Annotated in this window: 53 protein-coding genes and 1 pseudogene (2 of these 54 only partly in view); 25 read left to right on the forward strand and 29 right to left on the reverse strand. The window is 63.4% G+C overall.

Annotation, left to right across the window (positions count from 1 at the left end):
* The 3 genes in view from NKH52_RS03825 to cysG are tightly spaced (at most 43 nt apart) and all read right to left on the reverse strand, a layout consistent with a single transcriptional unit that may run on beyond the window.
* On the reverse strand, positions 1–1,069 hold the 5' portion of the coding sequence (locus tag NKH52_RS03825; RefSeq protein WP_352728134.1) for a nitrite/sulfite reductase. 602 nt of this gene lie to the left of the window's left edge; 1,069 of the gene's 1,671 nt are visible here — the first part of the coding sequence; it begins with the start codon at positions 1,067–1,069; its stop codon lies beyond the left edge, outside the window.
* Between the two features lie 43 nt (positions 1,070–1,112).
* Positions 1,113–1,406, reverse strand: coding sequence for a DUF2849 domain-containing protein (locus NKH52_RS03830; RefSeq protein WP_352728132.1), 294 nt, complete (start codon positions 1,404–1,406; stop codon positions 1,113–1,115).
* Entirely contained in the window at positions 1,403–2,854 is a 1,452-nt protein-coding gene (gene cysG / locus NKH52_RS03835) for a siroheme synthase CysG (protein WP_352728131.1), read from the reverse strand. The genes NKH52_RS03830 and cysG overlap by 4 nt, the downstream gene beginning before the upstream one ends.
* A gap of 418 nt (positions 2,855–3,272) precedes the next feature.
* Here cysG and NKH52_RS03840 point away from each other — a divergent pair, with 418 nt between their 5' ends.
* Together NKH52_RS03840 and NKH52_RS03845 are read left to right on the forward strand one after the other, a co-directional pair.
* Positions 3,273–3,722, forward strand: a complete 450-nt coding sequence (locus NKH52_RS03840; RefSeq protein WP_352728129.1) for a baeRF12 domain-containing protein — start codon at positions 3,273–3,275, stop codon at positions 3,720–3,722.
* A 223-nt stretch (positions 3,723–3,945) separates the two neighbouring features.
* Positions 3,946–5,742, forward strand: a complete 1,797-nt coding sequence (locus tag NKH52_RS03845) for a cation:proton antiporter domain-containing protein (RefSeq protein ID WP_352728127.1) — start codon at positions 3,946–3,948, stop codon at positions 5,740–5,742.
* Positions 5,743–5,812: 70 nt separating this feature from the next.
* Here the strand turns inward: NKH52_RS03845 and NKH52_RS03850 are convergent, their stop codons facing one another.
* Positions 5,813–6,622 (reverse strand): AraC family transcriptional regulator, encoded by an 810-nt coding sequence (locus tag NKH52_RS03850; protein ID WP_352728125.1) that lies wholly within the window; start codon positions 6,620–6,622, stop codon positions 5,813–5,815.
* Positions 6,623–6,820: 198 nt separating this feature from the next.
* On the opposite strand from NKH52_RS03850, the gene NKH52_RS03855 reads away from it, so the two are divergent.
* Positions 6,821–7,741 (forward strand): zinc-binding dehydrogenase, encoded by a 921-nt coding sequence (locus NKH52_RS03855; RefSeq protein WP_352728351.1) that lies wholly within the window; start codon positions 6,821–6,823, stop codon positions 7,739–7,741.
* Between the two features lie 13 nt (positions 7,742–7,754).
* On the opposite strand, the gene NKH52_RS03860 is transcribed toward NKH52_RS03855, so the two are convergent.
* Positions 7,755–8,507 carry an SDR family NAD(P)-dependent oxidoreductase gene (locus NKH52_RS03860; protein ID WP_352440850.1) on the reverse strand — a complete coding sequence of 251 codons (753 nt, stop codon included), beginning with the start codon at positions 8,505–8,507 and terminating at the stop codon, positions 7,755–7,757.
* A gap of 164 nt (positions 8,508–8,671) precedes the next feature.
* Between NKH52_RS03860 and NKH52_RS03865 the strand changes: the two genes are divergently transcribed.
* A complete protein-coding gene (locus NKH52_RS03865; protein WP_352728123.1) occupies positions 8,672–9,034 on the forward strand; it encodes a nuclear transport factor 2 family protein in 363 nt (120 codons plus the stop codon).
* Between the two features lie 9 nt (positions 9,035–9,043).
* Here NKH52_RS03865 and NKH52_RS03870 read toward each other — a convergent pair whose 3' ends face one another.
* The 7 genes from NKH52_RS03870 to NKH52_RS03900 form a co-directional block, all read right to left on the reverse strand.
* A complete protein-coding gene (locus NKH52_RS03870; RefSeq protein WP_352728121.1) occupies positions 9,044–11,305 on the reverse strand; it encodes a transglycosylase domain-containing protein in 2,262 nt (753 codons plus the stop codon).
* 168 nt (positions 11,306–11,473) lie between these two features.
* A complete protein-coding gene (locus NKH52_RS03875; RefSeq protein ID WP_352728119.1) occupies positions 11,474–12,388 on the reverse strand; it encodes a hypothetical protein in 915 nt (304 codons plus the stop codon).
* Between the two features lie 18 nt (positions 12,389–12,406).
* A complete protein-coding gene (locus tag NKH52_RS03880; RefSeq protein WP_013529552.1) occupies positions 12,407–12,553 on the reverse strand; it encodes a hypothetical protein in 147 nt (48 codons plus the stop codon).
* A 25-nt stretch (positions 12,554–12,578) separates the two neighbouring features.
* Positions 12,579–12,833, reverse strand: a complete 255-nt coding sequence (locus NKH52_RS03885; RefSeq protein WP_013529551.1) for a GlsB/YeaQ/YmgE family stress response membrane protein — start codon at positions 12,831–12,833, stop codon at positions 12,579–12,581.
* 110 nt (positions 12,834–12,943) lie between these two features.
* Positions 12,944–13,147, reverse strand: a complete 204-nt coding sequence (locus NKH52_RS03890) for a hypothetical protein (protein WP_013529550.1) — start codon at positions 13,145–13,147, stop codon at positions 12,944–12,946.
* A 100-nt stretch (positions 13,148–13,247) separates the two neighbouring features.
* Positions 13,248–13,868, reverse strand: coding sequence for a ribonuclease D (locus NKH52_RS03895; protein WP_031213535.1), 621 nt, complete (start codon positions 13,866–13,868; stop codon positions 13,248–13,250).
* 123 nt (positions 13,869–13,991) lie between these two features.
* Positions 13,992–15,377 (reverse strand): dipeptidase, encoded by a 1,386-nt coding sequence (locus NKH52_RS03900; RefSeq protein ID WP_352728117.1) that lies wholly within the window; start codon positions 15,375–15,377, stop codon positions 13,992–13,994.
* Positions 15,378–15,792: 415 nt separating this feature from the next.
* Between NKH52_RS03900 and polA the strand changes: the two genes are divergently transcribed.
* Positions 15,793–18,744, forward strand: a complete 2,952-nt coding sequence (gene polA, locus NKH52_RS03905; protein WP_352728349.1) for a DNA polymerase I — start codon at positions 15,793–15,795, stop codon at positions 18,742–18,744.
* Between the two features lie 377 nt (positions 18,745–19,121).
* Here polA and NKH52_RS03910 read toward each other — a convergent pair whose 3' ends face one another.
* Positions 19,122–20,267, reverse strand: coding sequence for an IS4 family transposase (locus NKH52_RS03910; protein WP_352728115.1), 1,146 nt, complete (start codon positions 20,265–20,267; stop codon positions 19,122–19,124).
* A gap of 98 nt (positions 20,268–20,365) precedes the next feature.
* A complete protein-coding gene (locus NKH52_RS03915) occupies positions 20,366–20,770 on the reverse strand; it encodes a Fur family transcriptional regulator (RefSeq protein WP_027037743.1) in 405 nt (134 codons plus the stop codon).
* A gap of 245 nt (positions 20,771–21,015) precedes the next feature.
* Between NKH52_RS03915 and NKH52_RS03920 the strand changes: the two genes are divergently transcribed.
* The 3 genes from NKH52_RS03920 to NKH52_RS03930 all read left to right on the forward strand — a co-directional run bounded on the left by NKH52_RS03920 (position 21,016) and on the right by NKH52_RS03930 (position 24,401).
* A complete protein-coding gene (locus tag NKH52_RS03920; protein ID WP_352728113.1) occupies positions 21,016–23,214 on the forward strand; it encodes a caspase family protein in 2,199 nt (732 codons plus the stop codon).
* Between the two features lie 108 nt (positions 23,215–23,322).
* Complete coding sequence (locus NKH52_RS03925; RefSeq protein WP_352728111.1) at positions 23,323–23,703, forward strand: hypothetical protein; 381 nt, start codon at positions 23,323–23,325, stop codon at positions 23,701–23,703.
* Complete coding sequence (locus NKH52_RS03930) at positions 23,700–24,401, forward strand: DUF4760 domain-containing protein (protein ID WP_352728109.1); 702 nt, start codon at positions 23,700–23,702, stop codon at positions 24,399–24,401. The genes NKH52_RS03925 and NKH52_RS03930 overlap by 4 nt, the downstream gene beginning before the upstream one ends.
* A 135-nt stretch (positions 24,402–24,536) precedes the next feature.
* Here NKH52_RS03930 and NKH52_RS03935 read toward each other — a convergent pair whose 3' ends face one another.
* A complete protein-coding gene (locus tag NKH52_RS03935) occupies positions 24,537–25,631 on the reverse strand; it encodes a trypsin-like serine peptidase (protein ID WP_352728107.1) in 1,095 nt (364 codons plus the stop codon).
* A 395-nt stretch (positions 25,632–26,026) separates the two neighbouring features.
* On the opposite strand from NKH52_RS03935, the gene NKH52_RS03940 reads away from it, so the two are divergent.
* A complete protein-coding gene (locus tag NKH52_RS03940) occupies positions 26,027–27,124 on the forward strand; it encodes a S1 family serine peptidase (RefSeq protein ID WP_352728105.1) in 1,098 nt (365 codons plus the stop codon).
* Between the two features lie 72 nt (positions 27,125–27,196).
* On the opposite strand, the gene mgrA is transcribed toward NKH52_RS03940, so the two are convergent.
* The 7 genes from mgrA to NKH52_RS03975 form a co-directional block, all read right to left on the reverse strand.
* Complete coding sequence (mgrA, locus tag NKH52_RS03945) at positions 27,197–28,243, reverse strand: L-glyceraldehyde 3-phosphate reductase (RefSeq protein ID WP_023812497.1); 1,047 nt, start codon at positions 28,241–28,243, stop codon at positions 27,197–27,199.
* Positions 28,244–28,363: 120 nt separating this feature from the next.
* Positions 28,364–29,506 (reverse strand): Gfo/Idh/MocA family protein, encoded by a 1,143-nt coding sequence (locus NKH52_RS03950; protein ID WP_352728103.1) that lies wholly within the window; start codon positions 29,504–29,506, stop codon positions 28,364–28,366.
* 11 nt (positions 29,507–29,517) lie between these two features.
* Positions 29,518–30,264, reverse strand: a complete 747-nt coding sequence (locus tag NKH52_RS03955; RefSeq protein WP_352728101.1) for a sugar phosphate isomerase/epimerase family protein — start codon at positions 30,262–30,264, stop codon at positions 29,518–29,520.
* Between the two features lie 53 nt (positions 30,265–30,317).
* The gene (locus NKH52_RS03960) at positions 30,318–31,415 is read right to left on the reverse strand and encodes an ABC transporter ATP-binding protein (RefSeq protein ID WP_023812494.1); all 1,098 of its coding nucleotides are present in this window, start codon (positions 31,413–31,415) and stop codon (positions 30,318–30,320) included.
* Positions 31,416–31,420: 5 nt separating this feature from the next.
* A complete protein-coding gene (locus NKH52_RS03965; RefSeq protein WP_352728099.1) occupies positions 31,421–32,359 on the reverse strand; it encodes a carbohydrate ABC transporter permease in 939 nt (312 codons plus the stop codon).
* Positions 32,356–33,243, reverse strand: coding sequence for a carbohydrate ABC transporter permease (locus NKH52_RS03970; protein WP_027037757.1), 888 nt, complete (start codon positions 33,241–33,243; stop codon positions 32,356–32,358). Before NKH52_RS03970 ends, NKH52_RS03965 begins: the two co-directional genes overlap by 4 nt.
* An 81-nt stretch (positions 33,244–33,324) precedes the next feature.
* Positions 33,325–34,563 carry an ABC transporter substrate-binding protein gene (locus tag NKH52_RS03975; RefSeq protein WP_023812491.1) on the reverse strand — a complete coding sequence of 413 codons (1,239 nt, stop codon included), beginning with the start codon at positions 34,561–34,563 and terminating at the stop codon, positions 33,325–33,327.
* Between the two features lie 403 nt (positions 34,564–34,966).
* Here NKH52_RS03975 and NKH52_RS03980 point away from each other — a divergent pair, with 403 nt between their 5' ends.
* Positions 34,967–36,022 carry a LacI family DNA-binding transcriptional regulator gene (locus NKH52_RS03980; protein WP_023812490.1) on the forward strand — a complete coding sequence of 352 codons (1,056 nt, stop codon included), beginning with the start codon at positions 34,967–34,969 and terminating at the stop codon, positions 36,020–36,022.
* A 9-nt stretch (positions 36,023–36,031) separates the two neighbouring features.
* Here NKH52_RS03980 and gnd read toward each other — a convergent pair whose 3' ends face one another.
* From gnd to NKH52_RS04010, 6 genes are all read right to left on the reverse strand, one after another.
* On the reverse strand, positions 36,032–37,459 hold the full coding sequence (gnd, locus tag NKH52_RS03985; RefSeq protein ID WP_352728097.1) for an NADP-dependent phosphogluconate dehydrogenase: 1,428 nt from the start codon (positions 37,457–37,459) through the stop codon (positions 36,032–36,034).
* 173 nt (positions 37,460–37,632) lie between these two features.
* Positions 37,633–39,237 carry a copper resistance CopC/CopD family protein gene (locus NKH52_RS03990; protein WP_502908004.1) on the reverse strand — a complete coding sequence of 535 codons (1,605 nt, stop codon included), beginning with the start codon at positions 39,235–39,237 and terminating at the stop codon, positions 37,633–37,635.
* Between the two features lie 86 nt (positions 39,238–39,323).
* On the reverse strand, positions 39,324–39,842 hold the full coding sequence (locus NKH52_RS03995) for a YcnI family copper-binding membrane protein (protein ID WP_352728094.1): 519 nt from the start codon (positions 39,840–39,842) through the stop codon (positions 39,324–39,326).
* Between the two features lie 40 nt (positions 39,843–39,882).
* Positions 39,883–40,422: a copper chaperone PCu(A)C gene (locus NKH52_RS04000; protein ID WP_352728092.1), complete on the reverse strand. Its 540-nt coding sequence runs from the start codon at positions 40,420–40,422 to the stop codon at positions 39,883–39,885.
* A 97-nt stretch (positions 40,423–40,519) separates the two neighbouring features.
* Entirely contained in the window at positions 40,520–40,876 is a 357-nt protein-coding gene (locus NKH52_RS04005) for a DUF2946 family protein (protein WP_352728090.1), read from the reverse strand.
* Positions 40,877–41,071: 195 nt separating this feature from the next.
* A complete protein-coding gene (locus tag NKH52_RS04010; RefSeq protein ID WP_352728088.1) occupies positions 41,072–41,974 on the reverse strand; it encodes a GntR family transcriptional regulator in 903 nt (300 codons plus the stop codon).
* 226 nt (positions 41,975–42,200) lie between these two features.
* Here NKH52_RS04010 and NKH52_RS04015 point away from each other — a divergent pair, with 226 nt between their 5' ends.
* From NKH52_RS04015 to NKH52_RS04040, 6 genes and pseudogenes are all read left to right on the forward strand, one after another.
* Entirely contained in the window at positions 42,201–43,706 is a 1,506-nt protein-coding gene (locus NKH52_RS04015; protein ID WP_352728086.1) for a UxaA family hydrolase, read from the forward strand.
* Positions 43,707–43,766: 60 nt separating this feature from the next.
* Positions 43,767–44,765, forward strand: a complete 999-nt coding sequence (locus NKH52_RS04020; RefSeq protein ID WP_352728084.1) for an aldo/keto reductase — start codon at positions 43,767–43,769, stop codon at positions 44,763–44,765.
* A 298-nt stretch (positions 44,766–45,063) separates the two neighbouring features.
* Positions 45,064–46,056 carry an ABC transporter substrate-binding protein gene (locus NKH52_RS04025; RefSeq protein WP_023812481.1) on the forward strand — a complete coding sequence of 331 codons (993 nt, stop codon included), beginning with the start codon at positions 45,064–45,066 and terminating at the stop codon, positions 46,054–46,056.
* A gap of 183 nt (positions 46,057–46,239) precedes the next feature.
* Positions 46,240–47,794: pseudogene (locus NKH52_RS04030) on the forward strand (sugar ABC transporter ATP-binding protein).
* Positions 47,791–48,756, forward strand: coding sequence for an ABC transporter permease (locus tag NKH52_RS04035; protein ID WP_023812479.1), 966 nt, complete (start codon positions 47,791–47,793; stop codon positions 48,754–48,756). The pseudogene NKH52_RS04030 and the gene NKH52_RS04035 overlap by 4 nt, the downstream one beginning before the upstream one ends.
* A gap of 66 nt (positions 48,757–48,822) precedes the next feature.
* Positions 48,823–49,839 (forward strand): zinc-binding alcohol dehydrogenase family protein, encoded by a 1,017-nt coding sequence (locus tag NKH52_RS04040; protein ID WP_352728083.1) that lies wholly within the window; start codon positions 48,823–48,825, stop codon positions 49,837–49,839.
* Between the two features lie 279 nt (positions 49,840–50,118).
* On the opposite strand, the gene phnF is transcribed toward NKH52_RS04040, so the two are convergent.
* Positions 50,119–50,868 (reverse strand): phosphonate metabolism transcriptional regulator PhnF, encoded by a 750-nt coding sequence (gene phnF / locus NKH52_RS04045; protein WP_023812477.1) that lies wholly within the window; start codon positions 50,866–50,868, stop codon positions 50,119–50,121.
* A gap of 132 nt (positions 50,869–51,000) precedes the next feature.
* Here phnF and phnG point away from each other — a divergent pair, with 132 nt between their 5' ends.
* The 9 genes in view from phnG to NKH52_RS04090 are tightly spaced (at most 60 nt apart) and all read left to right on the forward strand, a layout consistent with a single transcriptional unit that may run on beyond the window.
* Positions 51,001–51,462 carry a phosphonate C-P lyase system protein PhnG gene (gene phnG, locus NKH52_RS04050; RefSeq protein ID WP_023812476.1) on the forward strand — a complete coding sequence of 154 codons (462 nt, stop codon included), beginning with the start codon at positions 51,001–51,003 and terminating at the stop codon, positions 51,460–51,462.
* Positions 51,462–52,073 (forward strand): phosphonate C-P lyase system protein PhnH, encoded by a 612-nt coding sequence (gene phnH, locus NKH52_RS04055; RefSeq protein WP_352728081.1) that lies wholly within the window; start codon positions 51,462–51,464, stop codon positions 52,071–52,073. The genes phnG and phnH overlap by 1 nt, the downstream gene beginning before the upstream one ends.
* 3 nt (positions 52,074–52,076) lie before the next feature.
* Positions 52,077–53,189 carry a carbon-phosphorus lyase complex subunit gene (locus tag NKH52_RS04060; RefSeq protein WP_352728079.1) on the forward strand — a complete coding sequence of 371 codons (1,113 nt, stop codon included), beginning with the start codon at positions 52,077–52,079 and terminating at the stop codon, positions 53,187–53,189.
* Between the two features lie 17 nt (positions 53,190–53,206).
* Positions 53,207–53,605, forward strand: a complete 399-nt coding sequence (fosX, locus tag NKH52_RS04065) for a FosX/FosE/FosI family fosfomycin resistance hydrolase (RefSeq protein ID WP_502908008.1) — start codon at positions 53,207–53,209, stop codon at positions 53,603–53,605.
* Positions 53,602–54,570 carry an alpha-D-ribose 1-methylphosphonate 5-phosphate C-P-lyase PhnJ gene (locus NKH52_RS04070; RefSeq protein ID WP_502908005.1) on the forward strand — a complete coding sequence of 323 codons (969 nt, stop codon included), beginning with the start codon at positions 53,602–53,604 and terminating at the stop codon, positions 54,568–54,570. The genes fosX and NKH52_RS04070 overlap by 4 nt, the downstream gene beginning before the upstream one ends.
* On the forward strand, positions 54,567–55,343 hold the full coding sequence (gene phnK, locus NKH52_RS04075) for a phosphonate C-P lyase system protein PhnK (protein ID WP_127259763.1): 777 nt from the start codon (positions 54,567–54,569) through the stop codon (positions 55,341–55,343). The genes NKH52_RS04070 and phnK overlap by 4 nt, the downstream gene beginning before the upstream one ends.
* A 60-nt stretch (positions 55,344–55,403) precedes the next feature.
* A complete protein-coding gene (gene phnL, locus NKH52_RS04080) occupies positions 55,404–56,111 on the forward strand; it encodes a phosphonate C-P lyase system protein PhnL (protein ID WP_352728075.1) in 708 nt (235 codons plus the stop codon).
* Positions 56,108–56,725, forward strand: coding sequence for a DapH/DapD/GlmU-related protein (locus NKH52_RS04085; protein WP_352728073.1), 618 nt, complete (start codon positions 56,108–56,110; stop codon positions 56,723–56,725). The genes phnL and NKH52_RS04085 overlap by 4 nt, the downstream gene beginning before the upstream one ends.
* Positions 56,726–56,741: 16 nt before the next feature.
* On the forward strand, positions 56,742–56,777 hold the beginning of the coding sequence (locus NKH52_RS04090; RefSeq protein WP_352728071.1) for a hypothetical protein. 153 nt of this gene lie beyond the right edge of the window; only the first 36 of its 189 coding nucleotides appear in the window; it begins with the start codon at positions 56,742–56,744; its stop codon lies beyond the right edge, outside the window.

The raw sequence follows: 56,777 nt of genomic DNA on the forward strand, positions 1-56,777 counted from the left end.
CCATCTGGCTGTCCGAAGCGTCGCCGGGCACCTCGCCGATGCCCTTCAGCGAGATCGTCACCGCCGCATAGTCCGGATGGCGGTGCGTCACGACATTCTGGTCGAGCCACTCCGAGAACCCCTTGGAATCGAGCCGCGCCAGCTTGACCGCCTGGTCGCCTTCCGGCCGCCCAGCGAGCACCGGTGGCGCGAAATAGGCCTCGATGGCGCGGATGTCGGCTTCCGGCAGCTTCAGTTCGGCGTCCTTCAACTCCTGCCACTCGGCCTCGACCTGACGGGTGATCTCCTCGACCCCGGTCTCATGGACGAGGATCTTGATGCGCGCCTTGTACTTGTTGTCGCGGCGGCCATAGAGGTTGTAAACGCGCAGGATCGCCGTGCAGTAGGACAGAAGCTCGGCCTCCGGCAGGAAGTCGCGGATCTTGCGGGCAACCATCGGCGTGCGGCCCTGGCCGCCGCCGATATAGACGGCGAAACCGAGTTCGCCGGCGGCGTTCTTCTTCAGGTGCAGGCCGATGTCGTGGGTCTGGATGGCGGCGCGGTCGCGCTCGGCGCCCGTCACCGCGATCTTGAACTTGCGCGGCAGGAACGAGAATTCCGGATGCACCGACGACCACTGGCGCAGGATTTCCGCGTAGGGACGCGGATCGGCGACTTCGTCGGCGGCAGCGCCGGCGAAGTGGTCTGCGGTGACGTTGCGGATGCAATTGCCGCTGGTCTGGATGGCATGCATCTCGACGCTCGCGAGATCCGCCAGGATCGCCGGAATGTCAGACAGCGCCGGCCAGTTGAACTGGATGTTCTGGCGCGTGGTGAAATGGCCGTAGCCCTTGTCGTATTTGCGGGCGATGTGGCCAAGCATGCGCAACTGCTTGCCGTTCAGCGTGCCGTAAGGCACCGCGATGCGCAGCATGTAGGCGTGCAGTTGGAGATAGACGCCGTTCATCAGCCTTAATGGCCGGAACTGCTCCTCGGTGATCTCGCCGGCAAGGCGGCGCTGCACCTGGTCGCTGAACTCGGCGACGCGGGCCTGGACAAAATCGTGGTCGAACTCATCGTAACGGTACATGCTTGGTCTTTCAGGGCGCGTCCGCCCATGCCTGGTGTCTTGGTTATGCTGCCCGCGCAGCCTGCTTGCCGAGATCGTTGCGGATGGTCGGGCCAGCGGCGCGGATCTTCTCGCGCAGTCGGACCGGTTGGACGACGCCGTTGACGACTTCAGCGTCGATCAAATTGACGTCGACCACTTCGTTGGCGGCATAGGCCGTGGCGCCGGTCGCCTCGAGCCTGTCCTCGGCTGCCTTGTCATGGGCGAGGTCGGCATGGTCCACCGTCTCGGCCCAGCCGCCATCGGCGTACCAGACGGCAATACCGTCGGTGAGGCGGTTGGCGGTCAGTATCTTCATTGCTGAACTCCTTCGGCGACCGAACTGGACGCACCTTCATGCCTGTGTGCCGCCAGCGGCTCGGATCGCTCAAAGTTGGCGCCGGCGACCGCATCGCCGATGATGGTCATGACCGGGCCGGAAAGATCGGCGCGCGCTTCCAGCGACGGCAGGTCGGCAAGCGTGCCGTGGAAGCGACGCCGGTTGGCGAGGCTGGCATTCTCGACCACGGCCACCGCAGTGTCCGGCGACAGACCGGCCTCGATCAGCCGTCCGGCAACCTCGGCGGCCACCGAGCGGCCCATATAAACGGCGACGGTGGCGCCGGAAATGGCGAGCTTGGCCCAGTCGGGCAGCGAATTGCCCTTGAGGTCGTGGCCGGTGGTGAACACCATCGACGAGGAGACACCGCGCAAGGTCAGCGGCAGTTCGAAATCGGCGGCGGCGGCAAAGGCCGCGGTGACGCCCGGAACCACCTCATAGGCGATACCGGCATCGCGAAGTGCCGCCATCTCTTCGCCGGCCCGGCCGAACACCAGCGGATCGCCAGACTTCAGCCGCACGACACGCTTGCCTTCACGGCCAAGCTCGACCAGCAGCGCATTGATCTCAGCCTGGCTCTTGGTGTGACAGCCCTTGCGCTTTCCGACCGGCAGACGCTCGGCATCGCGGCGACCCATGGCAACCACCGCCTCCGGCACCAGCGCGTCATGGACGATGACATCGGCTTCCATCAGCAGACGATGGGCCCGCAAGGTCAGTAGATCCTCGGCGCCCGGACCGGCGCCAACCAGCGCGATGTGACCGCAAGCGGGCGTGTTCGACAGCAGAAGATCGACGGCGGCGTCATGCGCCTGCGAAAGCTGGCCCGCTTCAGCCGCGCGCGCAGGAGCGCCAGAGAAGAAATCATTCCAGAAGCGGCGGCGGGCATTGCCTCTCGGCAGCAGCTTCTCGGCAGCCCCGCGGAACGAAGCCGCAAGAATTGCCAGCGGCCCGAGCGACGGCGACAGCATGCGGTCGATGCGACCGCGCAACATCTGGGCAAGCACCGGCCCGGCGCCTTCGGTGCCGATGGCGATGGCGACCGGCGCGCGGTTGACCAACGCCGGAGTGAAGAAATCGCAAAGCTCAGGCCGATCGACGGCATTAACCGGAATGCCTAGGCGGCGTGCATCCGCGGCCACCCGGCGGTCGAGTTCCTCGTCGCCGCTGGCGGCAAACACCATGACCGCGCCTTCGAGCTGCGATGCGTCGTAAGCGGCGGCAAAATGGCTCGCGCCGACCTGGGCGACGAAGGCGAGCAGGTCGGGCTCGGCGTGTTCCGCGATGATCCGCAGGACCGCACTCGACTGTCCGATCAGCCGCGCCTTGGCCAGCGCCTCTTCGCCACCGCCAACGATGGCCACGGCTTCGCCCTCGACCCGCATGAACACGGGGAAGGCGTTGAGCTTGGGAGCAGTGTGCGACATGGACGCGAGCGGAATCCTGAATGAGCTTGCAGTTCTACGCGCGGGCGCGAGAAACCAGAAGGAACGCACTCGCGCATCCCTTATCGGGATGCAATTGCTTTTCTGAAAGCATCCCAGCCAAGAGAAAAATATTTCTCATTTACAGATAGAGCGGATTCAAGCTGCTGTCGCGGGCCTTGAATTCCAGGTCTTTTAGCGCCCGGCGAGAAAAGCCGCAAAACTGTTTTTTCTAAATTCTACCAAATTAGTAGATTAAAGCCGCGAACTCTGGATAGCCAGAATGTCCAACGCCGACGCGGCTGCCGACTGGAACATTAGTGGCTCCGGGCGCGTTCTCAAAAGGCCTGTCATCGGATCGAAACCCCGGCTGCGGAACGCCACCAAAGGCCACCACGCGGCTGAAAAGGAGCCTGTCATCATGAACACAATCATACTCAAGCACGGTATCTGGGTCATGGTGGCCGATGGCGAGAAGGCGCTTTTCCTCAGGAACGCTGGCGACAATAAATATCCGAATCTCGAGGTGGTGCAGGAAATGCAGCAGGACAACCCGCCCACCCGCGAGCAAGGCAGTGACAGCCCGGGCCGGTACAATGATGGTCCCTCCGTACATCGCAGCGCAGTCGAGGATACGGACTGGCACCGCATCGGCAAGGAGCGTTTCGCCGATGAAATCGCCGCCCGACTCTACAAGCTCGCGCATGACGGCGAATTCCGCGAGATCGTGCTCGTCGCACCGCCGGTGGTGCTTGGGACAATGCGCAAAAAGCTGCACAAGGAGGTCGGGGACAAGGTGACCGCCGAAATTCCCAAGACATTGACCAACCATGCCATACCGGAGATCGAGGCCTTGCTGCGGGCAGCCTGAGCATCGTCGATCGGCCCTGACCGATCGAGACGAATAGCACCGCCCAAGCTCCGATCCGGCCGGCAGCTTTCTCGGCTGCCGGGCAAATATTTGCGGCAGCGCCGTCGATTTCATGGCTTTGCGGGTTGCATCGCCGACATACCATCCACCATATTGCAAACAGGCGGCGGCTTTGGGCGGCGCTTATCCAACATCGCTGTTTTTGAAAGGCGCTCCATAGACAATGCCGCATGACACGCCCCTTATCGCCACCATCGTCGCCGGTCTGGGGCTGGCTTTCGTCTTCGGGGCTCTCGCCAACCGCTTCCGCATTCCACCGCTGGTCGGTTATCTCGTAGCCGGCGTGCTGGTCGGGCCGAACACGCCTGGCTTCGTCGCCGATGCCGGCCTTGCCAACGAACTGGCCGAAATCGGCGTCATCCTCCTGATGTTCGGCGTCGGGCTACACTTCTCGCTCAAGGACCTGCTGTCGGTGCGTGCCATCGCCGTGCCGGGCGCCATCGTCCAGATCGGCTTTGCCACCGCACTTGGCGCCGGTCTTGCCTGGATGCTTGGCTGGTCGATGGGCGCGGGGCTGGTGTTCGGCCTGGCGCTGTCGGTGGCCTCGACCGTGGTGCTGCTGCGTGCCCTGCAGGAACGGCGGATGATCGAGACCGAGCGCGGCCGCATCGCCGTCGGCTGGCTGATCGTCGAGGATCTGGCCATGGTGCTGGCGCTGGTGCTGCTGCCGGCGCTCGCCGGCGTGCTCGGCGGTCAGGAGCAGGCTGACGCCCATGCCAGCGGCCTGCTGTCGCTGCCGGCCAGCTACGGCATCTGGGGCGTCGTCGGCATCACGCTGGCCAAGGTCGCCGCTTTTGTGATCGTCATGCTGGTGGTCGGCCGCCGGGTCATTCCCTGGATCCTGCATTACGTCGCCCATACCGGCTCGCGCGAACTGTTCCGGCTGGCGGTTTTGGCCATCGCGCTCGGCGTCGCCTTCGGTGCGGCAAAACTATTCGGTGTCTCGCTGGCGCTGGGCGCCTTCTTCGCCGGCATGATCATGAGCGAGTCCGAGCTCAGCCACCGCGCCGCCGAGGAATCGCTGCCGCTGCGCGATGCCTTTTCCGTGTTATTCTTCGTCTCGGTCGGCATGCTGTTCGACCCGTTCAGCCTGATCAGCAATGGCTGGCCGATCCTGGCGACGCTCGCCATCATCGTCATCGGCAAATCACTGGCCGCATTCGCCATCGTTGTCGCCTTCGGCTATCCCATCGCCACGGCGCTGATAATTTCGGCAAGCCTTGCCCAGATCGGCGAATTCTCCTTCATTCTGGCTGAACTCGGCGTCGGGCTGAAGCTGCTGCCGGAACAGGGCCGCGACCTCATTCTGGCCGGTGCGATCCTGTCGATTGTCCTCAATCCGCTGATGTTCCTGGCCATCGACTGGATGAAGCCGTGGCTGGAACGGCGCGCCGCCAGGACGGCACCACCGGTCGAGGCAAAACCGGTTGGTCCGGCGACGGAGCCGGGCCAGGTAGCCTCTGTCGCGGCAACGACGAAAAGGGACGACGGGCCGCCGCCAAAGACGACACTCACAGGCCATGCCATCCTCATCGGCTACGGCCGTGTCGGTGGCCTGGTCGGCTCGGCGCTGAAAGACGCGGCACTGCCCTTCCTGGTCATCGAGGACGCCGACAAGACGCTGGCGAAGCTGAAAGCGGACAGCATCGAGACCGTCGCCGGCAATGCGGCCAATGCCGAAGTGTTCGCCGCCGCCAATCCCGAAGGCGCCAGCCGGCTGATCCTTGCCATCCCCAATGCCTTCGAAGCCGGCCAGATCGTGCTCCGCGCCCGCGCCGCCAATCCCGGTATCAACGTCATCGCCCGTGCCCATTCCGATGCCGAGGTCGAACATCTCAAGGGTTTGGGCGCCGATACGGTGATCATGGGTGAACGCGAGATTGCGCGCGGGATTGTGGAAGAAGTTCTCGGTTCCAAACCGGAGTTGAGGCGCGAAACCGCCGAGCCATCGGTGGCCTGAGTTCCAAAGCCCAGGCTGCACTCTCGCACGCTGGCAACCTGATCGGCTCGACCAGCCTTTCAAGCGAGCATCACGCCACGAATGCAGAGCCGCCATTTTGCGCAATACCACTGAGGTATTTGGCCGGCGGCTTCCCAAGCGCCTTCTTGAACATGGTGATGAAGGCCGTAACGGAACCATAGCCGAGATCGCCCGAGACCTGCTGGACACTCTTGCCGGAAGCCAGTTCCCGAATTGCAACGATCAAGTGCAATTGCTGGCGCCAGCGCCCGAAACTCAGCCCTGTCTCCTTTGCCACAAGGCGGGCGAGGCTGCTCTCGCTGAGCGCCATGCGCTTGGCCCAGTCCGCCAGCTTGCTGCGGTCGGCAGGGTCTTGCGCCAACGCTTCGGCGATCCTGTTCAAGCGCGGCTCGGATGAGATCGGCAGGTGTAGCTGCTGGACAGGCATGCGTGGCAACTCGGTGAGCAGTATCTTGATCAAGAGTTCGCCCCTCGCCCCGTCATCCTCCATCCGATCGGAAAGCTCGATGATCAATTCGCGCAGCAGTGGCGAGATCGAAAGCGTGCAGCACCGCTCCGGCAGGTCGGCGGCTCCCGGCTCTATGTAGACGAAAAAAATCCGGGCGTTGGCGGTTGCGACATTGCTGTGCTCCATGCCGCCGGGGATCCACACCCCGCAATGCGGCGGCACCATCCATAGACCGCTTGGAACGCGGCATGTGACGCCGCCGCCGAGCGCGAAGACGAGCTGGCCTTTGCGGTGCCGATGGGCGGGGACTTCCGCTCGGGTGTCGGGGATGTCGACGCGCACGGCAATCGCCAGCGCGGCTGGGTCATCCACATCGAGATCGAGCCAGGGGTAGCTGAGGGGCTGTCTCATGGTTGACTGTTATTAGCGATGAAACGCCACGATAGCTAAATTCTTTAACCGCGAAAGTCGATAGGCTTCGGTTCGCGCAGGGTTGATCTCGTGACGCTGCGCGCCCCCGGCGGTATGGCCCGCTACCTACGTGGGTACTCAGCTTGCAGTGCTTTCCAACGCAAGCTGGCACCGACAAGCCAGCAACAAGGTACGTCCATGCTTGCCCTGGTCATCTCTCCCGAAAACGCGACCGGGTTGAGGCTCGCCGACGTCGCCGAGCCTCAACCGGCCTCGAATGAAGCACTTGTCTCGGTCCACGCGACTTCGTTGAATCGCGGCGAACTGCGCCTGCTTGCCATACGCCCCAAGGGTTGGATACCCGGCCAGGACATTGCGGGGATTGTCGAACGAAGAGCAGCCGATGGTTCCGGGCCAACCGTCGGCGCCCGGGTTGTCGCGTTGGTCGACGAGGCTGGTTGGACCGAACGCATCGCAGTCCCAACCGACCGTCTCGCCGTCCTGCCGGATGACGTCAGCTTCGTTTCCGCAGCTACGCTTCCGGTCGCCGGTACGACGGCGCTGAGGACTCTACGCCATGGCGGGGACCTCGCCGGCCAGCAGGTCTTGATCACCGGCGCAAGCGGTGCGGTCGGTCGTTTCCAGATCCAGCTCGCCCGCCATCAGGGCGGATTCGTGACCGCTGTCGCCGCCGCCCGGCACGCCGAGGATCTCCGCGGCCTTGGAGCCGAGCAGGTTGTCGAAGCGATCGATCTGGCCGAGGGACCGTTCTCGCTGATCACGGAGTCGGTGGGCGGCAAAAGCCTCGCTCACGCGATCGAGCGCGTCGCACCTAGCGGGACCATCGTCATGTTCGGTTCGAGCAGCGGCGAACTGACGCCCGTCGGATTCCGCCAGTTCGTTCCGGATCATGAAGGAGCGAGGCTTCAGACTTTCGCGTACTACACGTCTGGTCCAGGCATTGGCGAGGACATCGCCTCGCTGCTCGCTCTGGTCGCAGCCGGCCGGCTCGAAACGCGCGTGGCCTTGACCGTGCCGTGGACAGACAGCGCCCAAGCGCTGAACGCACTGCGACAGCGCAGCTTCAGCGGCAAGGCCGTTCTCACCATAACAGGATGAGCATCCTGTTTTGTCACACGTGCTGGCCGCCATTGATGTGGATTTCCGAGCCGGTCACGTAGGACGCCTGCTGCGAGCACAGGAAGAAGATGATGTCGGCGACTTCCGCCGTGGTGCCAAGGCGCCTGAGCGGGATGGTCCCGACGATCTTGTCAGTGCCCGGCGACAGGATCGCGGTGTCGATCTCGCCGGGCGCAATGGCATTGACGCGGATGCCGTGCGGGCCGAAATCATGTGCCATCTCGCGCGTCAGCGAGCCGAGTGCCGCTTTCGATGTGGCGTAGGCCGTGCCGGCGAAGGGATGCACGCGGGTTCCGGCGATCGAGGTTACGTTGACGATCGAGCCCTTGGCCGCCGCCAGTTCCTTGAACAGGCCGCGCGCCAGCATGATCGGCGCGAAGAAATTGACCTGGAACACGTCGCGCCAGACATGCATCGGCGTGTCGATTGAATCCATGCGGCTGTTGCCGTCCTTGAGCTTCGGCGAAATGCCGGCATTGTTGACCAGTGCATGCAACTGGCCGCCATGCGCTTCCAGCCGGTGGCGGATTTCGGAGACGGCAATGCCGACATCCTCCTGATCGGCGAGATCGACCTTGATGTGGTCTTCCGGCCCGGCCGGCCACGGGCAATCCTCGGCGAAAGCCTGCCTGGAGCAGGTGATGACGCGCCAGCCCTCGCGCGAAAAACGCTTGACGGTGGCGTGGCCAATGCCGCGGCTGGCGCCGGTCAGCACGATGGTCTTTCTGGTGTCGAGTTCAGTCATTTCAAGGTCTCCGGCCGGCAGATGTAGCCGAACGCCGCCGAGGTGGCGAGAGGCCGAAATGTCACCATTCACGTCGAAGGAGGAACCGGGAAGCCAACTCGCCGTTGGTTCGGGAGTGCAGGACAAGGGTGCGGGGTTTCACATCAAATCAATCGGACAGAGCCATGACACAGACAGCACCCCTCGACATCGCCACGGCCTTCACCAAGGCGTGGACAGGCCACGACCTCGAAAAGGCAGCATCCTTGGTCGCCGACGATGTCGTCTTTGATGGGCCGATGCAGCAATCGACCGGCAAGAAACCCTATCTCGAGGGCCTGACCAAACTTTCGCAGGATGTGACCGGTGTGCGCATGATCGCTGCTTTCGGCGGCGATCACCAGGCGCTGCTGATGTATGACTTGATGACAAGGTCGTCCGGCGCGCTTTCCTGCGCCAAGCACCTCACCGTCCGCGATGGCAAGATTCACAGCGACAAACTGACCTTTGACAGCAAGAAATTGGGCAACGCCAAACCACGGAATTAGCGGATCGGATCAGCCGCCAAGGAGGTCGAGGATCGAGGTCTGCCGCTTTTTGCGCGGACCGCCGACGTCGCCTGGCGGCACCGGGTGCTTGATCGATGCGGTGGCGCCGTCATCCTCTGGCATGGAAAGGCCATCGGCATCGACGGTTTGGGCGGGACGGGCCGCGCGGGACGGCGCTTGGGCAACCGGCGCTGCTGGCCGCGCCGGAGCCTGCTGGCCGACCGACGTTGACGGAACCGGCGCCGTGTTGTTCGCCGAGGGTATCTCGTCGGGGACGATTGTGTCGGCCGGCGTCGATTTCCAGGTGCCGGGCAGCGGCCGCACCGGCACACCCTCGTGGGCCGCAACCATGAACTCGTGCCAGGCCTGCGCCGGCAGTGCGCCGCCGGTGACCTTCTTCATCGGGCTGCCATCGTCATTGCCGAACCACACACCGGTGGTGAGGTTGGCGGTGTAGCCGACGAACCAGGCGTCGCGCGAATTCTGACTGGTGCCGGTCTTGCCGGCCGATGGCCAGGCGAAAGCCGCTTTCCGGGCAGTGCCGATCTCAACCGTGCCCGTCATCATCGAGTTCATCATGCCCACGATCTCAGGCTTGACGACGCGCGGCGCGCTGCCGCCGCCGCTGTCGTAAAGCACCTTGCCCTCGGTGGTCGTCACGCGCCGGATGAAATGGATGTCCGGCTTGTAGCCGCCATTGGCAAAGGGGACATAGGCCGAGGTCAGCTCCAGCGGCGTCACTTCCGAAGTGCCGAGCGCGATCGAGGTGTTGGACTGCAGATCGGACTGGATGCCCATGCGGTGCGCCGCCTCGACGACCGCGTTCGGCCCGACCTCCATGGTCAGTTGCGCCGCCACCGAGTTCAGCGACTTGGCCAGCGCGGTGGCCAGCGTCACCTTGCCGAAATACTTGCCGCCGTAATTGTCGGGCGTCCAATTGCCGATCTTGATCGGCGCATCGTTGCGGATGCTGTCGGGCGTGCGACCGGCCTCGAGCGCGGCCATATAGACGAACGGCTTGAACGCCGAGCCCGGCTGGCGACGTGCCTCCGAAGCACGGTCGAACTGGCTCGTCGAATAGTCGTAGCCGCCGACCATGGCACGCACCGCACCGGAATCGTCGATCGACACCAGCGCGCCCTGTGTGACGTTGAGCTTCTTGCCGCTCTCGTCGATCAGTCTGCGGATCGACTGTTCGGCAAGCTTTTGCAGGTTCAGGTCGACGGTGCTGTCGATGACGATGTCGCCGCGCACGTCGCCGATCAGGTCGGGCAATTCTTCCATGATGGTGTCGGCGACGTAATTCTCCGAGCCGGTCCAGTAGGACGGCGCACGCGTTGCCGGCGCGCTCATTGCCGAGGTCAGTTCCTTGGCGCTGATCTTTCCCTCGTCGCGCATGGCGGCAAGCACCAGTTGCGAACGTTCCTCGGCGGCCTTCGGATCGCGTGCCGGCGACAGCCGCGACGGCGCCTTCAACAGGCCGGCAAGCAATGCGGCTTCCGACAGGGTGACGTCACGCGCGCTCTTGCCGAAATAGCGGCGCGAGGCGGCCTCGACGCCATAGGCGCCGGAACCGAAATAGACCCGGTTGAGGTACATTTCGAGAATCTGGTCCTTGGTGTGCTTGTGCTCCAGCCACAGCGCCAGCAGCACCTCCTGCACCTTGCGCTCCAGCGTGCGGTCCGGCGTCAGGAACAGGTTCTTGGCCAATTGCTGGGTCAGCGTCGAGCCACCCTGCGAGAAATGCCCGCCAAGCACATTGGTGACCATGGCGCGAGAAAGCCCGATCGGGTCGATGCCGAAATGCGAGTAGAAGCGCCGATCTTCGATGGCGATGACGGCTTCCGGGATATAGGGCGACATTTCATGCAGGCCGACGGCCTCGCCGCCGCTCATGCCGCGATTGGCGAGCAATTGGCCGTCAGCAGAGACGATCTTGATGTTGGGGGCGCGGTCGGGAATCGACCAGGTCGTCGCCGCCGGCATCTTGGCGCCATAGTAGACGACGATGCCGGCCACGCCGATGCCGCCCCAGATGGCCAGCACGAAGCACCAGTAGAACAGCCGGCCGAGCACACCGAACAGGCCGCGCCGGCTTCTGCCGCGCTTGGCCCGCGACGATTTCCCTTTGGCCGGCTTGCGTTTTGCGGAGGCTTTGCGATTGCTCGGCACGACGCGATCCTCCTCGTTCACCGAAAGACCCGCCGAGGACCGCGCCTGCGGCGGCCCCTCGAAACTGGGTTCGATGCGACTGTCCCTGCGGTTCGCCATGCGCTGTGCTTGATATCCCCGATGCCTATGGCGTTCGGGTTGAAGAGTAGATGCGGCGATTTAAGGGCGGGTTAAGTCGTGTCCGAATGCCGGCCTTGGCGTTGGGCAGCGAAAAGGCCAGCGTCTGCTCTTTGCAGGCCACTGCCACCACGCTGTTCGATGTCTCGTTCAGATAGGCTCGAACTTCACATCCGGCTGGTCGGGACCGCCGGCTTGCCGCAACAGCCCGAGAATGTGTTCGCCCCTGTCAGCCGGCTGTCGCCTCCAGTTCGAGGCGTTCGTCACGTGCAGCCAGCCATCGACCACCATGAAAAAATCCTCGGATTGATCATGTCCAGCGCCGAAGCGAAGCGATTTGTTTTCAGCGAACCGAACCATCGCCGGGTCGATCGACCTGTAGAGCACCGGCCAGTTGCCGCCGCCGGAATCCATATGGAACTTGTAGCTCGGGGCGAAATCCAGCCGCCGCCGCAACAGGCTTCCATCGAAAAAACAGAAGCCGGGCCACAAGAACCAGCCGCCTGGTGTCGGCGTATCGCGCCGCACGCTGCCGTAGAGGCTCTTGCCCTTCATCCGGTCGCGGATCGAAAATGGTTCAGTTGGAAAGATGTCATGATCGATGAAGCCGAAAAGCTTCGGCCCGAACCCAGGCAAGAAATTCCGCACGATCCAGTTGAGCGCTTGACCGTGCGATCTGCTGACGACCAGCCTGTTCTTCGGCAATGCGACATAGGGGACATGCTGGCGACGGCAGAGATCGCGGATCGCTTTCCTCGCCTCGTCCTTCTTGCTGTTGTCGAAGACGATGTAGCTCTCGTGCTCGGCAAGGTATCGGCGCACCAGGTGGATCTGCCATTCGATCACGTCGGGCCGGTTGAAGGCCACGGTGGCGACGACCGCATCACGGAATACCTGCTCTTGCCCCTGCAATTCGCTGACCGGCGCGGATGTCCTCAGAAAGCGAAACACCCGCCAATGATAGCGCAGCAGCGCCTCACGCCTCGGCGGCCTGTTCAGCCTCTCCCATTCCGCCACGGTAATCCCAGGCTGATCGACGCCTTCCGGGGCGTCAGAAGCAACCATGTCGCGCTCCCGCATGGCTTAGTTCTGCTGGATCGAAATGCCCTTGTCGTCGATCTTGAGTTCGACGCCTTTGGGTTTGGTCTGCTCGCGATAGACGTAGATGCCGAGCGCAATGACCACGACGACGAGCGCGCCAATGACGAGATAGAGCGTATTCTGTTTCATGGCGCGCTCTTTGCGTTGTCGAGCCTCAGGCTCGTTTCAGGACCTTGACCAGCACCAGCAGGATGATGGCGCCGATTGTGGCATGGATGATCGCGGCGAGAGTGCCGCCGCCGATGGAAAATCCGATCCTCGGGAACAGCCAGCCAGCGATGAACGCGCCGACGATACCGACAATGATGTTGCCGATCAGACCGAAGCCGAAGCCGGAAACGATAAGACCGGCGAGCCAGCCGGCGATGGCACCGATGATGATGAAGACGAGCAGGCTTTCGACACCCATAGAGAGTTCCTCCGAGCAAGAGGACGACGGCGGAACGGAAAGCTCCGAATCGGCCTCGATATCAACAGCTTCAGGCTATTCGAAAGCGGCCGGCCTCACCAGCGGCGCCATCATTGATCGTCATCGTCGCTTGCGGCAGGGCGCCAACTGGTCGGCTCGACCTTCTTTTGCGTGTGACTGTCGATATAGACCCACCAGCCGTCGTCGCGATATTGCGCGATGGATTCGTTGATGACGCCGTCGCTGTCCTTCCAGGTCACGGAGACCTTGGAGCCATCTGTCGGTGCGGTCGCAATCGGCTTTCTGTCCGCCATGTCATCAGCCCCCAATTGCACCGACAAACTGAGCCGACAGAACGCGGCGGCCTGCATCCGGTTCCAAACGCTCACCGGCCGCGGAGCGCGCCGACGACCGTCAGCTATGGGCGAAGATATCCTCTTCGTCCCAGCCCATCAGGTCAAGCTTGGCACGCGTCGGCAGGAAGCGGAAGCAGGCATCGGCTTCCTTGATCCGCCCATCGCGCGCCAGCCGTCCGGCAAGCACATCGCGCAACCGGTGCAGATAGAGCACATCGGAAGCTGCATATTCGAGCTGTTCGGGCGACAGCGTCTCGGCCGCCCAGTCCGACGATTGCTGCGCCTTGGAGAGGCCGACGCCAAGAAGCTCGAAGCAGATGTCCTTCAGCCCGTGGCGGTCGGTGTAGGTGCGGGTCAGCCGCGAGGCGATCTTGGTGCAGAACACCGGCTCGGGCATGACGCCGAACGCATTGTAGAGCACGGCAAGGTCGAAGCGTCCGTAGTGGAACAGCTTGGTTACGCCGCGGTTCCGCAGCAGGCTGACGAGGTTCGGCGCCTTCTTCTGGCCGGGCGCGATCTGGATGACATCGGCCGTGCCGTCGCCAGGCGAAATCTGCACCACGCACAGCCGGTCACGATGCGGATTGAGCCCGAGTGTCTCGGTGTCGATGGCCACTGCCCCGACATTGTAGTGCGAGAGGTCGGGCAGATCATGCTTGTGGAAACGGATATCGGCCATTGTCTTCTCCGGTCGAGCCCTACAGTGTCCCCTGACCCGCAAGGGACGCTGCAGCGCTTTGTCTTGTGGCCCGTCCTCGCCGCGATCCGCTGAAAAATCAACAGGAAAACAGGGTTCCGCCGCTCAGCGCGTCAAGGCATCGAGAATCCGCGCCCAAGAGCGCTGGCCCTTGTGGAAGGAGTTGAGCTCGTATTTCTCGTTGGGCGAGTGGATGCGGTCGTCATCGAGGCCGAACCCGACCAGCAGCGATTCCATACCGAGATAGGTCTGGAAATCGCCGACAACCGGAATGGAGCCACCGCTGCCCGTCGTCACCGCCGGCTTCGGCCATTCGTCGGACAGCGCATTCTTGGCCTTGGCCAGGAAGGGCGAGTCGTAGGAAAGCTGGATTGCCGGCGAGCCGCCATGCGGATGGAATTCGACCGAACAGTCGGCCGGAATTCGCTCCTTGACGAATTTCTGGAACGCAGCGCGAATTTTCTTGGGATCCTGCTTGTGCACGAGGCGAAACGACACCTTCGCCGAGGCTTCCGCCGCGATCACCGTCTTGAAGCCCTTGCCGGTGTAGCCGCCGATGATGCCGTTGAACTCGGCCGTCGGCCGCGCCCAGGTGAGTTCCAGCACCGAGCGGCCCTTTTCGCCCGACGGGATCGACAGGCCGACCGGTCCCAGGAACGTCTCGGCGGTCTCGCCGAGCGTCTCCCATGACTTCAGGATCTGCGACGGTGTTTCCTCGACGCCGTCATAGAAGCCGGGAATGGTGATGTGGCCGTCCTTGTCGTGGATATCGGCCAGCACCTTGGCCAGGATGCGGATCGGGTTGGCGGCGGCACCACCATAGAGGCCCGAATGAAGGTCGCGATCGGCCGCCTTCACCGTGATCTCCTCACCGACCAGCCCGCGCAACCCCACGCAGATCGACGGCGTGTCGCGATCCCACATGCCGGTATCGCAAACCAGCGCGAAATCCGCCTTGAGTTCGTCGGCATTGGCTTCGAGGAACGGCTTCAACGAGGGCGAGCCGGATTCCTCTTCGCCCTCGAACAGGAGGGTGATGCGGCAAGGCAGATTGCCGTGCACCTGTTTCCAGGCGCGGCAAGCCTCGACGAAGGTCATCAACTGGCCCTTGTCGTCGGCCGATCCCCGACCGGTGATCACCTTGTGGTCCGGCCCGACGTCCTTGATAGCAGGCGCGAACGGATCGCTTTCCCACAATTCGATCGGATCGACCGGCTGAACGTCATAATGGCCGTAAAACAGCACATGCGGCGAACCGGCCGGGCCGTCATGGTGCGCAACCACCATCGGGTGGCCTGATGTGTCGCGAACGCTGGCGTCGAAGCCGATCAGCTTGAGTTCGGCCACCAGCCATTCCGCCGCCTTGCGGCAATCAGCAGCAAAGGCCGGATCGGTGGAGATCGACTTGATTCTGAGCAAGCCGAACAGGCGCTCGAGGCTCTGGTCGAGATTCTTGTCGAGACGGTCGAGGACGGGGGAAACTGCGGACATATGTGAAGCCTTTCGATTCAGAACCGGAACCGTAAAGGCAGGACAGGAAAACGAAAAGCCCGCGATCGTTGGACCACGGGCTGCAAACGTCTGTCTGAGGTAAAAAAGACCGCCGTGGTGGAGGGGGAACCACGGCGGCCTTCTACTCGAAACGATGCGGCAGCCCGGAGAGGGGGGATAGGCTGCCGCAGGTGTCCGGGATAGGCGGGGGACGGGCCTTGCTCCGGACTCGGCGAAAACTGCCGATGACATGTATTTGGGTCTGTGAACGTGGCGATTCAAGGGCACGAAAATTACAGTTTTGTAACATGGGCGTGAGCAGGGTGACGACGATCTGTCAGGGTGTTGCCGGAACCGATAGTTGAGGCTGCCTTTGGCATGGACCAAGCCGCCGCGCCGCGCTATCCCTGCCGGCATGAAAAAAGGCGATCATCTCTTCCTTGTCGACGGCTCCGGCTACATCTTCCGTGCCTATCACGCGCTGCCGCCGCTGACCCGCAAATCCGACGGCCTGCCGGTGGGCGCCGTTTCCGGCTTCTGCAACATGCTGTGGAAGCTGATGCTCGACGCCCGCAACACCGATGTAGGCATTGTGCCGACGCATTTCGCCGTCATTTTCGACTATTCGTCGAAAACCTTCCGCAATGACCTCTACCCCGAATACAAGGCCAACCGCTCGGCACCGCCGGAAGATCTGATCCCGCAATTCGGCCTGATCCGCCAGGCGACCAGGGCGTTCAACCTGCCCTGCGTCGAGATCGAAGGCTACGAGGCCGACGATCTGATCGCCACCTATGCCAGGCTCGCCTGCGAAGCCGGCGGCGATACCACCATCATCTCCTCCGACAAGGACCTGATGCAGCTGGTTGGCGATACGGTCGCCATGTACGACCCGATGAAGGACCGCCAGATCGGCATTCCGGAGGTGATCGAGAAATGGGGCGTGCCGCCGGAAAAGATGGTCGATCTGCAGGCACTGACCGGCGATTCGGTCGACAATGTGCCTGGTGTGCCCGGCATAGGGCCGAAGACGGCGGCGCAACTGCTCGAACAGTTCGGTGACCTCGACACGCTGCTGGCCCGGGCCGGCGAGATCAAGCAGGACAAGCGGCGCGAATCGATCATCGCCAATGCCGACAAGGCGCGCATTTCGCGTCAGCTGGTGACGCTGATGAACGATGTGCCGGTCGCCGAGGGACTGGAGGATTTCGTCCTGCACGCGCCGGACGGCCCGAAGCTGATCGGTTTCTTGAAGACCATGGAATTCACGTCACTGACCCGCCGTGTGGCGGAAGCGACCAGCACCGAGGCCGGCGACGTCCAGGCCGTCGCGGTCACCGTCGAACGCGCCGATCATGCTCATGGCCCAGATGTCGGGGCCGGGTTGCCGCCGGTTGCCCGAAACGCGTCCGGCACTGAACCGGACGAAGCCGGCGGGACGGCGGAGAAGTCAAAACAAGGCGATACCCCTTCCCTGCTCGCGGCACTGCGGCTGGAGCGCGCGGCCACCGGCAAGATCGACACTTCGGCCTATCACTGCATCCGCGATATCTCGGCCCTGAAAGCCTGGGTCGCCGAGGCGCGAGAGGCCGGCATCACCGCCTTCGATGTCAGGGCAACATCGGCTGATCCGATGCAGGCCGAACTGATCGGCATGGCCATCGCCACGGCGCCCGGGCGCGCCGCCTATATCCCCTTTGCCCACATGAGCGGCAATGGCGACCTGCTCGGTGGTGGCGCGCTCGAAAACCAGATACCGCTTCGCGAGGCGCTGGCCGTGCTGAAACCGCTGCTCGAAGACAGATCGGTTCTCAAGATCGCGCAGAACCTGAAATACGATCTTGTCATCATGAGCCGCTACGGCATCGATGTCGCACCGTTCGACGACACCATGCTGATCTCCTACGTGCTCGATGCCGGCACGCCCCATGGTCACGGCCTGGACTCGCTAGCCGAGAAATGGCTGGGTCATACCCCTCTCCTGCTCAAGGACGTCACCGGCTCCGGCAAAAGCTCCGTCGGTTTCGATCAGGTCGACATCGACAAGGCGACCGCTCATGCCGCCGAAGACGCCGATATGACGCTGCGGCTCTGGCTGGTGCTGAAACCGCGGCTTGCCGCCAAAGGCTTAGTGTCGGTCTATGAGCGGCTGGAGCGGCCTCTGGTGCCGGTGCTGGCGCGCATGGAACAGCGCGGCATCTCGGTCGACCGGCAAATCCTGTCGCGGCTCTCCGGCGAATTGGCGCAGGGCGCCGCTCGCCTCGAAGAGGAAATCTACCAGCTCATCGGCGAACGCATCAACATCGGTTCGCCAAAGCAGCTCGGCGACATCCTGTTCGGGCGCATGGGCCTGCCCGGCGGTTCGAAGACCAAGACCGGCCAGTGGTCGACCTCGGCGCAGCTTCTCGAAGATCTCGCCGCCGAAGGTCACGAACTGCCGCGCAAGATCGTCGACTGGCGGCAGCTGACCAAGCTGAAATCGACCTATACCGATGCGCTGCCCGGCTTCATCCACCCCGACACCAAGCGCGTCCACACCTCCTACGCGCTGGCCGCGACGACGACGGGACGCCTGTCGTCCTCCGATCCGAACCTGCAGAACATTCCGGTGCGCACCGCCGAAGGCCGCAAGATCAGGACCGCCTTCATCACCGACAAGAGCCATCGGCTGGTCTCGGCCGACTACAGCCAGATCGAATTGCGGGTGCTCGCCCATGTCGCCGAGATCCCGCAATTGCGGCAGGCTTTCGCCGACGGGGCCGATATCCACGCCATCACAGCGTCGGAGATGTTCAACGTGCCGGTCGAGGGCATGCCTTCGGAAGTCCGCCGCCGCGCCAAGGCGATCAATTTCGGCATCATCTACGGCATCTCGGCCTTCGGTCTCGCCAATCAGCTGTCGATCCCGCGCGAGGAGGCCGGCAACTACATCAAGAAATATTTCGAGCGCTTCCCCGGCATCCGAGACTATATCGAGGAGACCAAGGCCTATGCCCGCGAGCATGGCTTTGTTGAAACGATCTTCGGCCGCCGCATCCATTACCCCGACATAAGATCGTCCAACCCCTCGCTCCGCGCCTTCAACGAACGCGCCTCGATCAACGCCCGCCTGCAAGGCACCGCCGCCGACATCATTCGCCGTGCCATGATCCGCATGGAGGAGGCGCTGGAAAAAGCAGGGCTTTCCGCACGCATGCTGCTGCAGGTGCATGACGAACTGATTTTCGAGACGGTCGAGGCGGAAGTCGAGGCAACGATCCCGGTCGTGCGTCACGTCATGGAGAACGCGGCGATGCCGGCGGTATCGATGTCGGTGCCGCTGCATGTCGACGCGCGGGCGGCGAACAATTGGGACGAGGCGCACTAGCGGCTGATGTGGGGTGCGCCCAGGCCGGCTAGATCGCGTTCCTTCACACCCCCCTCTGCCCTGCCGGGCATCTCCCCCGCAAAGGGGGAGATCGGATGTCACTTCTGGTTTCGCCAATCGCCAACGTTGCAGGAATGAGCGGAGCGCCGAAGCTGCCAATCTCCCCTTGCGGGGGAGATGTCCGGCAGGACAGAGGGGGGGTGCTGCCCCATAGGCGCTAACTTTACGCTATGACGGCGATCCTTGCTGCTGCGGATTGGCTTTTGCGCCGTCTGGGCGGATCGCAGACGTGGCGAATGATTTCGGTGAAGCGCGTGACGATTTCTCCCTGCCGTATTACCCTCAGCATGGCGTTGAGGATCGCAGGACGCAGGAGGCTATGCAGCCTCCAAAGGGACAGCGATTGCGCCCTGCGTGGTTTCGCCTTCACAGGGGGAAGAGTCGAGAACGTCTGTGACGGCCTCGTCGATTATCAGCGCCAGGATCAGGTGGGCCGTCAGCCAGCTTCGGGCGAGCCGCTCGTCTCGCGCGGGAAGCTTGTGGATGCCCATTCCGCTCTTGAGCCGCTTGAAGGCGAGTTCGACCTGCCAGCGCAGCCGATAGGTTCGCAGCACCTCGTCGGCCGTCAATTCATCGGCCGGGACCGAGGTCAGCAGCATGACGAAGCCCGCGGCAATGAGGGTCATCGGCTGCAGCCTGTTGCTGCAGCGGCGCTGATTGCCCCGCTTTGCCACCTTCTGGGCCTTTTGCGTGGCCTTCTCATCCTTGCGCTTGACGATGAGCCTTGCCCGCAAGGGCGGCCCGTCTTGACCTTTGCGTGAATGCTCCACGAGCACGTTCATCTCGCAAACCTCATCAGGCTGCATGGGCTCATAGATGGCGTTCCAGTCGACCCGTTGCCCGTCGGGCGTGGTCAGCCGAACACTGGTCCAGCCCGTGCGCACGATGAAGTCGGCACCCGCCGACACCACCTTTTCAAGGGACGGGGCGCGGGCGTAGGCGCGATCGCCAACAACAATGTCGCCTTGGCGCAGCGGAGCACGCAAGAAGCTTTCACCACCGCGCGCGTCGCTGATCTCCAGATGCGTGAAGCGCGCGAGCGCGGGTTCGTAGGTGGCATGCAGCCGCCAGTCCGTGCCGGCACTGCCGGGATGCGAGATCGAACTGCCATCGACAACGCGCAGCCGGCGCCCCGTCGGCGCGGCGCTTTTGGCGCAAGCGTTTTGGAGCAAGGCGCCTGCAATGTCGCCGAGCCAATCGGCGGCGGCGCGCAAGCGCTTCAAAAGAGCAACGTCGGAAAGGCTCGCAATCTCGTTCACCCCGGCCCAGGCGGCAGCCGTGCGCAGGCTCATCCCACCGGGGCCATAGGCCAACGCCAAGCGCAGTAATGTCGCTGCGTCCGCAACATTGCGACGACGCATCAGCGCTCCCGTCGCCCGCGCCGTCGCATCAAGGTCAAGCGATTGCGACAGCCTCGATATCAGAGCCTGCCAGTCGGTTTCGATCGAATCATTCGTTCGCATCTGGCCCAGGAATCACATCCCGATTCCACCAGTCCACACCTAAGTTAGCGCCTATGGGGTGCTGCCCCTCCAACATCAATAGATTGGCTGGCCTGATCCTAAGCTGCTTCGGCCAGGCACTTGGCACACGTCCCGCGAAACTCGATCACCGCCTTCTTGGCGGCGAAGCCGGTGGAGCGCACCCATTCGTCCAACCGGTGGCCGACATCGTGGTCGGACATTTCGGTGACCTGCCCGCATGTGTCGCAAATGGCGAAGGCAGTCATCGAATGGCTGTGGTCGTGCGGCTCGGCGCACGCGACGAAAGAATTGATGCTTTCGAGCCGATGCACGAAACCTGACTTCACCAGCGTGTCGAGCGCTCGATAGACCTGCAGAGGCGCGCGAAAACCGCGCTCGCGCAGTTGGTCGAGCAAGGTATAGGCACTGAGCGGTCCGCTGGCGGTCTCGAGTTTCTCGAGCACGCACAGCTGGTTCTTCGTCAGCACATCCCTTGCCGCCATGATCCTGTTTCCAACTCGCCTTGCGTCGCTTGCGCCGCGCACAAACTATCCATGTACCCATCCAGATAGCGACGAACAGGCATTTTTGCTACTGTTTCCAGCATTCTGCCCGCAAGGCGGTCGAGAACATCGATCGGAGCGGGGCAACAGGCGGGTTGCTCTGCGATGTAACGTTCAAAATACTGACAATATCTTCAGCGAGGATTGCCGCGCTTGGAAATTCGGTCGGGCTTGGGGAAGCAATCATGAGCAAATTGACGCGGCGGACGCTGCTGGTCGCCACGTCCGCTTTGACCATGGCCGGCATGGTGTCGTTCCGGACCATGGCCGCATCGCGCACCTACCATGCGCTGCTGATCGCCTGCACCGAATATCCCAACCTGCCGCAAAGGAACTGGCTGGTCGGGCCGAAGAACGATGCAGCCCTCGTCCGCGACTATCTCCTGAAGAACGTGCCCGACCCGGTGCGCTTCGCGCCGGAGAACGTCACGCTGCTCGCCAAGGATGTCCCCGGCGCCAGTGGCCTGCCGACCCATGCGGCCATCAAGGCCGCATTGGCCGACCTTGCCGCCAAGGCTCAGCGCGACGATCTCGTTTATCTGCATCTGTCCGGTCACGGCGCCCAGCAGCCGCAGATGGTCAAGGGCGACGAAACCGACGGGCTCGACGAGATCTTCCTGCCCGTCGATATCGGAAAATGGATCAACCGCGATGCCGGCGTGCCCAATGCGCTGATCGACAACGAGATCGGCGCGGCACTCGACGCCATCCGCGACAAGGGTGCTTTCGTCTGGGTTGTCTTCGACTGCTGCCATTCCGGCACCGCGACACGCGCCGTTGAGGTCGATGACGAGTTGGAGCGCAAGGTCGAGTTCGCCGACCTGGTCGGCGGCAACGAGGCCGAGCGGGCTGCCGCGATCAAGGCCTATGACGAGGTGATTTCGGCCGCCGGCTCGCGCGGCGTCGACGACAATAGCACGCGCAAGCCCGCCTTCACCCTGACGCCGACCGGTGGCGAACCGATCACCAAGGGCAAACTGGTCGCCTTCTATGCCGCGCAGACGGTGGAGACGACACCGGAAATGCCGCTGCCCAAGGGCATCGCGGATGCGCCGCGGTTCGGCCTGTTCACCTTCACCATCCTGTCGAAACTGGCCGAGAATCCCAACGTCACCTATCGCCAGCTCGGCCAGGCCGTGCTGCAGCAATATTCGGCCGACAGCCGCACCCGGCCGACACCGCTGTTCGAGGGCGAACTGGATGCGCGGGTGTTCGGCACCGACAAGACGGACGCGGTCATGCAGTGGCCTGTCGTCATCAAGGACGGCGAAGCGACGATCGGCGCCGGCCTGCTGCACCGCCTCACCCCCGGCAGCAAGCTCGCCATCCTGCCGTCGGCGCTATCGCCGCTGTCCGACGCTGTCGGATTTTTGGAAGTGCAGTCGGCAAAAAACCTGGAAAGCCGCGTCAAGCCGGTCGAGTTCGACAAGAAGCCGGCGCTCAAAGTCGTCGACATTCCCGCCAATGCCTATGCGCGGGTGGCGGAGATCGCCGTCGACTACAAGCTCGTCTTGGCGCGGCCGGCCATAGCCAAAGGACTTGAGAAGGAAGCCGCTCTGGTCAATGCGGTTCTCGACGAACTGGCCACAGCCAGGGAGACCGGCTTCAACATCGAGCTGGTCGAACCCGGCAAGAGCGCCGACCTCCGCTTTGCGGTGATGCGCGAGAATGCTGTTCCCGGCGCCGCCAAGGATGCGACAGACAAGCCGGCGCTGTGGTTCCTGCCGGCGTCGGGCGACGTGAGCCTGAAGGACGGCGGCAAACCGCCGCTGATCATCATTCACGACCGCCAGAAGCTGATCGATGCAACGACCAGGAACCTGCGCACCATCTTCCGTGCCACCGGGCTTTCGCGGCTGGCGGCGGCCTCAGACTACAAGCCCGAGGACGTCGACGTCCAGTTCCAGGTCAAACGCCGCGACAAGGACGGCCTCGAACCGCTGCAGGCCTCGGTGGTGCCGCGCGTCTCGCCGGGCGACGAAGTGCATGTGCTGGCCAAGAACAGCTCGGACCTTCTGGTCGACATCAACGTCCTCTATGTCGGCAGCGACTATTCGATCACCCATATCGTTGCCGAGCGTCTCGCCCCGCAAGCCACGCTCGAGGAGGGGCTGCTGGCCTTCACCGATACCAGCTTCGGCATGGAACGGATGATCGCGGTTTTGACCGAGGCGCCGCCGGAGAGCGAGAAGCAGGATCTGAGCTTTCTGGCACAGGACGGCGTCGCCTCGGCGACACGCGGAATGGGCTCTGCCGGCTTCTCCGACATGCTGACCGATCTCGGCATGGCGCCGGCAACCCGCTCGGTGATGCGGCTTGCCGACAAGAGCGGCCCGAAGGGCGCGGTGATGATCTTCCCGATGGAGACGGTGCCGCGCGCCTGAGCGGATGCCGGCGCGCAGGGCTCTGCGGCGGCTCTTGCGCGATCGGCGCGATATGAGAACATTCCCGGCCGCTGACGCATGACGCGGATGAAACGGATAGGATCGATTGTGAAGAATTCTGTGTTTTCCTGGCGTGGAACGGTAGCCGGCCTTGCCGGCGGCCTGCTGCTGATCGCCAACGCTTCGGCGGACGATGCCTGCGGCCTGTGCGTCAAGCAGATCGTCACCAACTCGGAACTGGCGACGTGTTTTCTCGATCAGTACGACCAGTTCGCCAAAAGCGGCAGCGACGCGGTTGTCGTCGATCTCAGCAACTGCGCCTCGCGCGGCGTCGTCGAAGCCTTGCCGTCACCGAACAAGGGTGCGGCGGAGCCTGATGTCCAGTTCATGATTTCGCGCCTGCAGCTGGAATGCCTGAAAAAGAAGCTGGAGGCGCCAGGCATCGTATTGGATCCCTCCGCCACCATCGAACTGGACACCTGCGGATGAAGAAGCCGGCGGGCAACACCAGGCAAACAGCAGCCGCTACAAAGGCGCCGGCCGGCAAACCGGCGCTGCAGGAAACCACCGAAGGTTTCCCATGGCCGAGCAGCCACGAGATCAAGAAGGAGGGCAACCCGTTCACCGACCGCGACTGGCGCATGCTGGTCTATGCCTGGTCGGGCATGGCCGTGCGCCTCGCCATCATCTTCACCCTGATGTTCTCGGTCTACCAGTTCCTGGCCAACCAGGAGCAGAAGCGCGTCGAGCAGACCATGTCGCTTGTCGAGCTCTGGGAAAACAAGGACTACCAGCAGGCGCAGCGTGCGCTGAAAGATCGTCTGACGGGCCTCAACGCCAAATATGACAATCTGCTCAGCGCCAACCCATCGCCGACCGAGGAGCAGGTGTTCCGGCAACGCATCGGCATCGAGGCGATGACTGCCTCCGGCGGCGACATGCCGCTCGCCGATTTCAGCGAGAATTTCGATCGCATCGTCTATTTCCTCAACCGGCTGTCCTTCTGCATCGACGGCGATTTGTGTTCGCGCAAAGTGACCGATGCTTATTTCCGTGACTATGCCGTCTCTTTCTGGAGCTATTTTGCCGGCTACATAGACAAGCAGCGCAAGGCGGGTTCTCCCACTTTCGCTTCGGCAATCGAGAACTATGTGCGCAACGGCCCGCCTGCACCCGCAGCCAAATAGCGACGCGAAAATTCGGCCTCCGCCTCCATGCGCGCCTGCCGCTGGCCGCGCGCAAGGGGTCGCAACGAGCGTCCGCCAGAAAAAAGGCGGCGGGATTGCGCCGCCGCCTTTGTCTCCACCGCGAATGCGCAGCGATTACTTATACAGGCTGTTGATCCACTGGACGTTGGCAGCATTCAGGCGCACGGCGGTGTTCGCGTCGGGGCTTTCCGCCACGTTGACACCGGTGACGATGCGCTGCTTGGCCTTGTTGTCGTAGGCATAGACCGAGCTGCCGCTCGACCCTGGGAACGTATCGCAGTCGTACTGGAAATATTCCGGCGCGATGTTTTCGGCGTGCACTTCGCAGTTTGCCTTCCACATCGTGCCCATCGGCTTGTCGCCGGGATAGCCGACGAGATTGGCGGTGAAGTCGCCGAGATCCTCATAGTTGGCATAGCCCAGCCAGCCGAGATTGGTGCCGACGTCCTGCTTCAGCGTGACGATGCCGAGATCCCACAGCAGGACCGACCCGTAATAACCCTGGTAGTTGTCGATGAAGCCTTGCAACACATAGGCGCTTTCGAAGGCGAAGGCGCCGAACGGTGCGTCGTCGGCCGTGCTGCCGTTGAGCCCCGGCACGAACAGATAGTCGGAGAGCCAATCCTTGTCCTCATGACTGTAGAGGCAGTGCGCGGCGGTGAGCACCGTGCGCGGGCCGATCAGCGTTGCCGAACAGCTGCCGAAGCTGCCCGTCTTCGGCGATTTGGCTTCGAGATAGCCGATTGCCGAGAATGGATAGGTCTTGGTGTTCTTGACCTGCTCGCGATCGTCGGTGCCGAAAACCTGACGGCCGGCTTCGCCTTCGCCGAGGTCCGGATCCTCGGTCTTGCGCTCAGCCCCGTCTTTTCCAGTGGCCGGAGCGTTCAGTTCCTTGATGATAAGCTCCCGCAACGCTTGGCTCGGCTCGATCTTGATCTCCTTGCCATCGGCGGAACGTCCGACGATGCCGTAGGATTTGACAGCCGTTGCCTCGTCGGCAAGCGGCGCGGCGCGGCTGTCTTCGTCGGTCAGCTTCGGTGGCGCGATTGGCTTTGCCCGCCCGGGCTTGTAGTCGCCTGAAGTCACGTCGCGCGCGCTTTCGCCATTGCCGGCACTGGCGGAACCAGGATCGGCGGCGAAAACCGGAACCGTCCACATTGCGGTGGAAAGCAATGCGGACGCAATGAGTGCGTTTGTCAGTTTTGTCATGGTGAGACTCTCCCAAAAGTCAGCAAGGACTGGATCAAAATACAGAAATATTGTCGAGATCGTGGTGGGGTCGAAAAAGGAGTTTGGTTACCGCACTTGAAATATGACCATCGCCTATGCTGTCGGTCAAAGCCCCGCCAAAGACACCGGCGCGGATATATTGCCTAAATTAATACAACATTGGAATGACAATTAGCTTCCACATAGCCCGTGGGGGGCTATAGGGTTTTGAGCGGGGTCTGCACAGGAACGCGATAAGCGAAGCAGTGCCTGACTTGGTGTCCCTGCCGTGCTGCTACAACAAAAGCTGCGCGGCCTGACCATCAGTCTGAGGCTTGCTTTGTTGATCATGCGCTGGGGCTGGTCCGCTCGGGAACATATCAGGAGGGCTTCAGATGAACATCATCCATCGGTTCAGGCCGATCGCCGCCGCATCGCTGCTCGGCATCGCGGCCGCCCTTGCGGCAGCCAATTTCACCCAGGCCGACGAAGCGGTCGCCCGACCGGAGGCAGCGGTCTCGCCAATGAAGCGCGTGACGGAAGCCAGGGCGATTGCAGCGGCGGAGAACCCCGACCCGGCCGACCGCGTCTATGGCGGCAACCAGGCCGAAAGGGGAGCCTACCCGTTCCAGGTCGCGCTGCTCACCACCGGCAGGCTGGACGAGAATCCGGCATCGCAGGCCAACGCCCAATTCTGCGGCGGCAGCCTGATCGCGCCTGAATGGGTGCTGACGGCAGCACACTGCCTCAACGACAAGGGCCAGCCGGTTTCGCCTGAGAGCGTCACCGTGCTGACCGGTGCAACCGATCTCAGCGAGGGCAAGCGCCACAAGGTGGTGGAGGTCATCGTCAACGAAAGCTACAGCGAACAGACCCTCGACAACGACATCGGCCTGCTCCGGCTTGCCGAACCGGCCGATGCGCCGGCCATCAAGGTCACCCATGACGCAACGCCCGAGACAGGCAAAACGACGGTCACCGGCTGGGGCAAGATGCAGGATGGCACCTTCCCGACCACGCTGATGGTTGTCGATCTCGACCTGCAGCCCAACCAGGCCTGCAACAGCGGCATCAAGGCCATCTATGCGCGTGATCTGAAGGCAGCGCTCGGTGATCTGTCCCGCCGTATGCGCTATTCGGAAAAAGGCATCGACGCGGCGGCCAATGCGATCGCCGCCGACATGACCGACCCGCTGACCGGCAACATGATCTGCGCCGGCACCACCAGCGGCGTGCGCGATGCCTGCAACGGCGACAGTGGCGGCCCGCTGTTCATGACCGGTGCCGAAGGCCCGGTCCAAATCGGCGTCGTCAGCTGGGGCGAAGGCCCGGCTGACGGCAGTGCGGCCTGCGGCCACAAGGACGCCTACGGCATCTACACGCGGCTGGCCAACTACACCGGCTGGATCGAGGCGAAGATGAAAAGCTCTGCTCCGGCGCCTGCCAAACCCAAGGCGGGACTCGGCACGGCGCAGAAACCGAAAACGCCCTGAACCGCGGCCATTTGGCTTCCCATGAAAAACGGCGGGAGTGCCCGCCGCTCTTATTTTGCCGGCTTGAGTGGTTTATTTTCGCGGCGGGCCTTTGCGCTCGGCCGAAGCTGCCCACAGATTGATATCGGACTCCCGGGCGTAGGTATCGATCTCGGCGAGTTCGGCATCGCTGAAGTCGAGCACCTTGAGCGCGCCGACGCAGTCCTCGACCTGCTCCGGCCGGCTGGCACCGATCAGCGCCGAGGTCACCCTGCCCTTGCGCAGCACCCAGGCCAGCGCCATCTGCGCCAGCGTCTGCCCACGCTTGCTGGCGATGGCGTCGAGCGCCTTGATGTTGGCGATGGTCTTGTCGTTGATGAAGGCTGTCTTCAGCGACTTGCCCTGGGAAGCACGGCTGCCGTCCGGAATGCCGCCGAGATACTTGTTGGTCAGCATGCCTTGCGCCAGCGGCGAGAACACGATGGAGCCGACACCGAGCCCTTCGAGCGTGTCGAGCAGGCCGTCTTCCTCCACCCAGCGGTTCAGCATCGAATAGCTCGGCTGGTGGATGACGCAAGGCGTGCCAAGCTGCTTCAATATATCGGCGGCCTCGCGCGTGCGCTGCGAATTGTAGGACGAGATGCCGGCATAGAGCGCCTTGCCCGAGCGCACGGCATGGTCGAGCGCACCCATCGTTTCTTCCAGCGGCGTGTCGGGGTCGAAACGGTGCGAATAGAAGATATCGACATAGTCGAGCCCCATGCGCTTCAGGCTCTGGTCGAGGCTGGCCAGAATGTATTTGCGCCCGCCCCATTCGCCGTAGGGACCGGCCCACATTTCGTAGCCGGCCTTCGTCGAGATGATCAGTTCGTCGCGGTAGGCGGCGAAGTCGGTGCGCAGGATTTCACCGAAGGCAGTCTCGGCAGAACCGGGCGGCGGACCGTAATTGTTGGCAAGGTCGAAATGCGTGATGCCGAGGTCGAAGGCCTTGCGCGCGATCGCCTGCTTGGTCTTGTGCGGCGTGTCGTTGCCGAAATTATGCCACAACCCCAGCGAGATCGCCGGCAGCTTCAGGCCAGAGCGGCCACAGCGGTTGTAGATCATCTTTTCATAGCGGTTTTCGGCAGGCGTGTAGGGCATCGGAAAATCCTCAAATGGAAACGAGCCGGTCGGCTGCATCGCGACAACGCGGCGAGTTGGCTCTGCCCCTCACCCTTACCCCCTCTCCGTCGAAACGGGGAGAGGGTTGAGGTGTGCTGCCTATTTCTTCTTCGCCAAAAGCGCCTTGGCTTCCTTGACGCCAAGTGCCGCCGGCCGTTCGCAGGTGGTCTGCATGGCGACGAACTTGCCGGTTTCGCCGGAGCGCAACAGGCCGGTCATCACGTCGACGGCGTGCAGCGCCAGTTCCATGGAACAGCGATGCGGCCGGCCTTCCGTGATCGCCACCGCCATGTCGGCGAGGCCTGATGTGCGGTAGTTGGCCATCATGCCTTGCGAATGCATCTCATTGGGCACGCCGAACGGATGCGGCCAGTTCGGCAGCTTCTTGACCGGCTTGGCCGCGTCGGTGAAGCGAACGTCACCGCCGAAGAAATTCGGATCCGGCACGAACACCGTGCCTGTCTCGCCATAGAGTTCCATCGGCGCGTGGCCGTGAGCCCAGACGTCCCAGCTGGTGTTGAGCGTGATAACGGCGCCGTTCTCGAACTCCAGCAGCCCATGGATGGTCGTCGGCGTGTTGACCGGTATCTTTTCACCCGCGCGCGGCTTTGAACTGATCGTCCGCTCCTTGGCCGGCGTCGTCGCGAAGGCCGCGACCTGTTTCACCGGTCCGATCAGCTGGATCAGATTGGTGATGTAGTAAGGCCCGATATCGAGCACGGGACCGGCGCCCGGCTGGAAGAAGAAATCCGGATTGGGGTGCCAATGCTCCATGCCGTGGCCCATGACATGACAGGTACCACTCGTGACCTTGCCAAGCTTGCCGGTGTCGATCAGGTTGCGCACCAGTTGATGCGCGCCGCCGAGGAAAGTGTCTGGCGCCGAGCCGATCCGAAGACCCTTTTTCTGCGCCCGCTTCTTAAGGTCGAGCCCTTCCTTGACCGACAGCACGAACGGTTTTTCCGAATAGACGTGCTTGCCGGCGTCGAGTATCTGCTTCGACACCTCATAATGCACCGCCGGGATGGTCAGGTTGACGATGATGTCGATGTCGTCGGCCTTGAGCAGGTCTTCGACGGTCTCGGCGCGCAGCTTGAACTCCTTCGCCCGAGCCCTGGCCGCCTCCATGTTGATGTCGGCGCAGGCACGCATCTCGATGCCGCGAAACAGCGGCGCCAGCGAAAAATACGCTTTCGAGATGTTGCCGCAGCCGATGACGCCGATGCCAAGTTTCTTTGCCATGCTGATTGCTCCTAATAGGTTTTGGCGGCTGCGATGGAGCGGCGGGCGAAACGCTCGATGTCGTTGGGGTTGTCCTGTTCCATGACGTAGTATTGGGCAGCACTCTTGGCACGCAGCACCTTGATCAGACCGGCCCAGTCGATGGTGCCATGGCCGACATCCGACCAGCCATCCTCATCCAGCCCCTCGCCGGGCTTGGCCATGTCCTTGACGTGGACGGCACTGATGCGCTTGCCGTGTTTCTCGATCCACGGCAACGGATCATCGCCGCCGCGCACCACCCAGGCAACGTCCATCTCCCAGCTGACATCGGGCGCGGATGACAGGATGTGGTCCTGCGGCACCGATCCGTCGGCAAGTTTCTTGAACTCGAAATCATGGTTGTGCCAGGCAAAGCCGTAGCCAGCCTTTTTCGCGGCGTCGCCGACCTTTGCCAGACGCTCACCAAAGCCGCTCCAGCCGGCGGCGTCGGATGGCCGCTGGTCGGGCATCAGGAAAGGGCAGATGAGCAGCGTGATACCGAGTGCGTCGGCGGTTCTGCGCACGCCGTCGAAATCGTTCTCGAGCGCATCGATCGAGAAGTGCCCAGTCGGCATGGCAAGCCCGTTCTTGTCGAGCTCGGCACGGAATGCCCCGGGATCATCATAGACGCCGCCAAAACCTTCGACCTGGGCGTAGCCGAGCTTGCCGAGCATGGCGAGCACACCGTCCCAGGGTTGGAAATTGCGGGCGCTGTAAAGTTGGAATGACCAATTCATCGTCTCTGTCCGTTTCGCTTGGGGATTGTCGTTGGAAGGTTGGTTCTCGGAAGCTAGATGCGTGTGCCGGTTGCGGTGTCGAAAAGCGAAGCGCGCATCGGATCGAAGCCAAGCGTCACCGCCTCGTCGTTCTTGGGCGTGCGTTCCGAGGTCACCCGGACGCTGAAATTCTGCTGGGCAAGCTTCAGCCAGACCAGCGTGTCGGAGCCCATGGGTTCGACCACCTCGACATTGGCGGCTATCGAGAACGGCCAGCCGGTGCCACTGTTCAGGCTGACATGCTCGGGCCTGATACCGAATGTGACGGGGCCGGGAGCCGGAGGCTTGGCAAAGTCGTAAGTGCCGAGCGGGATCTTGATATCCTCGGCCGCGAACCGCCAGCCGCCGTCCGCGTCTTCCAGACGGCCATCGACGAAGTTCATTGCGGGCGAGCCGAGGAAGCCGGCGACGAAGCGGTTGACCGGACGGTTGTAGATGGTCTGCGGCGCATCGAGCTGCTGGATGACGCCGCCCTTCATCACCGCGATACGGTCGGCCAGCGTCATCGCCTCGATCTGGTCGTGGGTGACGTAGATCATGGTGTTCTGCAGCTTGCGATGCAGCAGCTTGATCTCGACGCGCAGTTCGGCGCGCAGCTTGGCATCGAGATTGGACAGCGGCTCGTCGAACAGGAACACGTCGACATCGCGCACCAGCGCCCGTCCGATGGCGACGCGCTGGCGCTGGCCGCCGGAAAGTGCGGCCGGCTTACGCTGCAGCAGCGGCTCGATCTGCAGGATTTCAGCCGCCCGCGCGATCCGCTTGGCGATCTCTTCTCTTGGCGTGCCGGCGACACGCAGCCCAAAGGACAGGTTCTTCTCCACCGTCATTTGCGGATAGAGCGCATAGGACTGGAACACCATGCCGATGCCGCGGTCCTTGGGCTCTTCCCAGGTGACGTTCTTGCCCTTGATGAAGATGCGGCCTTCGGAGACATCGAGCAGGCCGGCAATGCAGTTGAGCAAGGTCGACTTGCCGCAGCCGGACGGCCCGAGCAGCACGATGAACTCGCCATCGGCGACATCGAGATTGAGCGTCTCCAGGACGGTCACCGCGCCGAAATTCAGCGACAGGTCCTGGATCGAAACGCTGGTATCGTTGGCTGCCGTCATCGCCGTCACCCCTTCACCGCGCCGGCGGCGATGCCGCGTACGAAAAGCTTGCCGGAAATGAAGTAGACGATGAGCGGCACAAGCCCGGTCAGGATGGTTGCGGCCATATTGACGTTGTACTCCTTCACGCCTTGCACCGAATTGACGATGTTGTTGAGCTGCACCGTCATCGGATAGGTGTCGGGGCGGGTGTAGACGACGCCGAACAGGAAGTCGTTCCAGATGCCGGTCACCTGCAGGATGATGGCGACGACGAAGATCGGCAGCGACATCGGCAGCATGATGCGCAGGAAGATGCCCCAGAAGCCGGCGCCGTCGACGCGTGCCGCCCGGAACAGCTCTTCCGGCATCGATGCGAAATAATTGCGGAACAGCAGCGTCAGGATCGGCATGCCGAAAATAGAATGGACGATCACCAGCCCGCTGAGGCTGCCGTAGAGGCCGATTTCGCGCAGGATGATGACGATCGGATAGATCATCACCTGGTAGGGAATGAAGGCGCCGACGATCAGGATGATGAAGAACGTATCGGCGCCCTTGAAGCGCCAATTGGCCAGTGCATAACCATTCACCGAGGCGATGGCGATCGACAGCAGCACCGACGGCACGGTGATCCGCACCGAATTCCAGAAACCGCGCGAGAGCCCGTCGCAGTTAAGGCCGGTGCAGGCCGTTGACCACGCCTTGACCCACGGCTCGAAGGTGATCTCGAGCGGCGGTGAGAAGATGTTGCCGAGCCGGATCTCCGGCATGCCCTTGAGCGAGGTGACGACCATGACATAGAGCGGCAAGAGGTAGTAGACCGCCATGACGAACAATGTGCCGTAGAGGAAGACGTTGCGGCGCGAAATCATGCGGCGCGGCTTTGGACCGTAGGGCCCGGCGATGTCCTGGCGCGCGCCGGCGGCAGTCCTTGCTTGAGCGGTGATGTCTGCAATGCTCATTTGCGTCGCCCGAACTCGAGATAGGCCCAAGGCACGATGACGATCACCACCGAGAGCAGCATCATGGTCGAGGCGGCAAAACCCTGGCCGAGGTTCTGGGCGAAGAACATATAGTCGTAGACGTATTTGGCCGGCACTTCGGAGGCGATGCCCGGGCCGCCGCTGGTCTGGGCCACGACCAGGTCATAGACCTTGACGATGCCGGAAGCGATGATGACGAGCGTGGTGATGAAGACCGGCCGCATCATCGGGATGACGATGAACAGATAGGTCTTCCACATCGGGATCCCATCCACGCGCGCCGCCTTCCAGATGTCTTCGTCGATACCGCGCAGGCCGGCCAGCATCAGGCACATGATGAGCCCGGTGCCTTGCCACAGCGCAGCGATCGATATGCCGTAGATGACGATGCTGGAATTGTAGAGCGGGTCGAAGCTGAAGCTCGTCCAGCCCAAGTCCCGCACGACATGCTGGATGCCGAAATCCGGATTGAGCAACCACTGCCAGACCAGGCCGGTGACGATGAAGGAGAGCGCGAAAGGATAGAGGAAGATCGTGCGGAACGTGTCTTCGAAGCGGATCTTCTGATCGAGAAGTGCTGCAAGCAGGAAGCCGATGACCAGCGAGAACACCAGCGAGATCGCGCCGTAGATCAACAGGTTCTCGATCGAGATCAGCCAGCGCGGCGCCGCCCACAGGCGGTAATACTGGTCGAGCCCGACGAAATTCAGGCGCGGCAGGAGCTTCGAATTGGTGAAGGAATAGAGCACCGTCCAAACGGTGCCGCCGACGAAAACCACCATGGCGGTGAGGATCATCGGGATCGAGGCGACCTTCGCATTGAGGTTGCGGAACAGAAGGTTGGGGCGTTCGCTCTTGCTCATCTCGTCAGCCGGCTGGGTAAGGGCGGTGCATTCCCGGCCCTGCATTCGCAAGGCCGGGAATGAGGCGGGTTGCCTCCAGCGTCAGTCCGCCGAAGCGATGAGGTCGGCGAAGCGCTTCTGCGCGTCTTCGATGGTCAGTTCCGGCTTGGCGAAGAATTCGGCGAAAAGGTCTTCCTTCTGTTTCTGGGTGTCCTGTGAAAGCAGCTGGTCCGTCCACGGCATGACGGCGCCCTTGGCAAGGATGGCGAGGCCCTTCTTCATGCAGTCGTTGGCCGCATTGAGATCGACGTCGCCGCGCACCGGCAGGGAACCCTTCTTCAGATTGAAGGCAACCTGCGTCTTGGGATCGAGCAGCGTCTCGGCCAGCACCTCCTGCGCCTTGCTCTTGTCGGCATCCTTGAGCAGCGGGAAATAGAAGGCGTCGCCGCCCGTGGCTATCACCTCGTTCAGCCCAAGGCCCGGCAGGCAGGTATAATCCTTGCCGGCGGTCTTACCGGCAACCTGGAACTCGCCCTGCGCCCAGTCGCCCATGATCTGGCCAGCGGCCTTGCCGGTGATGACCAGGTTGGTCGCCTGGTTCCAGTCCTGCACATTGGTGTTCTTCGCCATCTTGCGGGCATCGTCCGCGGCCTTGAAGACCTTGGCGACTTCGGGCCCGGCGGCGAACTTGGCATCCTTGTCCTTGTAGACCTTGAGGAACGTGTCCGTGCCGCCCACAGCCGCAAGCAGGACGTCGAAGGCACCGGAGGATTGCCAGGCCTGACCGCCGACGGCGAGCGGGATGATGCCGGCCTTTTCCAGCGCCGGCGCTGCCGCCACGAATTCATTCCAGTCCTTCGGCAACGGCACGCCGGCCTTCGCGAAGGCTTCGTTGGACAGCCACAGCCACTGCCAGGAATGGATGTTGACGGGCACGCAGTAGATCTTGCCGTCGATGGTGCAGCCGTCGAGCAGGCTCTTCGGCCGGACGACATCAGTCCACTTGCCCTTGGTGGCGACGTCGGTGAGGTCGCGCATCAGGCCGGCCTGCACCAGTTCCTCCGCCTGCCGGCCATGGTTGAACTGCGTGGCGCCCATCGGATCGCCACCGGTGATGCGGCTGATCATGATTGGCCGCGCCGTGCCGCCGGAGCCGGCAATGGCGCCATCCACCCAGTGGTTGCCGGTCGCATCGAATGCCTTGGCAAGTTCCGCAACCGCCGCCGCCTCGCCGCCCGACGTCCACCAATGGGTGACTTCCAGGTCCGTCGCGGCCGCCTGGCCGGCAAACTGCAACGCGGCCGTCGCTGCCAGCGCAGCGGTCAAAAGTTTGTATCGCATTTCGGCTCCTCCCAGAATCTGAAACGTTACAGATTTTCGATACGGCAATTGCGCGGGCTGCGCAACCCATCAACGAACCGCCCTCGATATTTTTTCGGGCCGCGAACAAATTCGCATGAATGATCGCGCTTCCCATGCATTGCAGCATAGTTTGCTGCGGCGCAAACACCGAAATGCCACCTGATACGGGCAAAAGGCGGCGGCAGAGGCGATTTCTACTGGAATCCCAATGCGTTTCGCAAAAGAACCATCCACCTCGTGGCGAGGGACATGTAACTCGATATGGCAATCTGTAACGTTTCAGTATATTGAGGCTTTGCCGGGGCTGGAACGCATATCGTACCGCTATGGCGGCGATTGCCGACATGGCTCGCGGCTGCTATGCGCCTGACGGGCGGGACGAATGGACAGACAGCGTACGGACAAGAACGGGGAGACCTCGGCGCAGGGACGGCCGACGTTGAAGACGCTTGCCTTCATGACCGGGCTCGGCGTCACCACCGTGTCACGCGCCTTGAAGGATGCCCCGGAAATCGGCGCCGAAACCAGGCGTCGCGTCCAGCTGGTCGCCAAGCAGATCGGCTACCGGCCGAACCGCGCCGGCGTGCGTCTGCGCACCGGCAGGACCAATGTCATCAGCCTCGTGCTCAACACCGACCGCGAGATCATGAGCTTCGTCTCGGACATCATCTACGGCGTTTCGGAAGTGCTCGCCGAAACGCCCTATCACCTGATCGTCACGCCCTATTCCCGCTCGCAGGATCCGATGGAGCCGATCCGCTATCTCGTCGAGACCGGCTCGGCCGACGGAGTCATCATTTCGCGCACCCAACCGAACGATCCGCGCGCCCGCTACATGCTCGAGCACGGCATGCCCTTTGCCACGCATGGGCGCACCGACATGGGCCTCGTCCATCCCTACCATGACTTCGACAACCATGTTTTCGCGATGGAAGCCGTGCGCCGCCTGGCGAGCATGGGCAGGCACAAGCTGGCGCTTCTGTCGCCGCCGCCCGGGCTGACCTATTATGGCCACACGCTAAACGGCTTTGCCGATGCGCTAAGCGAGGTCGGAGCCAGCGAAATTCCGTTCAACACCGTTTCCATCGATCACACGATCGAGCAGATCAGGACCAGAACCGCGCAGGTGATGCGCCGCGAGAACAGGCCGGACGGCTTCGTCAGCAGCGCTGCCGCCGCGACACTGGCGATCGTCGCCGGCATCGAGGATGCCGGCCTCAAGCTTGGCCGCGACGTCGATGTCGTGTCCAAGCAGTCGTCCGACCTGTTGCACCTGTTCCGGCCGGAATTGCTCGTCGTCAACGAGAACTTCCGCCTGGCCGGCTCCGATCTCGCCCGCTCCGTGCTCGGCTGGATCGGCGGCGCCGCACCCGGCTCGTTGCAGCGCCTGGTCGCCACCAGCGAGGTTCGGGCGTTCAGCCCGCCGGTTTCCGTTTAGGCCCTTGGGTTAACCAGCCGCACCGCTTCCCCACGGCCCATGGAACGCGCCTTTGTCGTCGATACGCTCGAAGCCGTGCGCGCCGAAAAAGTCGCGCTGCGCCTGGATCAGGTTCGAGGTGCCGCGGCCCTGGCGGTAGCTGTCGAAATAGGCAAGTGCGGAAGACAGCGCCGGAACCGGCGAGCCGGCCTCCGAAGCCCTCGCCACGATGCGCCGCAGCGACGGATGCGCTTCCTGCATCAGCGCGATGAAGGCCGGGGCCATCAGGAGGTTGGTCGAGGCGCTGCCCTTGCTGAAGGCCTCCGCCATGGTGTCTAGCATCTGCGAGCGGATGATGCAGCCGGCGCGCCAGATCCTGGCGATGGTCGGCATCGGCAGGTTCCAGTTGAATTCCTTGGAGGCGCCGCTCATCACCGCAAAACCTTGGGCGTAGGCGGCGATCTTGCCGGCGAACAGCGCCAGTTCGAGATCATGCAGCAATTCGTCCTTGTCGCCGGAAATCTTCGTCACGCCGGCGCTGCCATAGGCCTTTTCCGCCGCCAGCCGCTCGTCCTTGATCGACGACAGAACGCGCGCCGCCACCGCCGCTTCGATCGCGGTGGCCGGGATGCCGAGTTGTTGCGCCTCGATGACCGACCATTTGCCGGTGCCCTTCTGGCCGGCGCGATCAAGGATGATGTCGACCACCGGCTTGCCGGTCTTCGGATCGTCTGATGCCAGCACCTTGGCGGTGATCTCGATCAGGTAGGAATTGAGCCGGCCCTTGTTCCAGTTGGCAAACACCGTGCCGATCTCTTTCGGGTCCATGCCCAAGCCGTCGCGCAGGATGCCGTAGATCTCCGCGATCATCTGCATGTCGGCATATTCGATGCCGTTATGGATGGTCTTGACGAAATGTCCGGCGCCGTCGGTGCCGAGCCATGCCGCGCAGGGCTCGTCCTTGAACTTGGCGGAGATCGCCGTCAGCACCTTCTCGACGCGCTTCCAGGAGTCCTCCGTGCCGCCGACCATGATCGACGGCCCATGGCGCGCGCCCTCCTCACCGCCGGACACGCCCATACCGATGAAGGTGAGGTCCGAGCTGGAAAGCTCGGAGAAGCGCCGCATCGTATCGCGGAAATTGGCGTTGCCGGCGTCGATGACGATGTCGTTGGCCGACAGCACGCCGCGCAGAGCCGCGATCTGTTCGTCGACCGGCATGCCGGCCAGCACCATGATGATGATCGGGCGCGGCGGCCGGATCGCGGCGGCAAGCTCTTCCAGGCTGTAGCAGGGCACGACCATGTCCCTGAGCGCGCCGGCATTCTCGATGAAAGCGTCCGTGCGCGCCCTGGTGCGGTTGAAGACAGCGATGCGGTGCCCGTGCTCGGCGATGTTGAGCGCCAGATTGGAGCCCATCGTGCCAAGGCCGATCAGGCCGATTTCGGCATTTTCCATCGTTTCTTCCCTGCTTTCGGATCTTGTTGGTTCGAGCCCGCGATTTGCGGGGATGCCCATTCTTCACGGGATGCCATTCTTCACGTGATGATTGACGGGCCTTTCGGGCCGCGTCAACCGCCTCGCCGAATTGTGTTGCGCGGATGGCCGGCCAAGCTCGTGCAGGTCTGGCTTTACGGCCTGATGTCGACAGGCGCTTCGATCTTCACCATCTCGAAGTCCGAGACCAGTATGTCGATGCGCACCGTCCACCGGCCCGGCACCGGGATGACGAGGTTGTCGACACGCCAACTGCCGTCGCCGGGCTTGCTCGCAGCGCGCTTCAGCGGCTCGATGCCGGAATCGGGTTTTGACAGCACAAGCGTCACCTCCTTGGCGTCGAGCAGGCCGAAATCGCCGCTCATGATGAACATCGAGGCAACGACCGGGCCGGCATGGCCCGGCGTGATGCTGAGATCGGCCATCGCTTTCAGCGCGTGGATATGGACCGACACCGGTTGCGCTGCCGCAATCGCGAGGGCTCGTGGCGGCGGCGTGAAGCGCCAGCCCGCGGCAACGCCGAAAATCGCCAACACGATCAACATCTCGACGCCGATCGAGCGGACCAACCTGCGTTGAACTTCCGTCGATCCCGCCTCGGCCGATGCCGTGAGTTTCCAGCGGTTGACGGCGGCGAGCGTGAACAGAAAGACCAGCAGCCCGAGCTTGATCAACAGCAGCCTTCCATAGGCGGTGTCGACCAGCGCCAACGGTGTTTGCACCTGGATGACGGCAAGCACGATGCCGGCAGAGGCAAGCACGGCCACCACCGGCAGGATCGCCCAAGAAAACCGCCGCAGGAATGGCGTGGCCCCCGCCGATTGCCCCTTCAGCGCCAGCCCGAGTGGGACCAATGCGCCGGCCCACAACGCGATGCCGACGCCGTGCAGGAACACCATCGGCCGTGTCAGCCATTGCGGTTCGGCGGCACTGGCATGGCCGCTGGCGGCAAGGGCAATCCCAACCCCGGCCAGGCCGGCCAGCGCAAATGGTTTGGCGGTGGCGCGGGGGCCGGCCAGCGACAGCAGGCCAAGCCCCAGCGCAATCAGCGCGACCAGCACCGTCCAGCCGAAACTGGTGCCGAGTCCGGTCCGCCAGATAACCGCCTGTGCCAGATGGGAGAGCGGTGCCCCGAGCGCATCAAGCCCCTGCAACCCAAGCGACAAGGGCGCCGCGACAAGTCCGCCCAGGATTGCGGCTGCAACGAAGCGCTGTCCGGCGCGGCCACCTTGGGACAGCCAGGCGAGGGCGAAAGCGCCGCCGACGCCGAGAAAAAGGCCGATGTAGAGAAAGACCTTGCCGAGCCAGATGGCCGACCGCGACGGCCAGTCGGCGGCCTCGGACACGGCCGGCGGCGCGCTGGGTGCGCCGATGGAGAACAGTAGGGAACCACCGACCGGATGGCCGTCGGCGGAGATGATGCGCCAGCTCAGCACATGCGTGCCGGACTTGAGCGGCTGCGGATTGTCGATCTCGACGCTCTGGTTGCTGAGCCGGAATGACGTTAGCGGAACCGGCTTGCCGTCGGGCTTCACCAGCGTCAGGACCAGAGGCGAGACCGGCTCGCTGAAGGTCAACGAGAACTGCACCGGCCCCTGTTCCAGCACCGCGCCATCGGCCGGATCGGTCGTGATCAGCGCGGCATGGGCAAAGGCCTGATTTGGCCCGGTCATGATGGCAAGAAACACGATCAGGGCCAGCAGGCCGACGACCAGCCGGCCGGCGCGGCGGCCGGTCATGCAAGCCGTTTGCAAGAAGGACGTCGTGCTCATGTCACCGCCAAGGAGAATAGCGGCGCGCTGGTCTGAGCGCGCCGCCCAAAAAATCATTTCTTCGGTAGCAGCTTGATGCCGGGTGCCGGGCTTTCCAGCGCGTCTTCATCCTGGCCGGCTGCCGGGATTTCGATCCAGCGGTCGGCGGCCCCATCGCATTCCTGCACAACTGGGAAGTAAAGCTTCTGGCCGACAGGGAGATCCGCCGTCAGCGTCGCGCGGAAGACGAACTCGTCGTAGAATTCATCTGGCAGGTTGCCGCCGCTCCAGTCGACCTCCTTGACCCCGTCGGTCATCGCCTGACCGTAGAGCTGGTAGGATTTGTCGTACTTGCCCTTCTTGGCCTGCAGCGTCCAGCCAGGCTTCGGCATCGGCTTCACCGCGATCACCCCTTCCGGAATCTGCACGCGCACGGCGGTCGTCGCCTTGCCGTCGCAGCCATGCGGCACCCGCAAAACGGCCTTGTAGGTCGAGCCGACCGCCGCCTCCTGGGTTTCGAACGTGACATGCGCGAAGGCAGCACTGGTTCCGAGCGCGAGAAGTGCGCCGGCTGACAAAAGATATTTGTTCATGATGGGCCCTCGGATTTTCAAAATTTGTCGACTGGCGCGGTCAATTGGCGTGATCGTCCATGGCGCCACCGCCCATGCCTTCGACAGCGAAATCGACGCTGATGGCGCCGGCCTTTTCGAAGGTCAGGACGGCTGAGAACTTTTCGCCCTGTTTGGGTTGCCGCTTCAGGCCGATGAACATCAAATGATAGCCGCCAGGCGCAAGGGCTACCTTGCCGCCGGCCGGAATTTCCAGGCCACCGGCAACCGGACGCATGGTCATGACGCCGTCCTTGACGCCCATCTCATGCAGCTCGGCCTTTTCAGAGACTTCGGAGGAAATCGACACCAGCCGGTCCGGCGCACTGCCGTTGTTGGTGATGGTGAAATAACCGCCGGCAACTTTGGCGCCGGCCGGCGTGGCGCGCGACCAGGGGTGGCCAATCTCAAGATCGCCAACCTTGAACTCATGCGCGAGGACGGACTGGGCGCCTGTGAACAGCAGCGCAAGAGCCAGCACGGCAATGCCGACACGCTCTTCGATGCCGCGTAGAATGCCGCCGAGCATGGGACGCGCGGCGTCAGGGGAAAAATAGGACATGGTTGCTCCATGAAGTGAAGGTCGCGCCGTTGCCGGTCGCGAGCAGTTTGATCTTTGGATGGGTACGCCCACGAAAGGTTCCGCCGGGCAAACAGGCTCAGGCCGTCAGCGGCGGCGCGCGCGGGTTCGACGGCGAGCGCTCACGCGCAAAGTCGAGATGGATGGCCGCCGGAAAAACAAAGGCGACCGTTTTGAAGGAAAGGCTGCCCAGTGCCAGGCCAGCACCGGGCGGCGGCGCAAAGGCCGCCGAAACCATGCTGCAGCCGAGCACGCAGCATGCCGGAAGATGGGACGGCGGCTGGTTGTCGCCGGGAAGCTGGGTTGCGCCCTCATGGGTGCAGATGACGTTGCCGAAGGCGTCGAGCTGCGATGCATTGGGACCGGTGCCGAAGGCGAATGCTCCGAGCGTCGACTGGAGCAACAGCAGATAGGCCGCGACCAGCGCGACCGGCATGCTCCACCGTCTCCTCGATACGCTCAAAGCCCTGCCTCTTCGCAGCAATGCGACATTCCTAGCACGGGGCTGGCGGGTGGAAAATCGCCAAATCGCCGCGGCGCCAACGCGGCAGGCTCAATGCATGCCGCCCAAGTGTATAGCGGTTTTGGGACAACGACATGCCTGAAACGAGACTCTGAGCCGCGATGCGGCTCAGGATTTTTGCAGCGACCGGCTCTCCGGGATCGAGGTCAGCAATGTCTGGCGCGCCGACTTCAGGTGCCTGCGGCAAGCGGCGTCGACCTTGCCGAGATCGCGTGATTTCAGCGCCTCTATGTAGACCAGATGCTCACCGATGGCGACTTCGTTGCGCTCGCGTTCCTGCGCCTTGTTCCACTGGTAATGATAGTGGAAGATCATGGCGATGACATCGTAGAAATCGACGATGAAGCGGTTGCGCGACGCCCGGTGGATGAGCCGGTGGAAGCGCTCGTCGAGCTCGGAGAATTCGGTGAAGCGGGCGGCTATGTCGTTTGCCAACTGGCGATGCTCGTCTTCCAGGCGGTCGAGATCGGTCCAGACCGCGCTGTCCTGCGGTAAAGCGGCAAAGGCAGCCGCCGAGCGTAGTTCGAACATTTCGCGGATTTCGGTCAGCTCCAGCGCGAAGGCGCGGGTAAAACCCTTCAGCACCCAGTGGCTGTTGCGACGCTTCTCGATCAGGCCGAAGCGGGAGAAGCGGATCAGGAACTCGCGCACGCTGGTGGTGCCGACGCCGATCTCACGCGCCAGTTCGAGTTCGTTGATCTGCATGCCGGCTTCGGCACCGCCGGCGAGCAGCCGACGCATGAACGACCGTTCGATGATCTCGGCCAGCGTGTCGGTCTCCTCCTCGGGGAAGAAATCATCGGGACGCGGTTCGCGCAGCACCGTCTTGGCGCGCTTGTTCCAGGCGATCAGCCCGGTCTCTTCCATGCGCGCGAGAATGGTGCGCACCGTGGTCCGGCTGACGCCAAGCAAGGTGCCCAGTTCCGGCTCCGAAGGCAGGCTGCGCGTTTCGTCGAGTAGCCGCAGGCAGCGGTTGTAGGCATCCTTGTAGACGTTGTTGCTCTTCGACATCCCTGATCCGTTGCACCCGTCGCTTGCCGCGGCCGGTTTGAAGCGCGATATGACGTTCCCATGGCCCTGAAAAGCGAATTCGCTTTCCGGAACACCCAAGGCATGCGGAACTCCCCAGTGAAAAAACAATTGACGCAAAACTGTTTTTTCACGATAAAAGACAATATCTCTAAACAGACGCGTGTCAATCCGTCCGCGCAACCCAGGATCACCCAGGAAACCGCCCGTGAACGCCTCCAACTGCATTCTTCTGTCCCCCGCCGACAATGTCGCCGTCGCCAACGGCCGCATCGAGATCGGCACCGCGCTGCCGGGCGGTGCCGTCGCCAGTGTGTTGATCGAGCCCGGCCACAAGGTGGCGATCAAGCCGATCGCCGCCGGCGAGGCCGTGGTGAAATACGCCCAGGCGATCGGTCGCGCGACACAGGATATTGCGGCGGGCGAGCACGTGCATTCGCACAATCTGGTGTTCGAATCCGGCCGCTTGCCGGTCGTGCCGCCGAGCGAGGCCGAGCACGCGACGGAGGCCGACCGCGCCCGCACCTTCATGGGCTATCGCCGCGCCGATGGCCGCGCCGGCACGCGCAACTTCATCGGCATCGTCGCCAGCGTCAATTGCTCGGCCACCGTCTGCCATTCCATCGCCGACACCGCCAACCGCACGCTTTTGCCGAAATATCCCGGCATCGACGGCTTCGTGCCGATCGTGCACGGCCAGGGCTGCGGCATGAGCGGCACCGGCGACGGCATGATGGTGCTGCACCGTACACTCGCCGGCTACGCCCGCCACCCGAATTTCGGCGGCGTGCTGATGGTCGGCCTCGGCTGCGAGGTCAACCAGCTCACCCTCTACGGCCAAAAGGGCGTCGCTGCCGGCAAGCGCCATTTCAACATCCAGGACGCCGGCGGATCGCGCAAATCGGTGGAAAAGGCGATGGGCGTGCTGGCCGAGATCGCCGAGGAAGTCGGCCAGCTGAAGCGTGAGCCGATCCCGGTCAGCGAGATCGTCGTCGGCCTGCAATGCGGCGGCTCCGACGGCATGTCGGGCATTACAGCCAATCCGGCGCTGGGCGCGGCTGTCGACATCCTGGCCGGCGTCGGCGGCATCGGCATCCTCTCCGAGACGACGGAGATCTACGGCGCCGAACATCTGCTTGCCTACCGCGCGGCAACGCCGGAGATCGCGCAGAAGCTCGACGGCTTCGTGAAATGGTGGGAGGACCATGTCGCCAAGCACGGCGCCTCGATCGACAACAATCCCTCGCCCGGCAACAAGCGCGGCGGCCTCACCACCATCCTGGAGAAGTCGCTCGGCGCGGTCGCCAAGGGCGGCCAGACGCCGCTCAACGGCGTCTTCGGCTACGCCGAAAAAGTCACTGGCAGCGGTCTGGTGTTCATGGACACGCCCGGCTACGACCCGGTTTCGGCGACCGGCCAGGTGGCGGGCGGCGCCAACGTCATCGTCTTCACCACCGGCCGTGGCTCCTGCTTCGGCTGCCGTCCGACGCCGTCGATCAAGGTCGCCACCAACTCGACGATGTACCACCAGATGGAGGAGGACATGGACGTCAATTGCGGCGTCATCGCCTCGGGTGAAAAGACCATCGCCGGCATGGGTCGCGAGATCTTCGAACTGATCGTCGAGACGGCTTCCGGCCGCAAGACCAAGAGCGAGGACTTCGGCTACGGCGACAACGAGTTCGTGCCCTGGCATCTGGGCGCAACACTTTAGATTTTACTGATATAAAGTAGACGGCGCGCCGGTCAGTGGCGGGCAACGGGGAGGTTGTGCATGGAAAAGCGCCGCATCGGCCAGACAGCGCTGGAAGTCACCGAGGTCAGCTTCGGCGGCGCCGCACTTGGCGGTCTCTATCGCGCCTGTTCGCGCGAAGCGGCGATGGAGACGCTGCAGGGCGCCTGGGATGCCGGCCTGCGCTATTTCGACACCGCACCCTTTTACGGTTTCGGACTGTCGGAGCGCCGCTTCGGCGACTTCCTGCGCTACAAGCCGCGCGATTCCTATGTGCTGTCCACCAAGGTCGGCCGGCTGTTCCGCCCGGTGCCGGAAGACCAGGTTCCCGATCACTCCTATGTCGATCCGCTGCCCTTCGCGCTCGACTACGACTATTCCTATGACGGCATCATGCGGTCGGTCGAGTTCAGCTATGCGCGGCTTGGCCTAAACAGGATAGACATCCTGTTTGTCCACGACATCGGCGCCTACACCCATGGTGTCGAGAAGACCAAGCTGCACTTTCGCGACCTGATGGACGGCGGCCTCAAGGCACTCGAAGAGCTGAAACGGTCCGGCGTCATTTCCGCCTATGGGCTTGGCGTCAACGAGGTGCAGATCTGTCTGGACGTGATGCGCGAGGCGCCGCTCGACTGCATCCTGCTCGCCAGCCGCTATTCCTTGCTCGACCGCAGTGCCGAAGCGGAGTTGCTGCCCCTATGCCGGGCGCGGCAGACCTCCTTGGTCATTGGCGGCGTGTTCAACTCCGGCATCCTGGCGACCGGACCGGTGCAAGGCGCACATTTCGACTACCGCCCTGCCAGCCATGACGTGCTCGACCGCGTCGGCGCAATGGAAAGGATCGCCGCCGAGGGTGGCTATCCGCTCGCCGCCGCAGCGTTCCAATTCCCCTTGCATGAACCTGCCGTCGCCACCGTGCTGACCGGCACCGCCAAGCTGGCGAACCTGACGCGTAACCTCCAACTGCTCGACATCGACGTGCCGGAGACGGAATACGCCAGATATCGTCCCCACACGCTGGTGCAGGAGCTGGCGTGAAACTTCATATTCTTGCGGTCACACGAAGGAATGAATATTCCATGTTGACGAAATGTTGGAATTAATATTCCATACATTCCCGGAACGGAACGGAAGCGTGACGGCGTCAATGGGGAGCAGCGCGGTGGATTTGCTTCTGCCAGACCTCGCAAGGACTGATCAAACACCGCTTGCATCGATCTGTTCGATGCATTATCAAAATGGCAATTGTTTTTTATTGATAAAGTTCTGTTTGGGCCACGCCTATCCGGACGGAGCTTCCGTAACGTTCACCGGGCGACTTTAGGGAGGAAACCTCATGAAATTCGCGACCAGCATTCTCAACCGCCGCGCCGTCATGGCGCTGGCAGCAGCTTCGATGCTCGCCGGCGTTATGCATTCGGCGCCTGTTTCGGCGGCGGACGTCACCATTCCGATCATCGTCAAGGACACCACGTCGTTCTACTGGCAGATCGTTCTGGCCGGCGCCCGCAAGGCTGGCAAGGATCTCGGCGTCAACGTGCCGGAACTCGGTGCCCAGGCTGAAACCGACGTCAACGGCCAGGTCTCGATCCTCGAGAACGCCGTTGCCAGCAACCCGGCGGCCATCGTCATTGCGCCGACCGAGTTCAAGGCGCTTGGCAAGCCGATCGATGAAGCCGCTGCCAAGGTCAAGGTCATCGGCATCGACTCCGGCGCCGACTCCAAGGCTTTCACCTCGTTCCTGACCACCGACAACGTCCAGGGCGGCCGCGTCGCCGCCGACGGCCTCGCAGCCGCCATCGGCGCTGCCAACGGCGGCAAGATCGAGGGCGACGTCGCCCTGATCACCAACGCACCGGGCGCCGGCTCGCTCGAACAGCGCAAGCAGGGCTTCACCGAACAGCTGGCCGCCAAATATCCGGGCCTCAAGCTGGTCGCCGATAAATATGCCGACGGCCAGGCCACCACCGGCCTCAACATCGCCACCGACCTGATCACCGCCAACCCGAACCTCAAGGGCATCTTCGCTTCCAACCTGATCATGGCGCAGGGCGTCGGCCAGGCTGTCGCGGAAAACAGCCTTGGCGGCAAACTGGCGCTGGTCGGTTTCGACAGCGACGAGAAGCTGATCAAGTTCCTCAACGACGGCGTCATTTCCGCCCTCGTCGTCCAGGATCCGTACCGGATGGGCTATGACGGCATCAAGACCGCACTCGCCGCCTCCAAAGGCGAGAAGGTCGAAGCCAATGTCGACACCGGCGCCAATCTGGTGACCAAGGACAACATGAAAGACCCCAAGATCGACGCGCTGCTCAATCCGAAGCTCTGAGCCGTCGCATCCGCAATCGTCTCCGGGGCACCTCGCCCCGGAGACACAAGCTGCCGCACAAACGGCTTGGCAATCCGCACGCCTGAGCTAGGCTGTTTTCGAGGCATATCCTTGCCTCGCCGCGTGCCAATCGTGAGGCCAGCCTGGGAAGCCAATCCGGGAGGCCAATCTGGGAGGATTGTCATGATTTCGACGGCGCAGGAACTGCATCCCACACCCGTTCTGGAACCGGGGCGGACCATCCTCGAATTGCGCGGGCTGGAGAAGCGCTATCCCGGCACCCACGCGCTGAAGCCGGTCGACCTCGCCTTCAAGTCCGGTGAGATACACGCCATCGTCGGTGAGAACGGCGCCGGAAAATCCACGCTCATCAAGCTTCTGACCGGCGTCATGCCGCGCACCTCCGGAGAGATCGCCTGGGAGGGCCAACCGGCCGCCCTGGCCACGCCGCACGAGGCGATGGCGCTCGGCATCAATGCCGTGCACCAGGAAGTCGTGCTGTGCCGTCACCTGACGGTCGCCGCCAACATGTTCCTAGGCGAGGAGAATTCACGCTTCGGCATCCTGCAGCAGCGCGCCATGGTCAGGCAGGCGCAGACGATCATCGACGACCTCGGTTTCGACCTGCCGGCGCATGTCACGCTCGGCGACCTGACCATCGGCCAGCAGCAGTTGATAGCCGCCGCCCGCGCCACCGTGCGCGGCACCAAATTCCTGATCTTCGACGAGCCGACCGCCTACCTCACCCGCAAGGAGGCCGACCAGCTTTTCACCCTGATCCGTCGGCTGAAGGGCGAAGGCGTGACCATCATCTACATCAGCCACCGTATGGAGGAAGTGTTCGAGCTCGCCGACCGTGTTTCCGTGCTGCGCGACGGCACGCTGGTCGGCACCCGCAACATCGCCGAGACCAACGATGCCGAGCTGGTCAAGATGATGATCAACCGCTCGATCGAGCAGGTCTATCACAAGGAGCATTTCACGCCGGGCGCCGCCATCATCGAGGCGAGGAGCCTGTCCGGCAAGGGCTTCGAAAATGTCTCGATGACGGTCCGCGCCGGCGAAATCGTCGGACTCTATGGCCTGATCGGTGCTGGACGCAGCGAGTTCGTCACCACGCTTTACGGCCGCCACCGCAAATCCGCCGGCCAGATCCTCTGGGAAGGCAAGGAGGTGCAGGTCAATTCCGAGCATGACGCGATCAAGCTCGGCATGGCGCTGGCGCCGGAAAGCCGCCGCGACCAGGGCCTCTGCCTCAACCTGCCGGTCGGCTTCAACCTCAACCTGCCGATCTACAAGCGAATCTCGAACAATCTGCTGATTTCGAGCGCGCAGGAGAAGACGCAGGCCGATCGCCAGATTGCCGATCTGCGCATCAAGACACCGACGCGCGGCGCGCTGGCATCCAGCCTGTCGGGCGGCAACCAGCAGAAGATCGTCATCGGCAAATGGCTGGCGCACGGCGCCAAGCTGTTCATCTTCGACGAGCCGACGGTCGGCGTCGATGTCGGCACCAAGGCCGAGATCTACCGCCTGTTCGGCGCACTTTTGTCAAAGGGCGCCGGCATCATCCTGATCTCGTCCTATCTGCCGGAAGTCTATGAACTCGCCGACACGCTGCATGTGTTCCGGCGCGGCAAACTGGTGGCGACGCACGGTTTTCACGCCGCCAGCCACGAGGATATTTCTCACTCAGGCGCTCGCCGAGAAACAAGAAAAGCCGGGAGGACAGATATGAGCACCGAGGCGATTGCCGTCGAAAAACCAAAGCGCAACTATAATGTCCTGTTTGGGCTGACGCTTTTGGCGCTGCTGGTTCTGCTCTGGATCCTTCTCTCCGTGGCGACGACGAGCTTCGCCTCCGCCAACAACATGGCCAATCTCTTGCGCCAGGGCTCGATGATCGCCATCATGGCGGTCGGCCAGACTTTCGTCATCATCACCGGCGGCATCGACCTGTCGGTCGGCGCCGTGGTCGGTTTCGCCACGGTGGTCGTGGCCATGATGATCAATGCCGGCTTCCCCATCTGGCTCGCCATTCTGGTGACGCTGCTGGTCGGCGTCGCCATCGGCATGTTCCACGGCTTCGGCATCGTCAAGATGGGCCTGCCGCCCTTCATCATCACGCTGGCAACACTGACCTCGCTGCGCGGCATCGGCCTTTTGATGACCAACGGCAATTCGATCAACATCAACAGCGACACCTTCACCGCCTTCTCGCGCAATTCCTTCATCGGCATCCCCAACCTGTTTTGGATGGTGATCCTGGTCGGTATTCCGGCCTATATCTTCCTGCACCACAGCCGCTGGGGCCGATACCTGTTTTCGGTCGGCTCCAACGCCGAGGCCTCGCGCCTGTCCGGCGTCAATGTCCAGCGCACCATCTACATGGCCTACACGCTGTCGGGCCTGTGCGCCGCCTTTGTCGGCGTGCTGCTGGCGGCCCGCATCGGCATCGGCAACCCGACGCAGGCCGAGGGCTGGGAGCTGCAGGCGATCGCGTCTTCGGTCATCGGCGGCACCTCGCTGTTCGGCGCCGTCGGCTCGGTGCATGGGCCGCTGCTCGGCGCCTTCATCCTGGCCACCATCAACAACGGCGCCAACCTGCTCAACGTCAACTCGTTCTGGCAGCGCATCATCACTGGCGCGCTGATCATCATCATCGTCTACTTCGACGGCCTGCGCCGCCGCGGCAAGTAGCGATCCCGCAATCAACCGCCGGCCCGCCACACCAACGGGCCGGCGATTTCATGACTGGATTAGCGCATGAAAGCCGTCCTCTGCCGTTCGCCCGGCGATCTTGTCCTTGAAGACCGGCCCGCACCAGAGGCACCGCCTCCCGGCTGGGCGCTGGTGGCGGTCAGCCATGTCGGCATCTGCGGCACCGACTACCACATTTTCGAGGGCAAGCACCCGTTCCTCGCCTATCCCCGCATCATGGGCCATGAGGTGTCGGGAACGATCGTCGAGGCCGGCGACGGCGTCGATCTTGCCGTTGGTGAGCCCGTGGTGATCAACCCCTATCTTTCCTGCGGCAAGTGCATCGCCTGCCGGCACGGCAAGCCCAATTGCTGCGTCAGGATCGAGGTCTTGGGCGTGCATCGAGACGGCGCCATGTGCGAACGGATTCTGGTGCCGGCACAAAATCTCTATCCCGCCAACGGCCTTTCGCTGGCCGACGCCGCCGCAGTCGAGTTCCTGGCCATCGGCGCGCATGCAGTGCGGCGCGCCCGCGCCGACCCCGGCGCCCGCACGCTGGTCATCGGCGCTGGCCCGATCGGGCTCGGCACCGCCATCTTCGCCCGCATCGCCGGGCTCGACGTGACGCTGCTCGACATGAGCAGTGAAAGGCTCGCCTTGGCCGCAAATGAGCTTGGTTTCCAGACCCTCGACGGGTCGCGCGGCGCGGTGCCCGATCTGGTCAAGGGAGCGACATCAGGCGAAGGCTTCGATGTCGTCTTCGACGCCACCGGCAACACCCAATCGGTGCAGTCGGCTTTCGCCCATGTCGCGCATGGCGGAACGCTGGTGCTGGTCTCCGTCGTCAAGGACGACATCAGCTTTTCCGATCCGGAATTCCACAAGCGCGAGATGACGCTGATCGGCAGCCGCAACGCGCTGCGCGCCGACTTCGATCACGTCGCCGCCTCGATCCGCAACGGCGCCGTGCCCCTGGCCAAGCTCGTCACACACCGCACCACACTCGCCGGCACGCCGCGCGATCTCGCCCGCTGGGCACACGAGAAATCCGGCCTGATCAAGGCTGTGATCGAGGTCGGATAGAGGCGCCTGTTCGACACGAATTCGGAGATCGTTGAGCGCCCAACTTGGTAGATCTGATGCTTTGGCGACTAGCCGCAACATCCATCGCTTCGTCATCCTATGGCGGAGCGAGGAGCGAAGCGACGCGGCACAGACCATAGGATCCATGCCGTGACCTGAGAGCGTTGCTTCGGTGCAGAATTCTGCGCCGCTGCGCTCTTCGCCCGAGATCGCGGCATGGATCCTTGGGTCTCCGCGACGGAGCTGCGCTCCTGCTTCGCCCAAGGATGACGACGTTAGCTACAGCGCCGACAGCTTCAGCTCCACCCGCTCGGCCGGGAAGCGCGACTCGGAAAACTGGATCGGCTGGCCGTCCGGCGTGACGTTGACGGCAACCGTGACCAGCACGATGGCGCCCGGCAGCAGGTCGAGGTCGGCAAGGTCCGCCGCATCGGCATGGCGCGCCGACAGCACGGTCGATTGCCGGAGATAGTCGTCGATGCCGAAACGCGCCAGCGATGCGGTGATCGAGCCGGTTTGCGCCATCGCGGCATCGATGCCGGCAAAGCGCCGGGCCTCGAACCAGCCGGCAGCACGCGACACCGGCCGTCCGTCGGCTTCGCCGCGCGTTTCCAACCGGATCACATCGGCTCCCCTGGCAAGGCCAAGGCCCTCGGCAACGCGCTGGCTGGCCGGCTCGATCGACGAGGCGAGCAGGACGATGTGCCGTTCCGTCGTTTGCCCTTGCAGCCCTGTCGAAAAGCGTGTGCGCGCGCCGATCGGATAGGACAGCCGCTTGCGCGACAGTACGAAGGTGCCGCGCCCCTGCTCGGCCCGCAGCACGCCTTCCCTTACAAGGGCCGATATGGCGCTGCGCACCGTGTGACGGTTGACGCCATAGCGTTCTGCCAGCGCCACCTCCGGCGGCAACGCTGCATTCTCCGTGAAATCGCCGATGGCGATCGCATGCAGGATCTTGTCGGCGATCTGCCGCCACAGCGAAACGCCACTGCGCCGCTCGATGCTGTCCGCTGCCAGCCGCCCGACTATCATTGCCCCAACCTTCCAGCGCCCAGTCTTATATCGCTGTCATCCACCCGTCATGGACACGCGTTAGATAATAGGTATAATTTGTATAGTTGTCTATATCAATAGACAAATTGACAAAGAGGAATGCTGCTGATGCGAGGACAGGAAGCCCGCGACCAGGCCGAGCGCAAGGCCGCCATGGCGACACTGGCGCAATCCAGCGGCGATGACATCGTCCGGCTCTGGAATGAAGCCGGATTGCCTTCGGAAGCAGAACTGCTGCGCGGCCCCGAGACCGGGCTGGTCACCGTGCGCGGCCGCATCGGCGGCGGCGGCGCGCCCTTCAACGTCGGCGAGGCGACCGTCACCCGCGCCACCGTCCGGCTGCCCTCCGGGCAGGTCGGACATTGCTATGCGCTTGGCCGCGACAAGCAGAAGGCGAAGCTGGCGGCCATCGCCGACGCGCTGTGGCAGGACCCTGCCCGCCGCAATGAAGTCGAGACCGGACTGATAGCGCCCCTGCGGTCGGCTCTGACCGCAGCGCATGAAAAACGCCGCGCCGAGACGGCGGCAACGAAGGTGGATTTCTTCACCATGGTTCGCGGAGAAGACTGATGGACATTGCAGCGCAATCGATAGAGGGCGGTTTCGCCGATCCGGTCTTCAATGCCCAGACGGTGTTCCGCGCCGTCATGGACGCAATGGCGCGGCCAGGCAGCGTGCAGCCGCTGCCGGCCTTCGCCCGCCCGCCGGCGCCGCTCTCGGCGGCCGCCGGCGCCATCGCACTGGCGCTGTGCGATAACGACACCCCGCTCTGGCTCGACCAGACCCTGCAAGCTTCCACCGCGATCAGACCCTGGCTTGGGTTCCACACCGGCGCGCCATTGGCCAACACACCGGCCGATGCGCATTTCGCCTTCATCGCGGCCCCGGCCGAGATGATGTCGCTCGATGGTTTTTCGCAGGGCACCCAGGACTATCCCGACCGTTCGACCACGCTGATCCTGCAAGTCGGCGATCTCGTGTCCGGCACGCCGCTGTTGCTCGAAGGTCCCGGCATCGAAACCAGCGCCACGATCGCGCCGGCACAGATGCCGCGCCATTTCGTCGAGCAGTGGAAGCAGAATAACCAGCGCTTTCCGCGCGGCGTCGACATCATACTCGCCACATCAGATGGCATTGCCTGCCTGCCGCGCACGACGCGCATCAAGACAATGGAGGCGTAAAAAATGTATGTCGCGGTAAAAGGTGGCGAAGCCGCAATCGCCAACGCCCACAGCCTGCTTGCCGACCGCCGACGCGGCGACCGTTCGGTGCCGGCCCTTCGCCTCGACCAGATCGTCGAGCAGCTGGCGCTCGGCGTGGATCGGGTGATGAGCGAAGGCTCGCTCTACGACCGTGAGTTGGCGGCACTCGCAATCGTCCAGGCGCGCGGCGACCTGATCGAGGCGATCTTCCTGGTGCGCGCCTATCGCACCACGCTGCCGCGCTTCGGCTACACCAGGCCCATCGACACCGCCGGAATGCTGGTCGAGCGGCGCGTGTCGGCGACCTATAAGGACCTGCCCGGCGGCCAATTGCTCGGGCCCACATTCGACTACACCCACCGGCTGCTCGATCCCGAGCTTGCCGCCGGCGCCGACGTCGCCCAGCCCTTGCTGCGCGAGACGGAAGCGCAAGCCATGCCGCGCGTCTCGGCGATCCTCGCCCGCGAAGGCTTGATCGAACCGGACGGCGACATGCCGCAGGACCATGTCCCCGGCGACATCACCCGCGAGCCGCTGGAATTCCCGATGGCGCGCGACATCCGCCTGCAGGCGCTGTCACGCGGCGACGAGGGATTCCTGCTGGCGCTCGGCTATTCCACCCAGCGCGGCTATGCCCGCAACCATCCCTTCGTCGGCGAGATCCGCATCGGCGAGGTCGAGCTTGAGCTCGACGTGCCCGAACTGCCCTTCGCTGTCCCGCTCGGCACTGTCCGCGTCACCGAATGCCAGATGGTCAACCAGTTCAAAGGCTCAGCCAAGGCGCCGCCGCAGTTCACCCGCGGCTACGGCCTGGTCTTCGGCCAGAGCGAGCGCAAGGCGATGGCGATGGCGCTTTGCGACCGGGCGCTGCGCGCCTCCGAACTCGGCGAGGATGTCGTCGCCGCCGCGCAGGACGAGGAGTTCGTCATTTCGCATTCCGACAACGTCCAGGCGACCGGCTTCGTCGAACATCTGAAGCTGCCGCACTATGTCGACTTCCAGGCCGAACTCGACCTCGTGCGCCGCATGCGCGCCGAATACGACGCCCGCGAAAACCCGGCGAAGGTCGAAGAGAAGCGGGAGGCCGCAGAGTGACCCAAGGCCTTTCCCACATGACCTTCATCGTCCGCGACCTCGAGCGGATGACCGAGATCCTCGAGAGCGTGTTCGACGCACGCGAAGTCTATGCCAGCGGCGCCAGGCCGTTCTCGCTGTCGCGCGAAAAATTCTTCCTGATCGGCGACATCTGGGTCGCAATCATGGAGGGCGAGCCCTTGCCGGAGCGCAGCTACAACCACATCGCCTTCAAGATCGATGACGCCGATTTCGACCGCTATGCCGAGTGCATCGGCAAGCTCGGCCTCGACATGCGCCCGCCGCGCCCGCGCGTCGAGGGCGAAGGCCGCTCGATCTACTTCTACGACGACGACAACCACATGTTCGAACTGCACACCGGCACGCTCGCTGAGCGGCTGGCGCGCTACGCCAAGGGACTGGAAGTCGCACAATGACCGACATCGCCACCTACAACTTCGCCTATCTCGACGAACAGACCAAGAGGATGATCCGCCGGGCGATCCTGAAGGGCATCGCCATCCCCGGCTACCAGGTGCCGTTCGCCTCGCGCGAAATGCCGATGCCTTATGGCTGGGGCACCGGTGGCGTCCAGGTCACCGCTTCGATCATCGGCCCCAACGATGTGCTGAAGGTCATCGACCAGGGCGCCGACGACACCACCAATGCGGTGTCGATCCGCGCCTTCTTCAAGAAGGTCGCCAATGTCGCAGTGACGACCGACACGGCCAGCGCCACCATCATCCAGACCCGCCACCGCATCCCCGAGCATCCGCTGACCGCAGGCCAGGTGCTGGTCTACCAGGTGCCGATCCCCGAACCCCTGCGCTTCCTCGAGCCGCGCGAGACCGAAACGCGGAAAATGCACGCGCTTGAAGAATATGGCCTCATGCACGTCAAGCTCTACGAGGACATCGCCAAGCACGGCCGCATCGCCACCACCTATGCCTATCCGGTCAAGGTCGAGGGCCGCTATGTGATGGACCCCTCGCCGACGCCGAAATTCGACAATCCCAAGATGCACCGCTCGCCGGCGCTGCAGCTGTTCGGTGCCGGTCGCGAAAAGCGCATCTATGCGGTGCCGCCCTTCACCGACGTGGTCAGCCTCGACTTCGAGGATCATCCGTTCGAGGTGCAGACCTTCGACCAGCCCTGCGCGCTGTGCGCGGCCGAGAATGTCTATCTCGACGAGGTCATCCTCGACGACCATGGCGGCCACATGTTCGTCTGCTCCGATACCGACCACTGCGAGAAGCGGCGCAACGCCCCTACCTCCCCCTTGTGGGGAGGTCGCGCCGAAGGCGCGGGTGGGGGTCTTGACCAATCTACGCCCCACTCAACCCCCACCCCGGCGCTGCGCGCCGACCCTCCCCACAAGGGGGAGGGTAAGGAGATACAATGACCGACGAACCGCTGCTGCGCGTCTCGGCACTTTCCAAATTCTACGGCTCGCGCGTCGGCTGCGACAACGTCTCCTTCGACCTGTGGCCGGGTGAAGTCCTGGCTGTCGTCGGCGAGTCCGGCTCCGGCAAGACGACATTGCTCAACTGCCTGTCGACGCGGCTGCTGCCCTCCTCCGGCACCGCCAGCTACCGCATGCGCGATGGCCAGTTCCGCGAACTCTACCGCATGAGTGAGGCCGAGCGCCGCTTCCTGATGCGAACCGACTGGGGTTTCGTCCATCAGAACCCCGCCGACGGCCTGCGCATGACGGTATCGGCCGGCGCCAATGTCGGCGAGCGGCTGATGGCGGTCGGCGACCGTCATTACGGCAGGATCCGCGCCACCGCCGTCGACTGGCTGTCACGCGTCGAGATCGACGAGGACCGCATCGACGACGAGCCGCGCGCCTTTTCCGGCGGCATGCGCCAGCGCCTGCAGATCGCCCGCAACCTCGTCACCGGACCACGGCTTGTGTTCATGGATGAGCCGACAGGCGGCCTCGACGTCTCGGTGCAGGCACGCCTGCTCGACCTGTTGCGCGGCCTGGTCACCGATCTTGGTCTGGCCGCCATCGTCGTCACCCACGACCTTGCCGTGGCGCGGCTGTTGTCGCAGCGCATGATGGTGATGAAGGACGGCCGCGTCGTTGAAAGCGGTCTCACCGACCGCGTGCTCGATGACCCGCGTGCGCCTTACACGCAATTGCTTGTTTCCTCGATTCTGCAGGTTTGACGATGGCGCCAAGGCACCCCCCTCTGGCCTGCAAACGAATAACCATTGGAGCACCTTCTGATGCCAACCCCCCTCGTTGTCTCCGACGTTGCCAAAAGCTTCACCATGCATCTGCGTGACGGCATCAAACTGCCTGTTGTCGCCGGTGTCTCGTTCTCGATCAGGGCTGGCGAATGCACCGTGCTCGGCGGCCCGTCCGGTGCCGGCAAGAGTTCGATCCTGAAGATGCTCTACGGCAACTACGCCGTCGACGAAGGCCAGATCATCGTCACGCACGATGATGGGCTGATCGACCTCGCCACCGCCAGCCCGCGCACCGTGCTTGCTGTGCGCCGGCAAACGATCGGCTATGTCAGCCAGTTCCTGCGCACCGTGCCGCGCGTCTCGGCGCTCGACGTCGTCGCCGAGCCGCTGGTCGAGCGTGGCGAGGATCGCGAGATTGCCCGCGGCAAGGCACGCGCCTTGCTGGCGCAGCTCAACCTGCCGGAGAAACTCTGGGCTTTGCCGCCGGCGACCTTCTCCGGCGGCGAGCAGCAGCGCGTCAACATCGCGCGCGGCTTCATCACCGAGCACCCGATCCTGCTGCTCGACGAGCCGACCGCCTCGCTCGATGCCAGGAACCGCGATGTCGTGATCGAACTCATCGCCGCCAAGAAGGCGGCTGATGTCGCCTTGCTTGGCATCTTCCATGACCACGATGTGCGCGACGCAGTTGCCGACCGCATCATCGACGTCACCGCTTTCGCTCCCGGAAAAATCGCCGCATGACCAGGAAGTTGTCCGAGACGCCGCTGGTCCACCCGACGGCGGATGTTCAGAATTCGACGCTGGGCCGCTGGACCGAGATCGCCGACCGCAGCCGGGTTTCTGAAAGCGAACTTGGCGACTATTCCTACATGATGCAGGACTGCTCAGTCTGGTGTGCGACGATCGGCAAGTTCGCCAACATCGCGGCCAGCGTTCGCATCAACGCCACCAACCACCCGACCTGGCGGCCGACGCTGCATCACTTCACCTATCGCGCCTCGGACTATTGGGACGATGCCGAGCACGAGAGCGAATTCTTCGCCCAACGCCGCGCCAAGCGGGTCACCATCGGCCACGATACCTGGCTCGGTCACGGCTCGACCATCCTGCCCGGCGTCACCGTCGGCGATGGCGCCGCGGTCGGCGCCGGAGCCGTCGTCTCGAAGGATGTCGCGCCCTACACCATCGTCGGCGGTGTGCCGGCCAAACCGATCCGCGAGCGCTTCGATCGCCGCACCGCCGGGCGCTATCAGGCGCTTGCCTGGTGGGACTGGGACCATGCAAGGCTGCGCGCCGCGTTGGATGATTTTCGTTCGCTTGAGGCCGAGGCTTTTCTGGAAAAATACGGCGGATAAGCCATCACATTTCGTCATGGGCGAACCTGTTCATATCCCTGACACACCACCG

This window comes from Mesorhizobium sp. M1066, from assembly GCF_040318635.1.
Classification (GTDB): Bacteria; Pseudomonadota; Alphaproteobacteria; order Rhizobiales; family Rhizobiaceae; genus Mesorhizobium.

Coding starts and splice junctions, on each gene's coding strand:
- NKH52_RS03995 (WP_352728094.1), bottom strand. CDS start 39,842: ATGAACAAATATCTTTTGTCAGCCGGCGCACTTCTCGCGCTCGGAACC.
- NKH52_RS03880 (WP_013529552.1), bottom strand. CDS start 12,553: ATGAAACAGAATACGCTCTATCTCGTCATTGGCGCGCTCGTCGTCGTG.
- NKH52_RS03980 (WP_023812490.1), top strand. CDS start 34,967: ATGGACAGACAGCGTACGGACAAGAACGGGGAGACCTCGGCGCAGGGA.
- NKH52_RS03915 (WP_027037743.1), bottom strand. CDS start 20,770: ATGGCGGCAAGGGATGTGCTGACGAAGAACCAGCTGTGCGTGCTCGAG.
- NKH52_RS03845 (WP_352728127.1), top strand. CDS start 3,946: ATGCCGCATGACACGCCCCTTATCGCCACCATCGTCGCCGGTCTGGGG.
- NKH52_RS03890 (WP_013529550.1), bottom strand. CDS start 13,147: ATGGCGGACAGAAAGCCGATTGCGACCGCACCGACAGATGGCTCCAAG.
- NKH52_RS03990 (WP_502908004.1), bottom strand. CDS start 39,237: ATGACCGGCCGCCGCGCCGGCCGGCTGGTCGTCGGCCTGCTGGCCCTG.
- NKH52_RS03840 (WP_352728129.1), top strand. CDS start 3,273: ATGAACACAATCATACTCAAGCACGGTATCTGGGTCATGGTGGCCGAT.
- mgrA (WP_023812497.1), bottom strand. CDS start 28,243: ATGCCCTACACGCCTGCCGAAAACCGCTATGAAAAGATGATCTACAAC.
- NKH52_RS03970 (WP_027037757.1), bottom strand. CDS start 33,243: ATGAGCAAGAGCGAACGCCCCAACCTTCTGTTCCGCAACCTCAATGCG.
- NKH52_RS04025 (WP_023812481.1), top strand. CDS start 45,064: ATGAAATTCGCGACCAGCATTCTCAACCGCCGCGCCGTCATGGCGCTG.
- NKH52_RS03960 (WP_023812494.1), bottom strand. CDS start 31,415: ATGACGGCAGCCAACGATACCAGCGTTTCGATCCAGGACCTGTCGCTG.
- NKH52_RS04005 (WP_352728090.1), bottom strand. CDS start 40,876: ATGCCGGTCGCGCTGGTCGCGGCCTATCTGCTGTTGCTCCAGTCGACG.
- NKH52_RS03830 (WP_352728132.1), bottom strand. CDS start 1,406: ATGAAGATACTGACCGCCAACCGCCTCACCGACGGTATTGCCGTCTGG.
- NKH52_RS03895 (WP_031213535.1), bottom strand. CDS start 13,868: ATGGCCGATATCCGTTTCCACAAGCATGATCTGCCCGACCTCTCGCAC.
- phnH (WP_352728081.1), top strand. CDS start 51,462: ATGGACATTGCAGCGCAATCGATAGAGGGCGGTTTCGCCGATCCGGTC.
- NKH52_RS04070 (WP_502908005.1), top strand. CDS start 53,602: ATGACCGACATCGCCACCTACAACTTCGCCTATCTCGACGAACAGACC.
- NKH52_RS03900 (WP_352728117.1), bottom strand. CDS start 15,377: ATGTCCGCAGTTTCCCCCGTCCTCGACCGTCTCGACAAGAATCTCGAC.
- NKH52_RS03955 (WP_352728101.1), bottom strand. CDS start 30,264: ATGAATTGGTCATTCCAACTTTACAGCGCCCGCAATTTCCAACCCTGG.
- phnL (WP_352728075.1), top strand. CDS start 55,404: ATGCCAACCCCCCTCGTTGTCTCCGACGTTGCCAAAAGCTTCACCATG.
- NKH52_RS03965 (WP_352728099.1), bottom strand. CDS start 32,359: ATGAGCATTGCAGACATCACCGCTCAAGCAAGGACTGCCGCCGGCGCG.
- NKH52_RS04035 (WP_023812479.1), top strand. CDS start 47,791: ATGAGCACCGAGGCGATTGCCGTCGAAAAACCAAAGCGCAACTATAAT.
- NKH52_RS04000 (WP_352728092.1), bottom strand. CDS start 40,422: ATGTCCTATTTTTCCCCTGACGCCGCGCGTCCCATGCTCGGCGGCATT.
- fosX (WP_502908008.1), top strand. CDS start 53,207: ATGACCTTCATCGTCCGCGACCTCGAGCGGATGACCGAGATCCTCGAG.
- NKH52_RS03950 (WP_352728103.1), bottom strand. CDS start 29,506: ATGGCAAAGAAACTTGGCATCGGCGTCATCGGCTGCGGCAACATCTCG.
- NKH52_RS04020 (WP_352728084.1), top strand. CDS start 43,767: ATGGAAAAGCGCCGCATCGGCCAGACAGCGCTGGAAGTCACCGAGGTC.
- NKH52_RS03935 (WP_352728107.1), bottom strand. CDS start 25,631: ATGACAAAACTGACAAACGCACTCATTGCGTCCGCATTGCTTTCCACC.
- NKH52_RS03870 (WP_352728121.1), bottom strand. CDS start 11,305: ATGGCGAACCGCAGGGACAGTCGCATCGAACCCAGTTTCGAGGGGCCG.
- NKH52_RS03920 (WP_352728113.1), top strand. CDS start 21,016: ATGAGCAAATTGACGCGGCGGACGCTGCTGGTCGCCACGTCCGCTTTG.
- NKH52_RS04040 (WP_352728083.1), top strand. CDS start 48,823: ATGAAAGCCGTCCTCTGCCGTTCGCCCGGCGATCTTGTCCTTGAAGAC.
- NKH52_RS03885 (WP_013529551.1), bottom strand. CDS start 12,833: ATGGGTGTCGAAAGCCTGCTCGTCTTCATCATCATCGGTGCCATCGCC.
- NKH52_RS04085 (WP_352728073.1), top strand. CDS start 56,108: ATGACCAGGAAGTTGTCCGAGACGCCGCTGGTCCACCCGACGGCGGAT.
- NKH52_RS03850 (WP_352728125.1), bottom strand. CDS start 6,622: ATGAGACAGCCCCTCAGCTACCCCTGGCTCGATCTCGATGTGGATGAC.
- NKH52_RS03940 (WP_352728105.1), top strand. CDS start 26,027: ATGAACATCATCCATCGGTTCAGGCCGATCGCCGCCGCATCGCTGCTC.
- phnK (WP_127259763.1), top strand. CDS start 54,567: ATGACCGACGAACCGCTGCTGCGCGTCTCGGCACTTTCCAAATTCTAC.
- NKH52_RS03865 (WP_352728123.1), top strand. CDS start 8,672: ATGACACAGACAGCACCCCTCGACATCGCCACGGCCTTCACCAAGGCG.
- NKH52_RS04060 (WP_352728079.1), top strand. CDS start 52,077: ATGTATGTCGCGGTAAAAGGTGGCGAAGCCGCAATCGCCAACGCCCAC.
- NKH52_RS03910 (WP_352728115.1), bottom strand. CDS start 20,267: ATGCGAACGAATGATTCGATCGAAACCGACTGGCAGGCTCTGATATCG.
- polA (WP_352728349.1), top strand. CDS start 15,793: ATGAAAAAAGGCGATCATCTCTTCCTTGTCGACGGCTCCGGCTACATC.
- NKH52_RS03860 (WP_352440850.1), bottom strand. CDS start 8,507: ATGACTGAACTCGACACCAGAAAGACCATCGTGCTGACCGGCGCCAGC.
- NKH52_RS03855 (WP_352728351.1), top strand. CDS start 6,821: ATGCTTGCCCTGGTCATCTCTCCCGAAAACGCGACCGGGTTGAGGCTC.
- NKH52_RS03930 (WP_352728109.1), top strand. CDS start 23,700: ATGAAGAAGCCGGCGGGCAACACCAGGCAAACAGCAGCCGCTACAAAG.
- phnG (WP_023812476.1), top strand. CDS start 51,001: ATGCGAGGACAGGAAGCCCGCGACCAGGCCGAGCGCAAGGCCGCCATG.
- NKH52_RS03875 (WP_352728119.1), bottom strand. CDS start 12,388: ATGGTTGCTTCTGACGCCCCGGAAGGCGTCGATCAGCCTGGGATTACC.
- cysG (WP_352728131.1), bottom strand. CDS start 2,854: ATGTCGCACACTGCTCCCAAGCTCAACGCCTTCCCCGTGTTCATGCGG.
- NKH52_RS04010 (WP_352728088.1), bottom strand. CDS start 41,974: ATGTCGAAGAGCAACAACGTCTACAAGGATGCCTACAACCGCTGCCTG.
- NKH52_RS03975 (WP_023812491.1), bottom strand. CDS start 34,563: ATGCGATACAAACTTTTGACCGCTGCGCTGGCAGCGACGGCCGCGTTG.
- gnd (WP_352728097.1), bottom strand. CDS start 37,459: ATGGAAAATGCCGAAATCGGCCTGATCGGCCTTGGCACGATGGGCTCC.